Genomic DNA, 57,671 nt, shown 5'->3' with positions numbered 1-57,671 from the left:
AACGTGCACGCCATCCTGGAACAGGCACCGGCGCAGTCGTTGAAATCCGGTGAAACCGAAGATGTTTCATCGGGTTCCGCGAAACACGGGCCGCTGGTGTTCCCGCTGTCCGCCACCTCCGACACCGAACTGCGGCGGACCGCTGGACGGCTGGCCGACTGGGTGGGCGCACACGCCGGCGACGTGGCGTTGCCGGATTTGGCCTATACCCTGGCCCGACGGCGTGGACATCGCTCGGTGCGCACAGCGGTGCTGGCCAGCAGTCTGCCTGAGTTGACCACGGCGCTACGAGAAATCGCCGATGGTGAGGCTCCCTATCAGCCAGCGGCCGGGCATGACGACCGGGGACCGGTTTGGACGTTCTCCGGCCAGGGTTCGCAATGGGCGGCGATGGGCGCCGACCTGCTGGCCACCGAACCGGTGTTCGCCGCAACCGTCGCCGAGGCAGAGCCGCTGATCGCCGAGGAGTCCGGGTTTTCCGTCACCGAGGCGATGTCGGCGCCCGAGACGGTGACCGGTATCGACCGGGTCCAACCGACCCTGTTCACCATGCAGGTCGCTCTCGCCGCCACCTTGAAAGCCCACGGGGTATATCCGGGCGCAGTCATCGGGCATTCCCTCGGTGAGGCCGCCGCTGCGGTGGTCGCGGGCGCGTTGTCGCTGGCGGACGGTGTTCGGCTGATTTGCCGCCGCTCCCGGCTGATGTCCACCATCGCCGGTTCCGGCGCGATGGCCTCGGTGGAACTTCCCGCCCAGCAAGTGCTTTCGGAGCTGACGGCCCGCGGCATCAACGACGTCGTGGTCGCCGTGGTGGCATCTCCACAATCCACGGTGATCGGCGGTGCAACCGCCTCGGTTCGCGAACTGGTGGCGGCGTGGGAGCAGCGGGATGTCATGGCCCGCGAGGTGGCGGTCGATGTCGCATCGCACTCCCCGCAAGTCGACCCGATCCTCGACGAACTGGTCGATGTCCTGGCCGAACTCAGCCCAATGACGCCGCAGGTTCCGTTCTACTCCGCAACACTGTTTGACCCGCGCGAGCAACCGGTGTGCGATGCCGATTACTGGGCCGACAACCTGCGTCACACGGTGCGATTCGCCGCTGCGGTGCAAGCCGCTTTGGAGGACGGCTACCGAGTCTTCACCGAGCTGGCGCCGCACCCCCTGCTCACCCGCGCAGTCGAACAGACCGCTGAAAATCTGGATATGTCGGTGGCGGCCCTGGCCGGCATGCGGCGGGAGCAGCCGCTACCGCACGGGCTGCGCGGCGTCGTGGCGGATCTGTTCAGCGCCGGTGCGGCGGTCGATTTCGCGGTGCTGTACCCCGAGGGCCGCCTGGTCGATGCACCACTTCCGACCTGGACCCACCGGCCGTTGCTGCTCACCCGGGACGGTCAGGACTCCCCGACCCATGGCGGCTGCACCGTCTCGGTGCATCCGCTGTTGGGCCCGCACGTCCGGTTGCACGAGGAGCCGGAGCACCACGCGTGGCAGGCCGAGGTCGGCACCACTGCACAGCCCTGGCTCGGCGATCACCAGGTGCACAATGTGGCAGCGCTTCCCGGTGCGGCCTACTGCGAGATGGCACTGGCCGCCGCTCGCACAGTTCTCGGCGAGGCGTCCGAGGTCCGCGATATCCGGTTCGAGCAGATGCTGTTGCTCGATGACAAGACCCCCGTCGGCGCCTCCGCGCGGGTCGCGTCCCCGGGCGTTGTCGACTTCGTGGTCGAGACCGACCGGGACGGCGAACGGGCCCGGCGAGCCCGCGCGGTCCTGCACGCCGCGGAAGAAGATCAGCACGCGCCCGCCCACGACGTGGCCGCCCTGCTGGAGGCACATCCGCGCCGGGTGGAGGGTGCCGAGCTGCGGCCATGGTTCGACGAACGTGGCATTCAGTACGGTCCGGCCTTTACCGGCCTGGCCGCCGCCCGGACCGCCGAGGACGCCGTCCGCACCGTGCTGGCCGAAGTGAGCCTGCCTCGTTCGATCCGCTCGCAGCAGGATGCCTACGGCGTTCACCCGGCGCTGCTCGATGCGTGCTTCCAGTCCGTCGCGGTCCACCCCGAGGTCCAAGCCGCGTCCGCCGGCGGTCTGCTGTTGCCGCTCGGGGTACGACGGCTGCGCGCCTACGGCACCACCCGCAACGCCCACTACTGCTACACCCGGCTGACCAAGGCCGACGCCGCCGGTGTCGAGGCCGACCTTGACGTGTTGGACGAGGACGGGACGGTCCTAGTGGCCGTCACCGGGCTCAGGTTGGGCACCGGGATGTCCGAGGCCGCCCAGCAGGACCGGGTGCTCAGTGAGCGGTTGCTGACCATCGAGTGGCAAAACGCGGCACTGCCCGAGGTTGCCGGGGCCGATCCCGGAAAGTGGCTTCTTGTCAGTACCTGCACGACAGCTGATGTCATCGCCACCAAGCTGACCGACGCGCTGAAACCCCTCGGCGCGGAATGCACGACGCTGACGTGGCCGCAGCAGGCCGACCACTCGTCGAACGGACAAGGATTCCGCGGCCAACTGCACGCCGGCAGGTTCGACGGGGTGGTCGTTCTCACCGGGCCAAAGAACGGCAACTTGGATGAAGAGTCCGCGAGCCGGGGCGGGGACTATCTGCGTCATGTGGTGCGCATAGCCCGCGAACTGCCGGACATCCCCGGCGAACCGCCCCGGTTGTACCTGGTGACCAGAAACGCCCAGCCGGTGCTGGCTGGCGACCGACCCAATCTCGAGCAGGCCGGACTGCGCGGCTTGATGCGGGTGATCGGCACCGAGCATCCGCATCTGGCCGCCACCCAAATCGATATCGACGAGGCCACCGATGCCGAGCGGCTAGCCCAGCAGCTGCTCGCCCGGTCCCCGGAAGACGAGACCGCGTGGCGCAACGGCCAGTGGTACACGGCGCGGTTGTGCCCCACCCCGCTGCGCCCCGACGAGCGACGTAAAACCGTCATCGACCACGAGCACGAGGGTATGCGCCTGCAGATCCGCACCCCTGGTGACCTCGATTCGATCGAACTGACCGCGTTCGATCGAGTACCGCCGGGCCCCGGGCAGATCGAGGTTGCCGTTACCGCATCCAGCATCAACTTTGCCGACGTCCTCGTCGCGTTCGGTCGCTACCCCAGCTTTGAGGGCAGGCTGCCGCAGCTGGGGACCGACTTCGCCGGGGTGGTCACCGCGATCGGACCGGACGTGACCGACCACCAGATCGGTGACCATGTCGGCGGGGTATCGGCCAACGGGTGCTGGGGCACCTTTGTCACCTGCGACGCCAACGTCGCCGTCACGCTGCCACCGGGGTTGACCGATGCCCAGGCAGCAGCAGTAACCACGGCGCACGCCACCGCTTGGTACGGCCTACACGACCTGGCCCGGATCGCCAGCGGTGATCGGGTGTTGATCCACTCCGCAACAGGCGGGGTCGGCCAGGCGGCGATCGCGATAGCCCGCGCGGCGGGGGCAGAAATCTTCGCCACCGCGGGTAGTGAGCAGCGCCGAGAGTTGCTGCGGGACATGGGCATCACGCATGTCTACGATTCGCGAAGCATTGAGTTCGCCGAGTTGATCCGCCGCGACACCGACGGATATGGCGTCGACATCGTGCTCAACTCGGTGACCGGCGCGGCGCAGCGCGCGGGCATCGACCTGCTGGCGCTCGGTGGGCGGTTCATCGAGATCGGCAAACGCGATATCTACGGAGACAGCCGGCTTGGGCTGTTCCCGTTCCGTCGCAATCTGGCGTTCCACGGCGTCGACCTGGGACTGATCAGCGTCAGCCACCCAGCAAAGCTCCGCGAATTGCTGACAACGGTGTACCAACTGACCGCGGATGGATCGCTGCCGATGCCGGAGAGCACGCATTACCCGCTCAGCGACGCGGCGACCGCCATCCGCGTCATGAGCGCGGCGCAGCACACCGGCAAACTCGTCCTCGACGTTCCGCAAGCCGGCCGCAGCAACGTGGTGGTGCCGCCCGAACAGACACCGGTCTTCCGCCGCGACGGCGCGTACATCATCACCGGTGGCCTCGGCGGTCTCGGGCTGTTCCTGGCCGAGAAAATGGCCGCTGCCGGTTGTGGCCGTATTGTGCTGACGTCCCGTTCCCAGCCGAAGCTGCAGACATTGGAGACCATCGAGCTGATCCGGGCAATGGGCGCCGACGTGGTGGTGGCGTGCGGCGATATCGCCGACGCGGACACCGCGGAGCGGTTGGTGGCGGCGGCGACCGCCACCGGCCTTCCGTTACGCGGGGTGCTGCACGCGGCCGCGGTGGTCGAAGACGCCACGCTGGGCAACATCACCGACGAACTGATCGACCGAGACTGGGCACCCAAAGCCTACGGCGCATGGAATTTGCACCAGGCCACGGTCGGTCAGCCACTGGACTGGTTCTGCTCGTTCTCCTCGGCGGCCGCGCTGGTGGGGTCCCCCGGACAGGGCGCGTACGCGGCGGCCAATAGCTGGCTGGATGCCTTCAGCCACTGGCGTCGCTCGCAGGGCCTTCCGGCCACCTCGATTGCCTGGGGCGCATGGGCCGAGGTGGGCCGCGCGACGGCCTTGGCCGAAGACGCCGGCGCCGCGATCGCTCCCGACGAGGGCGCTCACGCGTTCCAGGCGCTGCTACGCCACGATCGTGGCTACACCGGATATGCCCCCATGATGGGGACAGCCTGGCTGACCGCCTTCGCGCAACGCAGCCCGTTCGCTGAAGCGTTCAAATCGAGCGGCCACAGCAAGCGGGGGGCTAGCGAATTCCTGACCGAGCTGCATGCGCTGTCCCCGGACGAGTGGCCCGGCCGGCTGCGCCGTCTGCTCTCCGAGCAGGTCAGCCGGATCCTACGTCGCAACGTCGACCCGGACCGCCCACTCTCCGAGTACGGCGTTGATTCATTGGGCAACCTGGAACTGCGTACTCGCATCGAGACAGAGACCGGTGTCCGCATCACCTCTACCGACATCACCACGATCCGGGGTTTGGCGGACCACCTGTGCGAAAAGTTGGCGGCTTCGCAGGAGGCGATAGCAGCGTCGTGACGATGAGGTCTTGATACCGAAATTCCGCCGTATCGCAGTCGTATCTGGAGGATGGAACGTGTTCATTGGGGCAGGATCAGTCGAAATCGGGACAGTCTACGACTGGGCGCCGGGTTCAGGATCAGTCGTGTCGTGGCACGCATCGCCCGCCTCACTTGCCAAAGCCCGGCAAGCACCGGTCAGTGCGGTGCCCGTCGGCTACATGCAGTCCCAACACCTGCGTGGCTTTCGTGAATTCGCCGATCGGGGACTCGATTATTCGCGATTGGTCATGGGACGCTGGGATAGGCCAGGTCGGTGCGATATCCGTGCCATGAGTTACGTCATCAACTCGCACCTGCGCCGGCACGACACATACCGCAGCTGGTTCGAGTGCCAGGATTCGGGAAATATCGTACGTCGCACCATCGCCGACCCCGCGGATATCAAATTTGTTCCGACCAAACATGGTGAGATGACCCCGACCGAATGGCATGACCTTATTCTGGGCACGCCCGACCCGCTGCAGTGGGATTGCTTTAGTTTCGGGATCATTCAGCACGCCGACTACTTCACCGTCTACGTGGTTGTCGACCATCTGCACACTGACCCGATGCTGTTGGCACTGCTGTACATGGAGATTTTTGTGAACTACGGTGCGTTGACGGCCGGCGCGGCGCCCGCCTCGCTACCGCCAGCGGGCAGCTACGATGAATATTGCATTCGCCAGCACCAGCGCACCTCCGCCCTGACCTCGGATTCCCCCCAGGTGCGCAAATGGATTGAGTTCGCCGAAAACAACGGCGGAACACTTCCGGATTTTCCGTTACCGCTGGGGGATTACTCGGTGCCCTGCGGTGGCGACATTGTGTCTGACAACCTGATGGACAAGGAACAGACCGCCCGGTTCGAAGCCATCTGCACCCAGGCGGGAGCGCGCTTCAGCGGTGGACTGTTCGCCTGCGCCGCGCTCGCTCAATACGAGTTGACCGGAGCCGACACGTATTACGGGCTTACCCCGTTTGATCAGCGCAAGAGCCCAACGGACTACATGACGACGGGCTGGTTCACCGGCATCGTGCCCTTCACCGTCCCCGTCGATCCGATGTCCTTTGCTGCGACCGCGCGTGCCGCACAGGAGTCCTTCGATGCGAACAGGGATCTTGCGCTCGTGCCGTTTGATCGCGTCTTGGAGTTGGCGCCATGGCTGCGCAGGCCTGGCCCGAACTTCGCCATGCTGAACTACATGGACGCGGGTCTTCCTCCCCTGTCGGCGGTGGTCGCCTCCCAGCTGGACGGCGCCAACGCCGCCACCTACTGCGACGGCAGGACGCCCGCACATGTCTACATGTCGGTGGGTCGTCTGTTCGACGAGGCCTCGATGGCGGTGTCCTTCCCGAACAATCCGGTCGCGCGGGAATCCGCCATCCGTTACCTCGAAACCATGAAATCCGTGTGCGGCCGCGTCGCGGAAGGCCAAGCCGCGACCACGCCTCAGCGCAATGTCGTGCTCACCTAACTTAATTCAGTTCTCAGCGTTCTTGGAGGTGCGCAGCTGTCGACGTCGTTCGTGTCCGGAGTCCGCCTAGCGGGTGTAACCTTGGCGAGTGTCTCGGCTGATGGACACCGCTGAGGTAGCCGAGGCGGGCGGCCTTTTCGAACGACTTGGCGACTTCGTCGTCCGGTGGCCTTGGGCCGTCATCGGTTTCTGGATTGCGCTCGCGGCTGTTCTGACGCTGGCGCTCCCACCACTGGCCGTGGTAGCGGCACGACATCAGACCGAACCGCTCCCAGCCAACGCCCCGGTCGTGGTCACGGGTAAAGCGATGGCCGAGGCGTTTCGTGAAACAGGCTCAGGCAGCACCCTACTGGTGGTGTTGACCGATGAGAACGGGCTAGGACCCGCCGACGAGCAGACGTACCGCAAGCTCGTCGACGCGCTGCGCAAGGACACCCAGGACGTCCAGACGGTGCAGGACTTCATCGGTATACCGCAACTGCGCGAGGTTCTGCAAAGCAAGGACAACAAGGTATGGGCCCTGCCGGTGGTGCTCAACGGTGATGCGGGCACACCCGAGGCCGCGGCGACGTACCGACATGCCGCGGACATCATCAGGCAAACGGTTGCCGGCTCCACACTGACCGCCAACCTCACCGGACCCGCGGCAACCGCGGCGGACCTCGTGGACATCAGTCAAAAAGATCTGCATCTGATCGAGTCCGGAACCACGATCATGGTGTTGCTCATCCTGCTGATCGTGTACCGAAACCCAGTCACCATGCTGATCCCGTTGATCACGATCGGGGTCGCTGTCGCTACCGCGCAGGGCATTCTGGCCGGGCTGGGCGAACTGGGGCTCGGTGTGACCGGCCAGACCATTGTGTTCATGACCGGCGTCATTTTTGGTGCAGGAACCGATTATGCCGTGTTTTTGATCAGTCGTTACCACGACTACGTACGACAGGGCGCGGACTCGGATGCGGCGGTGCGAAAGGCCCTGGGGTCTATCGGCAAAGTGATCGGTGCGTCGGCCGCCACCGTGGCCGTCACGTTCCTCGCCATGGTCTTCTCGAAGTTGCAGATTTTTTCATCAGTCGGTCCGGCGATTTCGATCTGCGTCATGGTGGCATTTTTTGCCGCCGTGAGCTTCCTTCCTGCCGTGCTGGTGCTGGCCGGACGGCGCCGCTGGATCAAGCCACGACGCGACCTCACCCACCGATTCTGGCGGCGCTCGGGCATCCGCATTGTGCGCCGGCCCAAAACCCACCTGGTTGCGAGCTTGATCGTGCTCGCCATCTTGGCCAGCTGCGCGAGCCTGGCCCGCTATAACTACGACGATCGCAAGACCCTGCCGGGTTCAGTCGAGAGCGCCGTCGGTTTTGCCGCCCTGGATCGCCACCTGCCAGTGAATTCGATCCTCCCCCAGTACCTGTTCATCCACTCCCCGCGTGACCTGCGGACACCGGAAGCCCTTGCCGATCTTGAGCAAATGGCACAGCGGGTGGCCCAAGTGCCCGGTATCGCCATGGTGCGCGGCATCACCAGACCGCTCGGGCAATCGCTGGACCAGACCAAGGCGACATTTCAGGCCGGAATCGTCGGCAGCAAGCTCGACGACGCATCCAAGCAGATTGCCGACCACGATAACGACCTCAACCGGCTTACCGACGGCGCCTACCAGCTAGCTGACGCTCTCGGCGATGTGCGAGACCAAGTCGGTCAATCCATTGGCAGTGTCCGTGCCTTGGTCAACGTCCTGACCTCGCTGCAAAGCCAGCTCGGTAGCGGAACGACGCTCAAAGAGATCGACGACGCGGCCAAACTCATCGCCAGCATGCGCGCACTCGGCGGGGGCCTGACCGACATCGTCGATGCGGCCCGCGGACTCGGCCCGGCCCTAGCTGTGCTTGATGCCAGCCCGATGTGCAACGCCGATGCTGCTTGCCTCAAGTCGCGCGACCACTTGAGTCGGCTCGTCGGCGCAAGCGACGCCGGGACGCTGGACAAGATGTCCGATCTGGCTCGACAGTTGCAGTCGACGCAAGACTCGCAAACACTGCAGTCGACGGCCGACGGACTGCGCCACGCCTTCAACACCGTCAACGCCGCGATGGGCTCGTTGGGCGGCGTAAACCCGGGCGGTGTGCCCGGCCGCCTTGCCGAGATGCAAGACGGAACAGGCAAGCTCGCCGACGGCAGCCGGCAATTGGCTGATGGCGTACGGCAGCTGGTCGAGGAGACCAAACGGATCGGTGTCGGACTCGGCGATGCGTCGGACTTCTTGCTGGGCATGAAGCACGGCGCCGGGACGCCCTCGATGTCTGGCTTCTATATCCCACCGCAGATGTTGAAGGCGAACGAGTTCAAGACGGTTTCCGATATCTTCATCTCGCCCGACGGGCATTCGACACGGTACCTTATCCAGACCAACTTGAACCCATTCACCACCGCGGCAATGGACCAGATCAATGCCATTACCAACGCGGCACGTAGCGCACAGCCGAACACTTCCCTGGCGGACGCCGACATCTCGATGACCGGAATGACGGTCGGACTTCGGGACACGCGCGACTACTACAACAGCGACACCGAGTTCATCGTTGTCGCAACCATTATCATCGTGCTGCTGATCTTGATAGCGCTGCTACGGGCGATTGTCGCCCCCCTCTACCTGATCGCGTCAGTGCTGATCTCGTATGCATCCGCACTAGGTATTGGCGTCATCGTGTTTCAATTCCTCCTTGGCCAAGAACTGCACTGGAGCTCGCCAGGGCTGACGTTCATCCTGTTGGTCGCTGTGGGCGCTGATTACAACCTGCTGCTCATCTCGCGCATCCGTGATGAATCACCCCATGGGGTCCGGTCCGGCGTCATTCGCACCGTGGGCTCGACCGGTGGTGTGATCACGTCCGCCGGTCTGATCTTCGCCGCGTCGATGTTTGGTCTGACGTTCGGCAGCATCAGCACCATGGTTCAGATCGGCTTCATCATCGCGGTAGGAATCCTGCTCGACACGTTCCTCGTTCGAACCATCACGGTACCGGCGGTCGCCGCGCTTGTCGGTCAAGCGAACTGGTGGCCGTCACGGACCACACCGCCGGCTAAACAGTCGGCACCAAGCCGGATGCGTCGCCGCCTTCGCAAGAGACGCCAGCGGCCAGCCCCGTCGGGAGCCGAGGAGGCCTCAGCTCCGGATCCAGATCCGGATGCGGTGACGAGCGATACACCAAGCTGTGGCACGGGGACCCGCTTGGCCCTGCCACCCACACTCGCCGAGCGTTACGGTCACCAACACGACGGTAGCGATGATGATGATGTGCCGCACCATGCGCTACCCCTGTTCGGCATACCGTTATTCGGCACGTTTGGTGGGCCCCGGGTGCCTCTGGAGAAGCCATCGGACAGCGCGTGTCCAGCCGACGATGAACGGTCAACGGAAACCAACGGTCATCGACGGGATGAATCCAGCGCGCAAGATCCAGCCGGGGAGCCACGAGAAATCAGCGCTTTCCTGAAGCTGTCCCACGTCTACCGAAAGTGAAAGGCTAGATCCTGCCAATGAAATTTGCCGTCGCAGTCCATGGCACTCGCGGCGACGTCGAGCCCTGTGCCGCAGTCGGTCTGGAGTTGCTGCGACGCGGCCACGACGTGCACATGGCGGTCCCGCCGAACTTGGTTGACTTCGCCCAGTCGGCTGGGTTGCAGGCGGTCCCCTACGGGCCTGACTCGCAAAAGCAGTTGGATGAGGACTTCTTCCGGCACTTTTGGCGCGTCCAGAATCCGGTCAACCTGCTGCGCGCCGGCAAGGAGTACATCACCCGCGGCTGGGCAGAGATGAGCACCACCTTGACGTCCTTAGCCGACGGCGCCGATCTTGTATTGACGGGCGCGATCTATCAGGAGGTCGGTGGCAACGTCGCGGAGTACTACGACATTCCGCTGGCTGCCGTACATCCCTTCCCGGCACGCGTCAACGGCCATCTGGTTCCGAACCTGCCGTCACCGTTGGTCCGCTCCGGCATCTCGTTGATCTGGTGGCTGCATTGGCGCATGACGAAGGAGGCCGACGACGCCCAACGTCGCGATCTGGGTCTGCCCACGGCGGTTGGGCCTGCCCCGCGGCGGATGATGCAGCGTGGATCGGTGGAGATTCAGGCTTACGACGAGCTCTGCTTCCCCGGCCTGGCTGCGGAGTGGCGTGGCCGACGTCCCTTTGTTGGGGCGTTGACGATAGAGCTGGCGACCGATGTCGACGACGACGTCACCTCGTGGATTGCCGCCGGAACGCCGCCCATCTACTTCGGGTTTGGCAGTATGCCTATCGAATCCCCAATCGACACCCTCACCATGATCAGTGCGGCCTGTGCACGGCTTGGTGAACGGGCATTGATCGGCTCGGCGGCGTGGGCGCACGAGCAACTCCCCCGGTTCGACAACATCAAAATCGTGGGCGCGGTGAACCATGCGGCAATCTTCCCGGCCTGCCGCGCGGTCGTCCACCACGGCGGAGCCGGCACCACGGCTGCGGGTATGCGCGCTGGGGTCCCCGCGTTGATCCTGTGGATCGGCGCCGAACAGCCGATCTGGGCAGCCCAAGTCAGGCGCTTGAAAGTCGGTGCTGCCCGACGGTTCTCGTCCACCAGCACGAAATCACTGATCGCGGATCTTCGCTCCATTCTGTCCCCGCAGTACGCCGCCCGTGCCCGCGAGATCGCAACCCAGATGACCAAGCCCACCGCGGCCGTCACCGCCACTGCCGATCTACTGGAAGCTACCGTCCAGGACAGGGGTTTTGACTGATCGTCGCATCGCAGCTAATCCGGAGTGCCACGGCTACGGCTCGAAGGAACCAATTCTCTTGCCGAGTCGTCGAGTGGTAACTGAATGTGCCACCTACGGCTGTGCGCAACCCCCAACTCGCGCACCATGGCAACAGTTGCCGCCCACCCGTGTAGCTTGCGCAACCCCCGCACCATGGCAAGGTTTCCGCCCAGCTCATACCGCCAGCCGCCGAAGCGTGCTTTCGCGGTGCGCCGTCCGAAGTGGTTGATATAGGCCATCTCCGTCGTGTACAGGCCGTATCCGGCTTTGCGCGCACGTAACGCCAGATCGAGGTCGACTCCCCAGCCGTAACGTCCGAAGGTGCGCAGGTCCAACCCGCCGATCGCCCGCCAGCACTCTCGGGAGAGCATGAGCGCCGTTCCCTCGACAGCGGGCACCCTCCGGTATCGTGGTCGGGGCGTGTAGTTTGCGGCGTCTGGCTTGTGATCGGTTTCCGCGTAAGGGAACCCGTGATCAAACATCGGTCCGACGATCCCCGCGTCAGCGGGCAGACGCGGGTCGAGCAGCGCAGCGATAAAGCCCGTCGAAATCCGGGTGTCGTTATTGAGCGTCATCGCGTGTGAGTAGCCCTCCGAGAACGCAACTCGGAACCCCAAGTCACTCCCCCCGGCCCACCCAAGGTTTTCACCGGGCGTAACCACCCGTTCACCGTTGACCTTGGGATAATCACCGCGATTGTCAACGATTACATAGTCAGCGCCCTCGCGCTCCAAATCGCCTACCAGGGCGTGGGTGTACTCGTGCTGCCCAAACACCGGGATCGCAATCAGTACAGACACGGGGTCACCGTACAACGCACTACGGCACCCCGCAGGTCGAGAAGAACCGTGCCAGCGTGGACGAAACACCTGCACTGGCGCATCAGCAGCCGCGCGCCAATTCGACGGTAGTTCAGCCGGATCGGCGTCGGCATAGTAGTCTGCTCGTCATGTGGGGCACGGTTCTCGTGCTGTCCCTGATGGCGGCCACCGATCCGATTCGACTTGGCATCGCCGTCGTCTTGGTTTCGCGGCCCCGGCCGCTACTGAACCTGCTCGCGTTCTGGCTGGGCGGCATCACGACGGGTGTCACGGCTGCGCTGGGCGCCCTGGTGCTGCTGCGTCACACCGCGCCGTCACTGATGGAAACGGTTTCCGCCGCGGCCGCAAGCTCGACCGTCCGGCACATCCAAATTGCCGCGGGTGTGCTCGCGCTCGCGGGCGCCGTGGTGATCGCCGTGGGATTCTCGGCGCGTCAGCAGGCCCGCGCGCCAGCGATCGGCGCCGCGCCGCCGGGCCTGGCGCTGCCGCAAGCCTCGCCCAGCGCATTTCCGGGGCTACCGGCTCGCGCTGTACAGATGCTGGAGGGCGGGGCTTTTTGGCTTGCGTACCTGGCCGGTATCGGATCAGCGACACCGCCCGTCGAGTATCTGGTGGCCATCGCGGCCATCCTGGCCTCGGGTGCCGCGCTGGGCACCCAGCTCAGCGCAGCCGTGATATTTACCGTGGTGACGTTGGCGGTGGTGGAGATTCCACTGGTCAGCTGGCTGGCCACCCCGGCAAAAACCCAGACCGTCATGCTGCGGCTGCACGACTGGGTACGATCTCGCCGTCGGCGGATCCTGTCCGTCGTTGTCGCGGTGGCGGGCGCGATGCTGGTAGCCACCGGCCTGGCCAGCGGCTGAGCTGGTTTGATGGAGCCCAGCATCGTCCAGTGCGGCGAGGAGTGACATGAACCAACCCGCCCGACCTGCTAGCCTGACTAAAGAACGCAACCGCTGGGCTTGATGTCGTCGTCGTGTTTCGATGGGTCCACTAGCCGGAAGGTGTCCACAAATGGTGACAATCTCATTGACCAGGCTGGCCGTCGCGGTTGGCGGCCTGGCAGTGTCCTTGACCGCCGGCGCTGGGATCGCATCGGCCGACCCGGATCTGGGTCCGATCATCAACACCACCTGCAACTACTCGCAGGTGGTGTCCGCCATCAACGCGCAAGACCCGAACGCGGCCGCGCAATTAAACGCCTCACCGATGGCCCAGGGCTATCTGCGCAGCTTCCTCGCCGCGCCGCCCGACCAGCGTCAACGGATGGCCCAGCAGGTGCAGGCCATGCCCGAGGCGCAGCAGTACTTCGGGCTGGTCCAGCAGGTCGCCGGCTCCTGTAACAACTACTGAGCCGACCAGTAGCGCGCCTTATCCGGCGGCTTCGCCCGGTTCGGGGTAGGCCGCTCCGAGGTCGGCCACCGGCATGAACCCGTGTTTGCGGGCTTCGGCGGCGCCGCGGCGCAGCAGCGCGCCGGTCGCGACGAACCCGGCATGATCGGCCAACACCAACGGCGTGAGCAGCCGGTTGTGCACGAAGCCGAACGCCAACCCGGTGGCCGGGTCCGCCCAGCCCAGGGAGCCGCCCAGCCCGACATGGCCGAAACCGGGCAGCACCCCCGGCACCGGCACCGCGTGGTAGCCCAGGTGGAATGCCAGCGGGATGACGATGTTGCGGTCCCGGCGCAGGCTGCGCCGACCGGTCAGCCCGGCCACCAGTTCTGGTGACAGGAACTGGATGCCGTCGATCATGCCGCCGTTGGCGATCGCGCCGTACATTCGGGCCAGTCCCCGGGCCGTCGCTACCCCGTTGGCGGCCGGGATCTCGGCGTCCAACAGCGGAATGTCGCCTTGCACCACGGCTCGCATCCCGGGGAAATAGGTGGCGCCGAAGATGCCGGACAGCGGCAGCGCGGCGATCCGCGGTGCCAGCGTGTTGAACACCGGGTTGGCCAAGCTGCCCTGCGGCGTGATGATCTGCGCGACCCGGGTGGGCGCGTCGGTCGGGGGTCGCCCCAAATGCAGACCGTCGGTGCCCAACGGGCCCGCGACCTCGTCCCGGATCAGCTCGCGCATGCCCCGCCCGGTGACGGCGCGCGCCAGCCCCGACAACAGCCAGCCGAAGGTCAACGCGTGATAGGCGGGTTTGCCCAGCAGGTGCCCGGGTGGTGCCGCCGCGAGCCGCTGCTCCATCGCCACGTGGTCGAGCAAGTCCGCCTTGCTGACGCCGTGCAGTTCGGACAGGCCGGCCCGATGCCGCATCACCTCACGCACGGTGAGGGTCTCTTTGCCGTGGACGCCGAACTCGGGCCAGTAGTCGGCGACCGGCGCGTCGTAGGCGATCAGCCCGCGGTCGACCAGTCGGTGGATGACCGTGGCGGCCACGCCCTTGGTCGCCGAAAACACCATGGCGCCGGTGTCGGCCGACCACGCGACCTCGCCGCGCCGGTCCGACCAGCCCGTCCACACATCGACGACGGGCTCGCCGTCGAGGTACACGGCGAGGGCGCCACCGCCGAATCGGCGCCCGGGGAACATGGCGGCGAAGCTGCGCACCGCGCAGGCGAAGTGGGGATCCGCCGCACCGCGTACGCCGCGGGGCAGGTCCAACTGGCGGTCTGCAAGGCGTCGTTGCCTCATGATTTCGAATCTACCTGCCTGGTCCGCAAACGAAACTGACGTTATCTAACTGTTAGCCTGATGCGACGTTGAGTATTTGCTGAGCGGCCAGCGCCGGCGTCAGTTCCCCGTCCCGCACCTGCCGCTCCACGTCGGCGCGGATCTTGCGCACCGCCGGATGGGACAGCACCCGGTCCAGCACGGTGTCGCGGACCATCTGCCAGGTCCAATCGACCTGCTGGGTGCGGCGGCGCGCCTCGAATTCCCCGGCCTCGGTGAGCACCCGGCGATGGCGTTCCACGGTGTCCCACATCTCGGGCAGCCCGGTGCCCTCCAGCGCGCTCATGGTCAGCACCGGTGGCCGCCACAGCGTTTCGCGGGGGTAGATCAACCGGATCGCGCCGGCGAGGTCCCGCGCCGCCATCCGGGCATCGGCGAGGTGGTCGCCGTCGGCCTTGTTCACCACCACCACGTCGGCCAACTCCAGCACACCCTTTTTGATGCCCTGCAGCTGATCGCCGGTGCGCGCCAACGTCAAGAACACGAAGGTGTCCACCATTTGGGCCACCGTCACCTCGGATTGCCCCACCCCAACCGTCTCGACCAAGATCACGTCGAAGCCGGCGGCCTCCAGCAGCACGATGGTTTCCCGGGTGGCCTTGGCCACCCCGCCCAGGGTGCCCGAGGTTGGCGACGGACGGATGTAGGCGTCCGGATGCACGGCCAGCCGCGGCATCCGGGTTTTGTCGCCCAGGATGGATCCGCCGGTGCGGGTCGAGGACGGATCGACGGCCAGCACCGCCACCCGATGCCCCTGCTCGATCAGGAACATGCCGAGGGCCTCGATGGTGGTCGACTTCCCGACCCCCGGCACGCCGGTGATCCCCACGTGGTGGGCGTTGCCGGCCTGCGGCATCACCTCCAGCAGCAGCTGTTGGGCCTGCTCGCGATGGTCGGCGCGGGTGGACTCGACCAGCGTGATGGCGCGCGGCAGCGCCGAACGGTCCCCGCTGCGCACCGCCGCCGCCAGCTCTTCGACGGTGTTGTCCTTCGCGGTCATCTACTGCAGGTGGTAGCCCAGGCGATCGGCGAGCTTCTCCAGCAATCCGATCGCGGCGTCGGCGATGACCGTGCCGGGTGGGAAGATCGCGGTCGCGCCGGCGGCGTAGAGCTCGTCGAAGTCGCCCGGCGGAATCACGCCGCCCACCACCACCATGATGTCGGCCCGGCCCACCTCGGCCAGCGCGTCGCGCAGCGCCGGCACCAGGGTCAAGTGCCCGGCCGCCAGCGAGGACACCCCGACCACGTGCACGTCGTTGTCGGCGGCCTGGCGGGCGACCTCCTCGGGGGTGGAAAACAGCGAGCCCACGTCGACGTCGAAGCCGATGTCGGCGAACGCGGTCGCGATCACCTTTTGGCCGCGGTCGTGGCCGTCCTGGCCCATCTTGGCCACCAGGATGCGCGGCCGCCGGCCGTCGGCCTCGGCGAACTTCTCGACCAATTCGGTGGCGCTGGCGATATTGCTGCCCTTCCCGGCCTCGTCGCGGTAGACCCCGGCGATGGTGCGGATCTCCGCCTGATGACGACCGTAAACCTTCTCCAACGCGTCGGAGATCTCCCCCAGGGTTGCCTTGGCGCGGGCCGCGTTGATGGCCAGCGCCATCAGGTTATTGCCCAAGCCGTCGTCTCCGGCGGGGCCGCTGGCCCCAGCCGCCCGGGTCAGTTCGGCCAGCGCGGCATCGCAGGCCGCCTGATCCCGCTCGGCCCGCAGCCGCTCGAGTTTGGCCAGCTGCTCGGCGCGCACCCGACTGTTCTCGACCTTGAGCACCTCGACCTCGTGGTCCTCGTCGACCTGGTACTTGTTGACCCCGATCAGCGGTTGACGCCCGGAGTCGATGCGGGCCTGGGTGCGCGCGGCGGCCTCCTCGATGCGCAGCTTGGGGATCCCGTCGTTGATCGCCTGCGCCATGCCGCCGTGCTCGGTGACCTCGGCGATGTGGGCCCGCGCCCGCTGCGCCAACTGGTGGGTCAGCCACTCCACGTAGTAGGAGCCGCCCCACGGGTCGATCGGCCGGGTCGTGCCGGATTCCTGCTGCAGCAGCAGCTGGGTGTTGCGGGCGATGCGCGCCGAGAAGTCGGTGGGCAGCGCCAGCGCCTCATCCAGCGCGTTGGTGTGCAGTGATTGGGTGTGGCCCTGGGTGGCGGCCATCGCCTCGATGCAGGTGCGGGCGACGTTGTTGTAGACGTCCTGGGCGGTCAGCGACCAGCCGGAGGTCTGCGAATGGGTGCGCAGCGACAGCGATTTCGCGCTCTTGGGGTTGAATTGGGCGACCAACTCGCTCCACAGCAGGCGCCCGGCACGCAGCTTCGCGACCTCCATGAAGAAGTTCATCCCGATGCCCCAAAAGAACGACAGCCGGGGCGCGAACTTGTCGATGTCCAGACCGGCGTCTAGGCCCGCCTTGATGTAGTCCACCCCGTCGGCCAGCGTGTAGGCCAGCTCCAAATCCGCTGTGGCGCCGGCTTCCTGGATGTGGTAGCCGGAAATCGAGATGGAGTTGAACTTGGGCATCTTGGCGCTGGTGTAGCCGAAGATGTCGGAGATGATCCGCATCGACGGCTTGGGCGGATAGATGTAGGTGTTGCGCACCATGAACTCTTTGAGGATGTCGTTCTGGATGGTGCCGGCCAGCTTCTCCGGCGGCACCCCCTGCTCCTCGGCGGCCACCACATACAGCGCCAGGATCGGCAGCACCGCGCCGTTCATCGTCATCGACACGCTGACCGCGCTCAGGTCGATCCCGTCGAAGAGCTGTCGCATGTCCAGGATGGAATCGATGGCGACCCCGGCCATCCCGACGTCACCGGCCACCCGGGGGTGATCGGAGTCGTAGCCGCGGTGGGTGGCCAAATCGAACGCCACCGACAGGCCCTTCTGCCCGGCGGCCAGGTTGCGCCGGTAGAACGCGTTGGATTCGGCGGCGGTGGAGAACCCCGCGTACTGGCGGATGGTCCAGGGCTGGTTGACGTACATCGTCGGGTACGGGCCCCGGATGAACGGCGACTCCCCCGGGAAACTGTCCAACGGATAGCCGTCGGCGACCACCGCGTCGCGGTCGGCGGCGATGTACACCGGTTTGACGACAATGCCTTCGGGGGTGTGCCAGTCCAGCTGGTCGGGGGTGTAGCCGTGCGCGGACGCGGCGGCGGCGACGTGATCGGCGACGGCCGCTGCGGTGGCCGGTTCGGGTGCGCGGTCACTGTGCAGCGGAACATCGGCGAAATTGGGCACCGCGGTGGCGGTTTGCGCGGCCGGCTGGCCGGCGACATCGTTGACGGTCATCGTCCTCAGGCCCCCAATCGGGTGAGCAGATTCGACAACGCCTCGACCGCATTGATTTTGGCGGTCAGGTAGGCGTCGGGCTTGGGCTCGGTGTCGGCGACCGCTTTTTCCGGTCCGGCCAGGTAGATCTGGTCGACGCCGGCGGCGCGGGCGGCGGCCACCACGTCACCGGCCTCGGCGCCGTAGCGGGCATCGGTGCCGCACACCACGGCGACCGCCGCAGAGCCGGCCGCCGACACCGCCGCGGCCACCCCGGCCGCGTCCAGCGGGCCGGGGTTGATCGCCTCGATTCCCCCGGAGGCCAGCAGGTTGGCCGCGAAGGTGCTGCGGATGTTGTGCTCGGCCAGCGGGCCCAACGGCAGCAGCAGCGCCTGAGGCCGGGAGCCGGTCCGCTGCAGGTAGGCGTCCGAGCGGTCCCGCAGCGCTTCGAATTCCGCGGCGTAGCGCCGCACCGTAGTGGTCGACTCGGCCGACGGCAGCGGGGGTTCGGCCAGGTTCGGGTATTCGTTGACCCCGGTGATCGCGGTGCGCCGGTGCGCGATGTCGTCGGCGCGCCGGGCGGCGACCTTTCCGATCTGCTCGGCGAGGTAGTCGCGGGCGGCGTCGAATCCGCCGCGCGCCGCGTGCTGTTCGGCGGCCTGAAAGTACTCCCAGGCTTGCTGCGCGAGCTGCTGGGTGAGGTCTTCGACGAACCACGACCCGCCGGCGGGGTCCAACACCTGGCCCAGGTGCGATTCCTCGAGCAGCAGCAGTTGGGTGTTGCGGGCGATCCGGCGCGAGAAGCTGGACGCGGTGTCCGGGAAGCCGCCGGGAATGGCGGTGTCGAACGGCCACACCAGGATGGTGTCGGCGCCGCCCACCCCGGCGCCGAACGCGGCCAGCGTGGTGCGCAGCATGTTCACCCACGGATCGCGCTGGGTCATCATCGGCATCGAGGTCTGCGCGTGCACGGTGACCGCGCCACACTCCGGCGCGCCGACCACCTCGGCCACCCGCGCCCACAGCTGCCGGGCGGCCCGCATTTTCGCGATCGTCGTGAACTGGTCGTCGTCGGCGGCGAGCCGGACACTGATCTGCCGCAAGCTCTCCGCCACCGACAGACCGGATTCGCCCAGCACCCGCAAATACGCGACGGCCGCGGTGAGACAGCCGGCGAGCTCCCAGGCCGCGTCGGCGCCCAGGTTGTGGAAGGCCGGGCCGTCGACGGTGATGGTCCGCAGCCCGCCCGGGTGCCCGGCCAACCGGGACGCCACCGCGACCACGTCGCCGATCGCGGGTGCCGGGCGCGCGCCGAGCGCAGCGGTCAGCGGGTCCGCACCCAAATCGACCGACAGGGTTTGGGCTTGTGCTCGGTTCTCAATGTTCTCGACCAGGCCCAGCACCGCGTCGGCCGCGGCGGTGAAGGCGGCACCGTCGGCGCCGTCAAAGACCACCGGCACCAGCTCCAGGTAGATGCCTTCGAACAGCCGGTCCAGGTCGGTCGGTGCCACCCCGCCGTCCCCGAGGCGCAGCGCCAACGCGCTGACGCCCTCGGTCAGGGCCAGCAGCAGCGCGCCGTTGGTGGCCGCGACCGACGCCTGGCCGTTGATCGGGAACGCTTCGGCGACCTTCCAGCCGGTGTTGACGTCGCGGTGGGCGTCGGCGCCCCGGATGAACGGCCAGCTGCCCGGCAGCGGCGGCTCCGGGAGCGCGTCGAGCGCGGTGTACAGCGGCCGGATCACCAGCCCGTCGCTGGCCGTGTCCAGCAGCCGCTCCGGCTCCTCGCCGAGGTCGGCGGGGTCACGCCGTGAACTCTTGGCCAATACTCCGGCCACCGCCGTACGCCATCGGGCGCGGGCCTGCTCCAAGTCGGCGGACACGTCGATTGACACCCGCGGCTCCTGTTGTTACTCGTGAGTAGCGGCTCAAGTGCTACCCGACACGTGTTAACCAGGCTAAATGATGGCGTTCGGGGGGCGCGGGGCGAGGGGCGTCGGGGCACGAAACTCCACGCAGGTGACGCGAGTTGTTTACCCGCGGCCCGTAACCTGGGGTCCGTGACGTCCCGCCTCCCCCAGCCGCTGCGCGGCGTGTGGCCTGCGGCCGTCGCGACGGTACGTCAACTGCCCCGCCGCCGGATCCTGGCCACGGTGGGCGGGATCGCGGTCCTGGTGGCGGTGGCGCTGCTCGTCCCGGTGCCCACGGCGGTGCAGGTGCGGGACTGGGCGACCTCGGTGGGGCCGTGGTTCCCGTTGGCGTTTTTGGCCGCGCACATCGTGGTCACGGTGTTTCCGTTTCCGCGCACCGTGTTCACCCTGGCCGCCGGGCTGCTGTTTGGGCCGGAGCTGGGCGTGACGCTGGCGGTGATCGCCAGTGCGGCCAGCGCGCTGATCGCGCTGCTGCTGGTGCGGGCGGTGGGCTGGCAGTTCAGCCGGGTGCTGCGCCACCCCCGCGTCGATTCCCTCGACGACCGGCTGCGCCAGCGCGGCTGGCCGGCGATCTTGTCGCTGCGGATGATCCCGGCGGTGCCGTTCGCGGTGCTCAACTACGCGGCCGGCGCGTCGGCGGTGCGCACCCTGCCGTACACGCTGGCCACATTGGTCGGGCTGCTGCCCGGCACCGCCGCGGTGGTGGTGCTCGGCAATGCGCTGACCGGCGACGTGAGCCCGCTGCTGTTTTTGGTGACGCTGTGCACGGCCGCGGTCGGGGTCGCGCTGCTGGTCTACGAGGTGCGCAGTCATCGTCGGCACCGGGCGCGCGCCGATGCCGTCGAGGAGCCCGCCGAGCCCGCGGTCACCCGCTGAGCGCCGGTCGGGCGGTGCCCCGCTCACCGAGATCGACGTTTCGGAGGGCCGTACTCGAACTTTCCCGCGAAAACGTCGATCTCGCGGTGACCGGGATGCCGCCCAGGACCGGGTGACGACCCCCGAAGTTAGGTGTACCTTACATCGGTAAGGCGATCTAACGTTAGGGCAGGTCATGCGCAGGGGGACGCGGCGCGCGCCGCAGCAACCGGGTTCGGCGATGGTGCTCGCCCAGTTGGCCCCCGGCCAGCGGGGCACCATCGTCGGCGCGACGCCGCAGGCCGCGGCCGCGGTGGTCACCCGGCTGCGGCAGTTGGGGTTTCGCCCGGCCAGCCGGGTCGACGTGATCCGTCGGGCGCCGCTGGGTGATCCGACCATCTACCGCGTGCAAGACACCGAGCTGTGTCTGCGCCGCAGCGAGGCGCAGCTGATCGAAGTCGTCCCGGACGGCGACCGATGACCACCTGTCATGACCGGCCGGCCGGCGCTGCCGCGGTGGCGGGGGCGCGGCGCGTGGCGCTGGTCGGCAGCCCGAATGCGGGCAAGACCAGTGTCTTTAATCACCTGACCGGGTTGCGCGCCAAGACCGGCAACTATCCGGGTGTCACCGTGGGGCGCAGTGTCGGCACGCTCACCGTTGACGACGTCGCGCTGGCGATCGAGGACTTGCCCGGCACCTACAGCCTGGACCCGATCAGCCCGGACGAGCAGGTGGTGAGCGACCTGCTGGCCGGCGACCTGGCCGGCGTCGAGCCCCCGGACGCGATCGTGTTGGTCGCCGACGCCACCACCTTGCGCCGCTCGGTGTCGCTGGTGGCGCAGGTGTTGCGGCTGGACCGGCCCTGCCAACTGGTGCTCACCATGACCGACGAGTTGACCGCCCGCGGCGGCCGGCTCGATCTGGAGGCCCTCGCGACCGCGCTGGGCATCCCGGTGACCGCCGTGGTCGCCCATCGCGGATCCGGGATCGCGAACCTGCGCGCCCAACTGCGTGCCATCGACTCCTGGCAGCGACCGCCGGTGCTGCCGCCGGAGGACGCCGACGCCGTCGACGCCTGGGGCGCATCGGTGCTGGCCGCCGCCGACTATGTGGCCCCGCACCAGGACCGACGCACCGGTCGGATCGACGCCGTGGTGTTGCACCCGCTGTGGGGCACCGTCATCTTCTTCGCGGTGATGTTCGGGTTCTTCCAGGTGGTGTTCACCGTCGCTGCGCCGCTGCAGGATCAGGTAGCGCGGGCACTCGGGTGGCTGGGCACGCTGGTCGCCGCCCACGTCGGCAACCCGGTGCTGCGCGGCCTGATCGGGGACGGCGCGATCGGCGGGGTCGGCACGGTGCTGCAGTTCATTCCGCAGATTGTGCTGTTGTTCTTGCTGATCGGTCTGCTGGAGAACGTGGGCTATATGTCGCGGGCCGCGTTCTTGATGGATGCGGTGATGGCCCGCACCGGCTTAGAAGGCCGCGCCTTCGTGGCGATGCTGTCGGCGTTCGCGTGCGCGGTGCCCGGGATCATGGCGACCCGGACGCTGCCGTCGTCGCGGGACCGGATCGCCACCGTGATCAGCGCCCCGCTGATGACGTGTTCGGCACGGCTGCCGGTGTACACCCTGCTGGTCGGGTTGCTGGTGGCGCCGCACACCCGGTGGTGGGGTTTCAGCGCGCAGGGCGTCACCATGTTTTTGCTGTATCTCGGCGGGGGCACCTCGGCGTTGATCGCCGCCTGGGTGTTCAAATCGACGATTCTGCGCAGCGATCTGCTGCCGTTCACCATGGAGCTGCCGCCGTATCGTTTCCCCTCCCCCACAGCGGTTCTCGTCACGATGTGGAACGCCGCGAAGATCTTCTTGCGTAAGGCCGGCACCGTCATCCTGGCCACCTCGCTGGTGCTGTGGGTGCTGCTGAACCTGCCCACCCGCGCCGCGGAAACCGCGCACCTGGACCGCGCCGCGGCAAGCGCCTACGTGATGGACCACAGCTTTGGTGCCGACGTCGGTAAGGCGATCGAGCCGGTGTTCGCCCCGCTGGGCTTCGACTGGCGCACCGACGTCGCCTTGGTCGGGTCGTTGTCGGCGCGGGAGGTGTTCGTGTCCACCCTCGGGCAGGTGTCGGCGGCCACCCACCCCGAAAATCCGGGGGCGGCGTTGGCCGCGCTGACCGACGCGCAGGGCCACCGGGTGTTCACCGCCCCGACGGTGATCGCGTTGCTGGTGTATTTCATGTACGCGCTGCAGTGCATGTCGACGGTCGCGGTGATGCGACGCGAAACCAACTCCTGGCGGTGGCCCGCGTTCGCGTTTGGCTACATGTTTGCGCTGGCCTGGGTGATGGCGTTCGCCGCCCGGTCGATCGCGGTGGGGCTGGGCGCATGATCCCGATGCACGCGGTGGCGACCGGCGATCCGCAGCGACTGCGCTGGGTGATCCCCGCCGAACACCTGCCGGCCGCCGGCACGGTGCGGCGCGCGCCGGGCCGGCTGGGCGCCTTGCTCGACGGTGCGGTGATCGAGGAACTGGTGGTGGGCCGCGCGGAGGTGGCGATCACCCTGGGCGCCGGGCACAGCTGGCGTGTCCGCGGCGACGAGGTCCGCGCGGCGCTCGGCGACGCCCTGGGAACCCCGGCGGGCTGGCGGGTCGAGGCGTCCGAACGCGCCGGCGACCTGGCGCGGGTCGCCGCGCAGCTGCTGGCCGGACCGATCGGGGCGCTGGCCGCATCCCACGGCGGGTCGATTGAGCTGGTGGCGGTGGACGGCGACGAGGTGCGGGTGCGAATGACCGGCGCCTGCCACGGCTGCCCGGCGGCCGGCTCGACGTTGTACGACAGGCTGCAGCGCGACCTGCGCCGCGAATTCGGCGATGCGGTGACGGTGTGCGCCGAAACCCCTTCGACGGCAGGGTCGCTCGGCAAGAAGCTGCTGACCCTGATCACCCGCTGAGCACGCGACGGTTACGTCCGCGCGCGCCGGGGAACTTCGCGGCAACCTGTCCAGCGATGACGCCGCCTGTGTCGCCCTCGCCGAGGCATTAACCGTCCCGCCGGTGACGTTGGATCGGCGGATCCAGCGGGCACCGGGGCTCGGCTGTTCGATCCTCGTCCCCGACGTCGGCTGACTGAGGTTCGGCCCGGTGCCGTCATCTCGCTACCCTCGACGTGTGCCGGACCCAGTGAAACCCATTGCTTCAAATGGCGGCGGTTCTACCAGCCCAACCGTGCTCGATGTGGAGGGTTCCGGTGTCCAACCGCCGGTCGCCGCTCGGGTGCGTCGGCTGTTCTGGCTACTGGAGCGAGTCACGCCCGCAATCGGATCGCGGTGGGCGACCGAGCTGTGGTGCACCCCACCGGTCATCGAGTCCAGCTTGCGTATGCCGCCCGGTGTCCCGCCCGGTCAGCCGTTGGAAGCGCACTGGAACGGGCACCGGATCGTGGGCGAGGCCTGGGGCGACGGGCCGCCGGTCTATCTTGTGCACGGCTGGGGCGGGCGACGCCCGCACCTCGGCATGTTCATCAAACCTCTCGTCGAATCCGGGCATCGTGTTATCGCGTTCGACCTGCCCAGCCATAACGAGTCCGATCCCGGCGCGCTCGCACCCGGTCGCACCACCGCCATTGAGTGCGCCGAAGCGGTTGCCGCCATGATCCGCACCCACGGGCCGGCCCGCGCGGTGGTCGCGCACTCCCTGGGGTCCAATGCGACCGTATTCGCGGCGGCGTGGGGCACGACGGTCGGGCGGTTGGTGTTCCTCGCGCCGATGGGCGAGTTCCCGATCTACCTGGATCTGTTCGCGGCGCGGCACGGCTTCGGCCGACGGATACGCAGCGGCCTGCATCGACGTCTGGAACGCCGTATCGGCATGTCGCTGGAGGACACCAACATGGTCCGGGTTGCCGAGCGGACCGACTATCCGCCGCTGCTGCTCATCCACGACCCCGATGACCCCGAGACACCCTATGCGACGAGCGAGAAGGTCGTCGCGTCCTGGCCAGGCGCGCGCTTGATGACGACGTCGGGACTTGGCCGGCTGGCGCATTTCCGAATCTTGCGGCATCGCCCCGCGATTCGCGCGGGCGTCGAATTCATCGGCCCGGCAGCGGGGACAACCTCGAAAGGTTGACCGCACGTGTAAACAAGCGTTTATAATAGTAAACATGCATTCACCCGCGGCCGATGACCGGACGGCCCGCGCGCGGATCCGGGACGAGGCACTGCGGCTCTTCGCCGCACGCGGCCCCGACGCCGTCACCATGCGCGACATCGCCACCGCGGCCGGCGTCTCCCCCGCGCTGCTGGTGCGGCACTACGGCTCCAAGGACGGGCTGGTGGCCGCGGTCGACAATCACGTGATCGCCGCCCTCGACGCGCTGCTGACCAACATCACCGACGCCGCGGCGGCCAGCGGCCTGAGCGGGTCCGCGCTGCCGGGTCTGCTGGACGGTTTGGCCACCCAGTTGCCGCCGGATTCCCCCATCCCCGCGTACCTGACCCGGGCGCTGATCACCGACGCCGCGGTGGGCGGCACCCTGTTTCGGCGGCTGTACGAGATCAGCACGACCGCGCTCGACGCGATGGTGGCGGCCGGAATCGCCCACAGCGGCGGGGATTCCGCGGTGCGGGCGGCGTTCCTGCTGGTCAACGATTTGGCGGCGCTGGCCTTGCGGGCCCGGCTCACCGAGGCGCTCGGCGTGGACCCGCTGTCGACCGAGGGCGCGCAACGGTGGGGCGCCCAGGTATTCGCGATCTACCGCGACGGCCTGACCGGTGAACCCTGACGCAGCGCAGAAAGGGAGGTACCGATGTCCAACACCCGGCCGTCGTCGCGACTCGTCAGCGGGGCGACCCGGCTGTTGCGGTCGCGCCGGTTGATGCGCGCGCCGATCTGGCTGTATCGACGGCGGCTGGGCGGCCTGCTCGGTCGGCGGCTGTTGATGCTCGAGCACATTGGGCGCACCTCCGGGGCCGCGCGCTACGTGGTGCTCGAGGTCCTCGACCACGCCGCGCCGGACAGCTACGTGGTGGCCTCCGGTTTCGGCGGAAAAGCCCAATGGTTCCGCAACATTCAGGCCAATCCGCGGGTGCGCGTCTACGTCGGCAGCCGCGCCCCGGCGCCGGCCACCGCGGGCGTGCTCGGCCAGCCGGACGCCGACCGTGCCCTGGCGGCCTACATCGATCGGCATCCGCGGGCGTGGGCCCGCTTCAAGGCGGTGCTGGAACAGACCCTCGGCACCGAGATCACCGAAACCAACACGGCGCTACCGTTGGTCGAGTTGCGCCTGGACGCCCCGGGCCGGCCATGACCACCCGCGAAACCCCGATCGGTGTGGGCCGCGCGTTTTTTGGGCCGCCGCGCACCCGCGCGGAAGCGGTGCTCGGTGTCGGCGGCGGCGCGGTGGCGATGGCCCTGCTCGCCGCCTACATCCGGCACGCGGGGGGCTGGCAGGACTGGTCAACGGTGCAGATGGCGGTAGCCGCGGTCTTCGGTGCCGACCTGATCGGCGGGATCTTCACCATCTCGGCGCCGACGTCCAGCCGGTGGTATCACCGTCCCGGCGCGGCCGCCAAGCGATTCCGCGTCGGGTTCGTCCTCGCCCATGCGGGGATCTACCTGGCGCCCGTGGCCGCGGTGTTCGGCCTGGGTTGGGGATGGATGCTGGCCAACAGCGTCGTGCTGGTGGGTTCGGCGGCCGTGATCGAAAGTGTGCCGGCGGCGCTCAAGCGCATGGTCGCCATCGGCCTGGCCCTGGCCGCGGCGCTGGCCGGTCTGATCTGGCTGCCGACACCGGCCGCGGTGGCCTGGTTGCCGGTGCTGCTGTTCGTCAAGGTCCTGGTGTGTTTCTCGGTGCCCGGCGTGGCCGCACCGTCGTCGCACCCCATTGATTAACATGCATACATTGCGATGTGTGCATTATTTGAGTAGTCTCGCAGGCATGAACGCAACAGAGCACCAGACCCACGTCCACCCCGAGCACACCCACGGTCCCGACTGCGGACACGAGGCGATTCCGCACGACGACCACGTGGACTACCTGCACGACGGTCACCGGCACGCCCCGCACGGCGACCACTACGACGAGCACTGACCATTCACCGCTAAACCCGATGCGCCGCAGCCGGATTGACGACGGTAACGCCCGTCAGTCCGGCTTCGGCGTCTCGCGGCCGAGCAGCGCCGCGGCCTGGCCGACGATGGACGCGACGATGTCGCCCGCCGAGGCGGTGCTGTGGATGAGGCCCACGGCTTGGCCGGCGGTGACGTTGGCGGTGCGGTAATCGTCGTCCGCCACGGCCCGCTGGTACTGGGCGGTGACGTCGTCGCGCTGCTCGTGCAGCGTGGATTCGGCGCCGTCCCAGCGGTCGGTGAAGGCGTTGCGCAGCACATTCATGGTGTGGCCCTCCGGCCACCGGTAGCCGCGCACGATGTCGTACACGGTGGTGCGGCAGGTGCTGTCACCATCGGCCGAGACGAGGGTGTCGCGGGCATGCGGCGGCGACAACGCCTCGGCGGCCGCGTAGAAGCGGGTACCCATCAGCACGCCGGCGGCGCCCAGCATCAGCGCCGCCGCCAGTCCCCGCCCATCGGCGATCCCACCGGCGGCCAGCACCGGGGTGCCGGCGGCGACGTCGACGAGCTCGGGGACCAGCGTCATCGTGGAGCGGTGACCGTAGCCGTGCCCGCCGGCCTCATTGCCCTGGGCTACCAGCACATCGGCGCCGGCCTGCAGCGCCGCGGTCGCCTGTTCGAGGTTTTGCACCTGGCAGATCAGCCGCGCACCCGATGACCGGATCTGCGCGGCGAACGGGGCCGGGTCGCCGAACGAAAGCATCACGGCCACCGGCCGATACGTCAGCGCCACGTCGAGCAGCTGCGGTTGGCTTGCCAAGGCCCAGGTGATGAACCCGCAGCCGACTCGGGCGCCGTCGGCCAGATCGAATTGGTGCCGCAGCCACGCCTCGTCGCCGTAGCCGCCGCCGATCAAACCCAGCCCGCCGGCGGTGCTGACCGCGGCCGCCAACCGGCCCCCGCCGACCCCGGCCATCGGCGCGGACACGATCGGATGGTCGATGCCCAGCAGTTCCGTGGCCGCGGTGGGCAGCGTCATCGCGGCGTGTCCGGGCCCTTGACCGTCATGACCGCATACGTCGCCAGAAACGACGCCGCCGGAATCGCGTTCACCACCTTGTCCTTGGCCCGGATGTGCGCGCCCACGGCGAGCACGAAATACAACGTCAGCATCGCCGTGGTGACCCGCGCCAGCACCGGAAACCGGCTCGCCGCCAGCAGCCCCACCACCGAGGCGGCCTTGGAGGCCGGCAGCACCCACCGGATGTTTTCCGGGACACCCAGGGTGTCAAGGGTTTTCGTGATGTAGGAGACCGGGATCGCGCACGCCACCGCGTCGCCGGCCTGGAACGCGGCCAGTGCGGCGTAGGTTTTCGGAGAAGTCAAAGCGCCCATGAGGCAACTCTACGACTGGCCCGGCGGCGGTGGCGGGTACGCCCCGGGCACCGGCCCCTGCTGCGGGGGCAGGGCGCCGGGCACCGGCTGCTGGTGCCGCGGCGGCTGGGCCAGCGGCAGTGTGCCGTCCACCGGCTTGCGGGCGTCGGCCTCGGCCTTGGCGACGGCCTCGACGATCGCGGGATCCGTTTCGGTGGAGAACCAGTCGGCGACCTCCTCGGAGTCGTCCTCCGGCCGGGGCAGGTCGGTCTCCACCGGGGAGGGCTGATACCGGAACACGCCGTCCTCACCGGGGGCGCCGAGCAGTTTGGTGAAACCCTGCAGGGCCGAGCCGAAGTCGCTGGGCACCACCCACACCTTGTTGGCCTCGCCCTTGGCCATTTCCGGCAGCACCTGCAGGTACTGGTAGGCCAGCAGCTCCGGGGTGGGCCGGCCGGCCTTGATCGCGGCGAACGTCTTCTCGATGGCCTTGGCCTGGCCCTGTGCCTGCAGGTAGGCGGCGGCCCGCTCCCCCTGGGCGCGCAACATCCGGGACTGCCGGTCGGCCTCGGCGGCCAAGATCGCGGCCTGCTTGGCGCCCTCGGCGGCCAGGATTTCGGCCTGCTTCTGACCCTCGGCCTGCTTGATCGCCGACTCCCGGGCGCCTTCGGCGGTCAGGATCATCGCCCGCTTTTCCCGGTCGGCCTTCATCTGCTTTTCCATCGACGCCTGAATCGACGGCGGCGGATCGATGCTGCGCAGTTCCACCCGCGCCACCCGCAGCCCCCAGCGGCCGGTCGCCTCGTCCAGCACGCCGCGCAGCTGGCTGTTGATCACCTCGCGCGAGGTCAACGTCTGCTCCAGCGTCATCCCGCCGACCACGTTGCGCAGCGTGGTGGTGGCCAGCTGCTCGACACCGACGATGTAGTTGCTGATCGCGTACACCGCCGCCTGCGGGTTGGTGACCTGGAAATACACCACGGTGTCGATCGAGAGCGTCAGGTTGTCCTCGGTGATCACCGGCTGCGGCGGGAAGGACACCACCCGCTCGCGCAGATCGACCCGGGCACGCACCCGGTCGATGAACGGCACCAGCAGCGTCAGCTGCCCGCTGACGGTGCGGCTGTAGCGGCCCAGCCGTTCGATCACCGCGGCCTCGGCCTGCGGAATCAGGGCGATCGACTTGGCCACCACGATGGCCGCGAACACCACCAAGACAACTAGCAACACCAGGCCGGCAGCGGCGCCATCCATCAGAACTCCTTCTCCTTGACGTTCGCTAGACGTTCTTCCAGACCACCGCGGTGGCGCCGTCGATGTGCATGACGGTCACCTTGTCCCCGGGCTCGTAGACGTCGCCGTCGTTCAGGGGCCGCGCCGTCCACACATCGCCGTCGACCTTGACCTGGCCCTGGTGGCTGGCGACCCGGTCGAGCACCAGCGCGCTCTTACCTTCCAGCGCCTGGATACCCGTCGCGGTGTCCAGCGCCGGGGTGAGCCGCCGCCGCAGTCCGGGCCGCACCAGCACCAGCAGCAGCACCGACACCACCAGGAATACCGCGCCGTCGGCCCAGACCGGCCAGTCCAGCAGCGCACTGGTGCCGGCCGCGGCCAGCGCACCCCCGCCGAGCATCAGCAAAAACATGTCGCCGGTCAGCACTTCGGCACCCGCGAGGCCCAACGCGACGATCAGCCAGATCAGGGCGGCAGGCATAACGCCAGCCTATCGCGTCAACAGGCCCGGCACGGGCGGCAATATTAGACTCGTCGCCATGTGGTGCCCAAGCGCAACCCTGTCGGTGTGGGCCAATGCCTGGCTCGCCGGTCAGGCCGCGCCCGACGATGTTCTGGACGCGCTAACGCTGTGGGCGCCAAGACAATCGGTGACCGCCTATGACGCCGTCGCGGCCGGCAACACCGGGCTGCCGTGGCCGGATGTGCACGAGGCCGGGGTGATGTCGCTGCTGCAGACGGTGCGCGCGGCCGCCGGCCGGTCCGCGGTGCCGGCGATCGGGATGGTGTTGCCGGTGCCGGGCGACGTGCGCGGGCTGCCCGCCGGAACACAGTTCGCCCGCGACGCGCTGACCGCCGGCGAGGCGCTGCTCGTCGCCGACCCCGACGGTTCCAACGCGGCGATCGGGCTGGTGCCCGACTTCGAGCACGACGACGCCGACGACAACACGTCGGCCATCCAGACCCTGTCCTGGACGGTGTATGCGCTGCCCGGCGCGCCGGCCCCGGATTATCACGATCTGGGCGAGGCCGAACACGCGCTGCGCTCAGCGGTACGGTCGGCGGCCGATGCGCTGAACGCTATCGAGCTGAGCGCCACCGACGCCGCCGGGGACGATCCGCGGACCTTGGTCGCACAGGTGCTGGAAACGTCACGGCATCACCAGGTTCCCGATCACGCCCCGCCCCGCGCAGTGCGGGTGTTGGACAACGCTGCGCACGTCGATGCGATCCTCACCGTCGAAGGATTGATGCCGATCGGAGCACAATCGTCGGCGGATGCGCAGCTGGCCAGCACCGCCCTGCGTCCGTTAGCCGCCGTGGTCCGCTCGGCGCGCATCGCCGCGGTCAACGCGATTCTGCAGTCCGCGTGGCGGGTTTAAGACGCGACGCAATGCGGGGGTCGACACGGCGCACCGTTGACACCAAACCCGCAGCCGGGCACCGGATCTGAGCCACTGACCCGCACCGGCTGGTGGCCGTCGCGCAGCTCGTCGATCAGTTCTCGCGCCAGCCGGGCGAACCGCCGGTCGGCGTTGGGAGTGGCCGCCCGGGCGAACGCGATGCCCGCCTCCTCGGCCTGCAGCCGCAACTCGTGGTCGAGATCCCAGACCACCTCGATGTGGTCGGCGACAAAACCGATCGGGCACACGATGACCGCCGCGGTCCCGGCCTCGGCCAACGTGGTGAGGTGGTCGGCGACATCGGGTGCCAGCCACGGGATCTGCGGCGGCCCGGAACGCGACTGCCACACCTGGTCGTAGTCCGGGTAGCCCGCCGCGCCGGCGACTAGCCGGGTGGCGTAGCCGACCTGACGGCTGTACAGGCGGGGGCCGTGGCGTTGGTCGGCGGCCACCGGGATCGAATGAGCGGTGAACACCAGGCGGGCGTCGCCGCGCAGCTCGGCGGGCAACGTCTCGGCCGCCGCCGCGATGGCGCCGGCGAACATCGCCACGAACAGCGGATGGTCGAAGTACTGCCGCAGCTTGACCAGTTCCGGGGCGCCCGCACCGGCCGCCCCGCGAGCCCGGGCGATGTCCTCGACATATTGGGTGCAGCTGGACAACCCGCCCCACGCCGAGGTGGTGAACACTGCCGCACGCCGAACCCCGTTGTCGGCCATGGCCGCAACCGCGTCTTCGACGTAGGGTTCCCAGTTGCGGTTGCCGAAGTAGACCGGCAGATCCAGTTCGGCACGCAGCTGGTCGATCAGGGCCCGGTTGATGCCGTTGATCGGCGACACGCCGCCGAAGTGCAGGTAGTGCTCGGCGACGGCGTCGAGTCGCTCCGGGGGCACCCCGCGTCCGCGGGTGACGTTTTCCAGGAACGGCCGCACCTGCTCGGGCCCTTCGGGCCCGCCGAACGACAGCAGCAGGACGGCGTCGAACTCCATCTACAGCAGCTGCGTGTGGGCGCCGCCGTCGGCGTAGATGACCGTGCCGGTGGTGGACGGCAACCAGTCGGAGAGCACCGCGCACACCGTCTTGGCAACCGGGGTGGGGTCTTTCATGTCCCAGCCGACCGGGGCCCGCTGATCCCAGCCCTCCTCCAGCAGCCGCATCTGCTCGCCGGCCTCTTCACCCAACGCGCCGCCGACGATGGCGCTCATCGCCAGCGTCCGGATCGGCCCGGCCGCAACAAGGTTGGACCGCACGCCGTGCGGGCCCACCTCGCGGGCCACGAACCGGTTCACCGATTCCAGCGCGCTCTTGGCGACGGTCATCCAGTTGTAGGCCGGCATCGCGCGGGTGGGGTCGAAGTCCATCCCCACGATGGACCCGCCGTGGTTCATGATCGGCAGCACCGCCTTGGCCAGCGAAGCGTAGGAGTACGCCGAGATGTGGATGCCCTTGGCGACGTCCTCGTAGGGCGCGTCGAAGAACGGGTTGATGCCCATCCCGGTTTGCGGCATGAAGCCGATCGAGTGCACCACCCCGTCGAGCTTGTTGCCCTCCCCGATCACCTCGGTGACCCGGGCGGCCAGGGTGTTCAGGTGCTCGTTGTTTTGCACATCGAGTTCCAGCAACGGCGGCTTGGCCGGCAGCCGGTCGAGAATGCGCTCGATCAGGCGCAGCCGGTCAAACCCGGTACACACCGGCTGGGCGCCCTGTTCTTGGGCGACCCGGGCGATGTGGAACGCGATCGAGGAGTCGGTGATGATCCCGGTGACCAGGATCCGCTTACCTTCCAAAAAGCCTGCCATGAAAAGTCCTTTGCTCCTAGTGGCCCATGCCCATGCCGCCGTCGACGGGGATCACCGCGCCGGCGATGTAGGTGGCGTCCTCGGACGCCAGGAAGCTGACCGCCCCGGCCACCTCCTCGGCGGTGCCGACCCGCTTGGCCGGGATGAACTCCAGCGCGCCGGCCTGGATCCGCTCATCCAGCGCCCGGGTCATCTCGGTGTCGATGTAGCCGGGCGCGACAACGTTCGCGGTGACACCGGCCTTGGACAGCTCCCGAGAGATCGAGCGGGCCATGCCGATCAGGCCGGCCTTGGCGGCCGCGTAGTTGGCCTGGTTGCCGATCCCCCAGGTTCCAGAGACCGACCCGATGAAGATGATCCGACCGAACCGTTTGCGCTGCATGCTGCGCGAGGCGCGCTGCGCCACCCGGAATGCGCCGGTCAGGTTCGCGTTGATGACCTCCTCGAAGCGTTCCTCGGTCATCCGCATCAGAAACGCATCCTTGGAGATGCCGGCGTTGGACACCAACACCTCCACCGGCCCCTGGTGCTCCTCGACCTCCTTGAAGGCGCGATCGACGGCGGCGTTGTCGGTGACGTCGCACTCGACCCCGAACAGGCCATCCGGCGCCCCGGACCCGCGGTGGGTCACCGCCACCTTGTGCCCGTCGGCGGCCAACCGGCGCGCGATCGCCAGGCCGATCCCCCGGTTTCCGCCGGTGACCAGTACGGATCGGGACACGAATGGCGGTTTGCCGCCCTCGGAGTTCTCGCTAGCAGCGTCAGTCACGTTGCTAAACTTATCGCCTCGGCGTGGCAACGCTGAAATCGAGTCACCGCGGGCTCGGCCGCCGACGAGGTAGCTATTCCGGCAGCCGTCGGTTGATCAGCAGCGCCGCCAGCCCGGCCAGCGCCAGCACCAGCGAGCCCAGCCGCAGCCAACCGGTGGACGCGTCGCCGCGGATCGTCTCGTAACCGATCTGATCCTGCAGCGTCGAGTAGACGTCCTTGAGCTGCTCCAGGCTGGACGCGGTGTAGAAGCTGCCGCCGGACAGGTCGGCGATCTTCTTCAGCGAATCGTCGTCGACGGGCACCGGCTGCCGTTGGCCGTTGATCTCCACGTACCCGTACCGGGTGCCGAACGAAATCGTCGACACCGGAACACCTTGATCCTTGGCGGTGCGCGCCGCGGTGAACGCCCCCTTGGGGTTGTCCGGGTTGGACGGCACGGTCTCCTTGCCGTCGGACTCCAACACGATGCGCGCCGGCGGCGGGGTGTCGCCGCCGCCGATCACCGCGCCGACGGTGGCGATGGCTTGCAGCGCGGTGAAAATGCCCTCCCCGGTGGCGGTGCGGTCGGCCAGCTGCAGCTTGTCGATCGCCGCCTTGGTGGCCTCGCGGTTGGTGGTCGGTGACACCAGCACCGTCGCGGTGCCGGCGAAGGCGATCAAACCCAGGTTGATGCCGGGGGTCAGTTCGTCGGCGAACTGCTTACCGGCCTCCTGGGCGGCGGCCAACCGGCTGGGTTCGACGTCGGTGGCCCGCATGGACTGCGACACGTCGATCACCAGCATCACCACCGCGCGGTTACGCGGAATCCGGACGTCGTGCGTCGGGCCGGCCATCGCCACCGTGAGCAGCACCAACGACAACACCAGCAAAATCGCGGGCAGGTGGCGCCACTGGCTGGGCCGTTTCGGCGCCACGCTTTCCAGCAGTTCCATGTTGGCGAACCGCAGCATCCGCTTGTGCCGAGCGGCCTGCACCACGACGTACAGCGCGATCAAGCCGATCACGACGAACAGGAACAGGAAAAACCAGGCGTGGGCGAAACCGGACAGTGTCATTGGCCCGAGCAGCGGCAGTGTCATTAATGGCCTGTCTCTTCGTGCGGGTCAGTGCGACGAGCAGACGCAAAAGCCCCAATTTCGCCGAAGAAATGGGGGCTTTTGCGTCTGCTCGCCCGTGCTGGAGATCATTGGAGCCCCGCCAGGGCACCGCGCCGACGGGATTCGACGAACCGGACGATGTCGGCGATCCAGTCGCGGCCGGTGCTCAGCGACAACAGCGGCGCCCCGCAGCTGCGCAGGGTGCGGGCCACGTCGGCGCGGTGGGCGGCGGCGGCCTTGGCGAAGTCGTCGCGCAGTTGCTCATCGATGGTGAACTCACGGGTGACCCCGGATTCGGTGTCCTGCAGGATCACGTCGCCCACATTGGGCAGCGCGGTGTCGCGCGGATCGAGCACCTCGATGCCGAGCACCTCGTGCCGGGCCGCGATCGCGCGCAGCGGGCGCATCCAGTTGATCGGGCCTAGGAAGTCGCTGATGATGACCGCCATGCCGCGGCGACGCTCCGGGCGACGCAGCGCGTCGATGGCGACCGCCAGATCGCCGCGCACCCCGACCGGCGCCTTGGGCATGGTGGCGACGGTGCGCAACAGCGTTTGCTCATGCTGGCGACCCGACCGCGCCGGTACCCGCACGATGCGTTCCCCGTTGGCGATCAGCGCCCCCAACCGGTTACCGCCGCCGCTGTTGAGGTAGGTGATGGCCGCTGCGGCCGCCACCGCCAGGTCCCGCTTCTCGCAGCCGGTGGTGCCGAAATCCAGGCTGGCCGACATGTCGACCACCAGCCAGGTTTCCAGCTCCCGGTCGGCGATCTCCTGCCGCACGTGCGGGTGGGTGGTGCGGGCGGTGACCGCCCAGTCCATCCGGCGCACGTCGTCGCCGGGCTGGTAGAGCCGCGACTCGCCGGGCTCGGAGCCCGGCCCCGGAATCAGGCCGAGGTGATCACCGTGCAGCACCCCGTCCAGCTTGCGTCGGACGGTCAGTTCCAGGGTGCGCAGCGCCGCCGCCAGCTTCGGGTCGTTGATGTCGCCACGCAGCATCGACGGCGGATGCGCGGCCCCCGACTGGGCCCGGGTGCCCGGATCGCTCACCGAGCGCTGGCCGCCGCCGTCGGAGCCACCGGCGGCGCCGAACTCGGTTGCTGCGGCACGGCGTTCACCTGCGGCAGGGCCACCGTTTGCAGCACCCGGTTGATGACGATCTCCGGGGTGATCTCGTCGGCCAGCGCGTCGTAGGTCAGCACCAGCCGGTGGCGTAGCACGTCGGGAATGACCTCGATGACGTCCTGCGGGATCACGTAGTCGCGGCCGCGGACCAGCGCCAGCGCGCGCGCGGAGGCGATGATGCCCAGCGACGCACGCGGGGAGGCGCCGTAGCCGACCCAGTTCTTCACGTCGGGCATGCCGAACTGCTCCGGGCGGCGGGTGGCCTCCACCACGCGGACCACGTAGTCGACCAGCGCGTGGTGCACGAAGCCGTTCGCCGCCCGTTCCTGCAGCCGCAGCAGGTCGCCGGTCTGCAGGATCTGCTTGGGCTCCGGTGGCTTGACGCCCATCCGGTAGATGATCTCGCGCTCCTCTTCCGAGGACGGATAATCCACGTTGATCTTGAACAGGAAACGGTCGCGCTGCGCCTCGGGCAGCGGGTAGACACCCTCATGCTCGATCGGGTTCTGGGTCGCCATCACCAGGAACGGGTTGGGCAGCGGGAAGGTCTTGCCGCCGATGGACACCTTGCGCTCCTGCATGACCTCCAGCAGCGCGGACTGCACCTTGGCCGGGGCGCGGTTGATCTCGTCGGCGAGCAGGAAGTTGACCACCACCGGGCCGAGCTCGGTGTCGAACTCCTCTTTGCCCTGCCGGTAGATGCGGGTACCGATGATGTCGGTGGGCACCAGGTCGGGGGTGAACTGGATGCGGGCGAACGTCCCGCCGACCACCCGGGCGAAGGTCTCCACCGCCAGCGTCTTGGCCACCCCGGGCACACCCTCGAGCAGCACATGGCCCCGGGCCAGCAGCCCGACCAGGATCCGTTCCACGAGCTGGTCCTGGCCGACGATGATCCGTTTGACCTCGAAGATGGCCCGCTCCAGCGCGTGCACGTCGGCGGACAGCCCGTTACCGGGCGCCTCCGCTCCGGAAAATCCGCTGGCGCCCGCCGGCGCTCCATCTGCTGACGTCATCGACAACCCTCCACAAGCTCCGTGGGACACGACTGCTTACACGGCCGGCGGCCGCGGGGCAGCTGCGTGCCCTCGTTTCACTATTCCAGGCCTCTGGGATTCCGTCGACGCACGGGCCCACCCCAATCGCCCGGACCTGCTCCGCACGCCCCGATCAGTACTCGATGATCCGGGTCAAATACGGCGTCATCCCGGGCGTGCGCACCGGGCTGACGGTGACCTTGCCGGCGATGCTGGAGGCCTCCAGCATCTTGCCGCCGCCCAGGTACATCGTGACGTGCTGGCTGCCGCCGGGCCCGTAGAAGATCAGGTCGCCGCGCCGGGCCTGCTCGCGCGGGATGTGCCGGCCGGCGTTGTACTGGTCACCGGAGAACCGCGGGATGAGCACCCCGACCCCGGCGAACGCGTACCGCATCAGTCCCGAACAGTCGAAGCCCACGATGCCGGCCCCGTCGTCGATGCCCTTGCTGGGACCGGTCAGCGAGCCGCCACCCCACGAATAGGGCACCCCCATCTGGGAGCCGGCGCGCCGGATGACGTACTCGATCGCCTCACGGCCCCGCACCCGCTGCCCGGGTTTGACGCCGGCGGCCGGATCGTTGGGGCCGACGTTGATCCCGAGCCCGCCCAGGAACTTGCGCCCCAGGTCCATCGTGGTCTGGGTGGCCTGCGCGGTGGCCTGCAAGGACGCGTTGGCGACGGCGAGCGGGTCCCCGGGCGCGCCGGCGCTGATGATCTGCGGCAGCGTCGGGTCCCACTCGCCCTCGGCCGCGGCCGGACCGGCCAGGCCGATCATCAGCGGAATCACCGCGACGATCAGCCAGGCCAATCTGCTGAGGCGGAAACGGTTCTGGCGCATGGGTCCCTTCGTCAGTACTCGATGTAGCGGACCACGTAGGGCGTCATCCCGCTGGTGCGGACCGGGGCCACCCGCACGGTCAAACCGACGTCCGGGGCCTCCAGCATCTGGCCGTTGCCCAGGTAGATCGTGACGTGCTGGCTGCCGCCGGGGCCGTAGAAGATGACGTCGCCGCGCCGCATCTGGGCGGACGGAATCTTGCGGCCCATGTCGTACTGCGAACCCGAGTAGTGCGGCAGCTTGATGCCGACCCCGGCGAACGAGTACAGCACCAGCCCCGAGCAGTCGAAGCCGACCGTGCCGGACCCGGAGCCGATGCCGCGGCTGGGCCCGGCGGCGTTCCCGCCGCCCCAGGAATACGGCACGCCCAGCTGCGACATGCCGCGCCGGATCACGTACTCGGAGGCCTGCCGCCCATACACCCGGGGAATCGCGCCGTTGGTGTAGCCGCTGCTGGTCGGCGCCAGACCGATGCTCTGCATGAACTTGTGGCCCATCTGCTGGGTCACCTGCGCCGACGTCGCCGAGTACCCCAGCAGGGTGTTCACGATGGCGATCGGGTCACCGCTGACGAAGGCGCTGGGCACCATCGGCAGCGTCGGGTCCCACTCGCCGTCCCAGTTGCCGGGGCGCTTGGGCGCCGCCGCGCCCTGGCCGCCGCCCTCCCAGCGGTCACCCGACGGGGCGGGAGCCGGACCGCCGGTTGGGGCGGCGGCCCGCCGGGCGGCGTCGAGTTTGGCCTGGGCTTGGTTGCGTTGGGCGGCCAACTGATCGATCTGCTGTTGCTGTTCGCCGAAGGTGCGCTGGGTTTCAGTGAGCTTGGCCACCGCCGCGTCCTGGCTGGCCTGGGCGTCGGTGACGGCCTGGTCGGCCTTTTGTTTGGCCAGTCGCGCCGCGGACTCCTTATTCACCTGTTCGGTGCGGGCCCGCTGCAGCTTGGTCATCGCCTGCTCGGAACTGGCGGACAGCGTCTGGCCGGCGCTCGCGGTGGCGATCATGTCGTCGGGGGTGGTGGCGGTCAGGTAGCCGTCCGACGGGCCGTTGACGTAGGTGGCCACCGCGAATTTGTCGAACCGCCGCTGGGCGGTGGCGATCGCGGCGTTGGCGTCGGTGACCGCCTGCTGGCTGGCGTCCACGTTGCGCTGGGCGGCCTCGGCGTCGTCGCGCGCGGTCTGCACGTCGACCAGCGCCTTATTGACGCTTTCCTTTTCGGTCTGAATCTGGGCGCCCAGGTCTTGCAGGCGCTGGTTGGCCTTGGCCACGTCGGCGATCAGCGCGGCCAGGCTGTCCGGGGCGGGCTCCGCGCTGGCTAATCCGGGTGTGCACAGCGACAGGGCCGCGGTCACCGCCAGCGGAACGGCGGGCCGGGCGATCCTGGCGGCCAGCTGGAGCGGTGAGCCGCGGCGGGTGCGTCTCATTCGACTCGGGTCTCCTATGGCTCAACGCGGACGGACGGCGCCAGCCCTCAGCAGTCACTGAAAGCACATATGTAACACAAGCACCTCTTGAACCGTACGTCACAACTGACGCTGCGGGAACTTTGGTCACAAACCACATTGGTGTAAGTAAAACGGTTGTGACCGAATGGTGACCTACCGAATTTGCCGTCACGCGGGGACGGCAGCGTTAGGTGAACGAAAGTCGGGTGCTAGTCGCCCTGCGACGGGCCCTCGGCGGCCGCCGTAGATCGTTTGCTGAGCTGTTGCAGCATCCGAGTGCCGATCACCGCCGCCACCACCGCGATCAGCACCACGATGGTGAACGCGGTCCACGGGAACTCGGGCGTATTCAACTCGGCCACGAAGTTCTGCGCCGAAACCACCGGGTTCCCCGTCTTGGCGTGGTCTTCGGCGGCCTCCAGCTTGGAGCGATCGAACTGCCCGCTGTAGCTGCCGACGTAGGACGGGCTGAGCACCAGCACCGTGGCGTCCGGGTACTCGCCGCTCACCACGGTCGCCACATCGCGCAGCATCGTGTCGATGATCGGGTTGGCGTTGGTCACCACGATCTTGAGGTCGATCCCGTCGTTGTTGGCCTCTTGGACCACGTTGCGCAGGGCCGGGACCCGGTCCGGCGCGCTGACCGCGTCGTCGGCGATGTCCTTTTGCAGCAGGTCCATGCAGACGTCAGTCGAGGTCGACGGATCGAGTCCAACGGTGCGGCATACGACGTCGGGGATCTCCGTCGGCGCGTGCGGGATGGTCACGGTCGGAAACGGTATCAGCGGCGGGTGACAACCCGCGTTCAACAGGGCAAGACTAGGCAGTATCGGCGCACTATCGGGAACCGCCGAATTGCAGGACAGCCGTACTGTTAGAGTGTTCCCGGCCGTCGGCTCAGCCCTGTCGACGGTGAGAACTCAATCTCGGGGAGTTGATGTGACCAGCAAAGATTCGGTGAATTCGTTCGGAGCCCGCGACACCCTCAACGTCGGCGATGACTCGTATCAGATCTACCGCCTCGACGCCGTCCCCGGGACCGAGAAACTGCCCTACAGCCTGAAGGTCCTGGCGGAGAACCTGCTGCGCAACGAGGACGGCAGCAACATCACCAAGGACCACATCCAGGCCATCGCGAACTGGGATCCGTCCGCCGACCCGAGCATCGAGATCCAGTACACCCCGGCCCGGGTGGTCATGCAGGACTTCACCGGCGTGCCCTGCATCGTGGACCTGGCCACCATGCGGGAGGCCATCGGCGACCTCGGCGGGGACCCGAGCAAGGTGAACCCGCTGGCGCCGGCCGACCTGGTGATCGACCACTCGGTGATCGCCGACCTGTTCGGCCGCGCCGACGCCTTCGAGCGCAACGTCGAAATCGAATACCAGCGCAACGGTGAGCGCTACCAGTTCCTGCGCTGGGGGCAGGGCGCGTTCCGCGACTTCAAGGTGGTGCCGCCGGGCACCGGCATCGTGCACCAGGTCAACATCGAGTACCTGGCGCACGTGGTGATGAACCGCGACGGGGTGGTCTACCCGGACACCTGCGTGGGCACCGACTCGCACACCACGATGGTCAACGGCCTGGGCGTGCTGGGCTGGGGTGTCGGCGGCATCGAAGCCGAGGCCGCCATGCTGGGCCAGCCGGTGTCGATGCTGATCCCGCGGGTGGTCGGCTTCAAGCTGACCGGTGAGATCCAGCCCGGGGTGACCGCCACCGACGTGGTGCTCACCGTCACCGAGATGCTGCGCCGCCACGGCGTGGTGGGCAAGTTCGTCGAGTTCTACGGCAAGGGTGTGGCCCAGGTGCCGCTGGCCAACCGCGCCACGCTGGGCAACATGAGCCCCGAATTCGGTTCCACCGCAGCGATTTTTCCGGTTGACGAGGAGACCATCGACTACCTGCGGTTCACCGGGCGCGACGAGCAGCAGCTGGCGCTGGTGGAGGCCTACGCCAAGCGCCAAGGCATGTGGCACGACCCCAGCCATGAGCCGGCATACTCGGAGTACTTGGAGCTCGACCTGTCCGACGTGGTGCCCTCGATCGCCGGACCGAAGCGCCCCCAGGACCGGATCGCGCTCTCGGACGCGAAGACCGCGTTCCGCAAGGACATTCACAACTACGTCAACGAAGAGGGTGCCACCCCACACACCCAGCTCGACGAGGCCGTCGAGGAGTCGTTCCCGGCCAGCGATCCGGCCACCCTGTCCTTCGCCGATGACGGCGCGGTGCTCCCGTCGGCCGCCAACGGTTCCGAGGGCCGCCCGTCCAAGCCGGCGCCGGTCAAATCCGAGCGTGGCGAGTTCGTGCTCGACCACGGTGCGGTGGCGATCGCCGCGGTGACGTCGTGCACCAACACCTCCAACCCGGAGGTGATGCTGGGCGCGGCGCTGCTGGCCCGCAACGCCGTCGAGAAGGGCCTGACCACCAAGCCGTGGGTGAAGACCACGATGGCCCCGGGTTCGCAGGTGGTCAACGACTACTACGACAAGGCTGGCCTGTGGCCGTACCTGGAGAAGCTCGGCTTCTACCTGGTGGGCTACGGCTGCACCACCTGCATCGGCAACTCCGGCCCGCTGCCCGAGGAGATCTCCAAGGCCGTCAACGACAACGACCTGTCGGTGACCGCGGTGCTGTCGGGTAACCGCAACTTCGAGGGCCGCATCAACCCGGACGTGAAGATGAACTACCTGGCGTCGCCGCCGCTGGTGATCGCCTACGCGCTGGCCGGGACGATGGACTTCGACTTCGAGTCCGAGCCGCTGGGCCAAGACGAAAACGGCAATGACGTGTTCCTGCGCGACATCTGGCCGTCGCAGAAGGATGTCTCGGACACCATCGCCTCGGCGATCAACTCCGAGATGTTCACCAAGAACTACGCCGACGTGTTCAAGGGCGACGAGCGGTGGCGCAACCTGCCCACCCCCAGCGGCGACACCTTCGAGTGGGATGCGGACTCGACGTATGTGCGCAAACCCCCCTACTTCGACGGGATGCCCGCCAAGCCCGACCCGGTGGGCGACATCACCGGGGCGCGGGTATTGGCGCTGCTGGGTGATTCGGTGACCACCGACCACATTTCGCCGGCCGGCAGCATCAAGCCGGGCACCCCGGCCGCGCAGTACCTCGAGGAGCACGGGGTGCAGCGCGCGGATTACAACTCGTTCGGGTCGCGCCGCGGCAACCACGAGGTGATGATCCGGGGCACCTTCGCCAACATCCGGTTGCGTAACCTGCTGCTCGACGACGTCTCCGGCGGCTACACCCGGGACTTCACCCAGGACAACGGCCCGCAGGCGTTCATCTACGACGCGGCGCAAAACTATGCGGCACAGGACATCCCGCTGGTGGTGTTGGGCGGCAAGGAGTACGGCTCGGGTTCGTCACGGGACTGGGCGGCCAAGGGCACCCGGCTGCTCGGGGTGCGCGCGGTGATCGCCGAATCCTTCGAGCGCATCCACCGGTCGAACCTGATCGGCATGGGTGTGATCCCGTTGCAGTTCCCCGAGGGCGAGTCGGCGGCGTCGCTGAAGCTCGACGGCACCGAGGTGTTCGACCTCACCGGCATCGAAGCCCTCAACAACGGCAAGACGCCGAAGACGGTGCACGTCAAGGCCACCAAGGAGGGCGCGGACCCGGTCGAGTTCGACGCGGTGGTGCGCATCGACACCCCCGGGGAGGCCGACTACTACCGCAACGGCGGCATCCTGCAGTACGTGCTGCGCAACATGCTGAAGTCCAGCTAGCGCGGAACCACCCGTGCCCAGGGTCAGCGAGGACCATTTGGCGGCCCGCCGCCGACAAATCCTCGACGGTGCTCGTCGCTGCTTTGCCGTGCACGGCTACGACAAGGCGACGGTGCGCCGGCTGGAGCAGACGATCGGGTTGTCGCGGGGCGCGATCTTCCACCACTTCCGGGACAAGGACACGCTGTTCTTCGAGCTGGCCCGCGAAGACGCGCAGCGGATGGCCGATGTGGCGTCCCGTGAGGGGCTGATCCAGGTGATGCGGGACCTGCTGGCCGCGCCCGAGCAGTTCGACTGGCTGGCCACCCGGCTGGAGATCGCCCGAAAGCTGCGCAACGACCCGGCGTTCAGCCGCGGCTGGGCGGAGCGGTCCGCGGAATTGGCGGCCGCAACGACCGAGCGGCTGCGCCGGCAAAAGCAGGCCGGGCGGTTACGCGACGACGTGCCCAGCGACGTGCTGCAGTGCTATCTGGACCTGGTGCTCGACGGCCTGGTGGCCCGGCTGGCGTCCGGCGAAGACCCGCACCGGCTGTCCGCGGTGCTGGATTTGGTGGAGGATTCGGTGCGGCACCGCTAGCTTGGCCGGCCCGTCCGCTAGTTTGGCCGGCCCGTCCGTCCGCGAGGGTGCGCAAAATGCCAGCCGCACTCGGCGTGTCGTGTACAACTGCGCACGCTCGCGGCCGAGGCGGCGGTGCTAACGCGACCGGGTGCGGTGGTTGGGCCCGCCGCGGCTGCGCATGGTGGTGCCCGACTCCCGCAGCATGCTGTGAATGGATCCGTACGACCGGCCGGTGGACGCCACCAGGGTGCGGATGCTGGCCCCACCCTCGTAGGCGCTGCGCAACTCGTGGATCAGCTGGTCGCGCGGCTTCTTGGTCTTCGTCATCGACGCCTCCCCGGGTGGAACTTCGGTTCTCGACGCACTCAGGGTAGAAAGGCCGTGCTGGCGATGCGGCGCTTTGACCGAATTCGCCTTTGGCGCCGCACCGGTGACGCTGGCGCGGCTCAGGCCAGTTCGATGAGGTCGCGGTACTCCTCGGACCAGTAGTCCTCGGTGCCGTCGGGCAGCAGCACCACGCGCTGCGGGTCCAGCGCCTCGGCCGCACCCGGGTCGTGGGTGACCAGCACCACCGCCCCGGTGTAGCTGCGCAACGCATCCAGCACCTGCTCGCGCGACGCGGGATCCAGGTTGTTGGTGGGCTCGTCCAGCAGCAGCACATTCGCGGTGGAGGCCACCAGCCCGGCCAACGCCAGCCGGGTCTTCTCACCGCCGGAGAGGGTGCCGGCGGGCTGGTCCAGCTGCGCGCCGGTGAACATGAACGCCCCCAGCAGGCCGCGCAGATCCTGTTCCCCGGTGTCGGGTGCGGCGTGGCGGATGTTCTGCCACACCGTCGCCGCATTGTCGAGGGTGTCGTGTTCCTGAGCGAAATAGCCCATTTTCAACCCGTGTCCGGGTTCGATGCGCCCGGCGTCGGCGGTTTCCGCGCCCGCCAGCAGCCGCAGCAGGGTGGTCTTGCCCGCACCGTTGAGGCCGAGCACCACCACCCGCGACCCGCGGTCGATCGCCAGATCGACGCCGGTGAACACCTCCAGCGAGCCGTAGGTCTTGGTCAATCCGTTGGCGACCAGCGGGGTGCGCCCGCACGGCGCCGGGGTGGGGAATTTGATCCGTGCCACCTTGTCGGCGACCCGCTCATCGTCCAGGGCCGCCATCATCCGATCGGCGCGGCGCAACATGTTTTGCGCGGCAACGGCTTTGGTGGCTTTGGCGCCCATTTTGGCGGCCTGGTTGCGCAGCGCGGTGGCCTTGCGTTCGGCGTTGGCCCGCTCGCGGCGGCGACGCTGTTCGTCGGTGGCGCGGGCGTCCAGGTATTTCTGCCAACCCATGTTGTAGACGTCGGCTTCGCCGCGCACCGCATCCAGGAACCACACTCGGTTGACGACGTCGTCCAGCAGCTCGACGTTGTGGCTGATCAGCACCAGCCCACCGGTGTGCGCTTTGAGGAAATCGCGCAGCCACCCCAGCGAGTCGGCGTCGAGGTGGTTGGTGGGCTCGTCGAGCAGCAGCGTGGTGGCCGAGCCAGCGCCGGTGTCGGAGGCGGCGAACAGGATGCGGGCCAGCTCCACCCGGCGGCGCTGGCCGCCGGACAGGGTGCGCAGCTGTTGGGTCAACACCCGTTCGGGCAGGCCCAGGCTCGCACAGATCCGGCTGGCTTCGCTTTCGGCGCCGTAGCCGCCCAGCGCGGCGAACCGTTCCTCAAGCTGCCCGTAGCGGCGCACCGCGCGGTCCCGGGCGGCGTCGTCGGCGACCTCGGCCATCAGTGCCTGCTGTTTTTCCAGCTCGGCCAGCAGGGTGTCCAGTCCCCGCGCCGACAGCACCCGGTCACGCGCGGTCACGTCGAGGTTGCCCTCTTTGGGATCCTGTGGCAGGTAGCCGATCTCGCCGCTGCGGGTGACGGTGCCGGCGTACGGTTCGCCCTCCCCCGCCAGGATCCGCATGGTGGTGGTCTTGCCGGCGCCGTTACGCCCGACCAACCCGATGCGGTCGCCGGGCTGCACGCGCAGCGCGGGTCCGGCAGCGGCCAGCAGCGTGCGCGCTCCGGCGCGGACCTCGAGGTCCGTTGCGGTGATCATCCGCGCCGCTCCTCCTCATCGCTGCGCTCTGCATCGTCGCTGGCGCGGATCACGCGCAGCCACTCCTGTGTGTATTACTTGTCGTCGGTGAACACCGGCGGCCGCTTCTCGGCGCGCGCGGCGACGGCTTCTTCAAAGTTGCTGGTCAGCAGGCGCACATACAGTTGTCCCAGCCCCTCGGCCTGCATATGCCCCTCTAGACTACCGGCGTCCAGTCCACTCCAGAGTGTGCGCTTGGTCAACTCGATACCGGGTCGGGAGAAGGCGGCGATCCGTTCGGCCAGGTCGTAGCAGGTGGCCAGCAGTTCGGCGTCGGGCACCGTGCGGGACACCAGCCCGATCCGTTCGGCTTCGGCGGCGTCGACGTCGCGGCCGGTCAGCATGATCTCGAACGCCCGCGACGAGCCCACCGCCCGCGGCAGCAGGTAGCTCAGCCCCAGCTCGCTGGCGGTCAGCCCGTTGTTGATGCCGGCGGCCCGGAAATAGGCGCCCGATCCGGCGACGCGGATGTCGGCGGCCAGGGCCAAACACAGCCCGCCGCCGATGGCGGCGCCGTTGACGGCGGCGATCACCGGCTGGTGCAGGCGCCGCAACCCGAGGATGACGTCGTCGAGCAGCTCCATCGACCGCAGCCCGTACGCCGGCCGGGTCAGCCCGTCGACGTGCGGGACGCTGCCCGCGGACTTGTGGTCGGCGCCCGAGGAGAAGCCGTTGCCGGCCCCGGTCAACACCACCGCCCGGACCGCGTTGTCGTAAGTGATCTCCGCCAAGGCCTCCTTGAGCGGCACCATGACGTCGAACGCCATCGAGTTCATCCGCTCCGGCCGGTTGAGGGTGATCAGCGCGACCCCGGGCCGCGGGCGGTCGACAAGAACGAAGTTGTTCGGGGGATTCACGCAATGCACGCTATCGCGTGCCGGCCCCTACACCTGGTCGGGCTTGGGCTGCTCGGCGATCGCGGCGTCGATGTCGAAATCCTTGACCTTCTGCACCAGGTCTTCCAGCGCGGCCGGCGGCAGCGCCCCGGCCTGGTTGAACACCAGGTGGCCCTTCTTGAACGCCATCAACGTCGGAATGGAGCGGATCTCGGCGGCCGCCGCCAACTGCTGCTCGGCCTCGGTGTCGACCTTCGCGTGCACGACGTCGGGGTGCTTTTCCGCCGACGCCTCGAACGTGGGGGCGAACTGCTTACACGGCCCGCACCACGACGCCCAGAAGTCGACCAGCACGATGTCGTTGCCGTTGATGGTGTCGTTGAACTGTGCGGCAGTAAGTTCTTGGGTAGCCATGCCCGGGTCAACGCGGCAAGCCGGTGCCGTGTTCCCCATGAGTGGCTACCAGCGGCGATAAGCGCGTTCGCGACTGTGCGATTTCATACGCTACGCAGGCGTTTCGCGTATGACACCGCACAGTCGGCGCGATTTTCCTCAGGTCAGATGGTCGTAGTCGCCGCGCACCCAGGCGGCATGCCGGGCGGCCGACCGCTGCACCGCGGCCTGCCCGTCGGTGTCGATGGCGTTGGTGAACAGGCCGTAGATGCGGTCGAAGCTCAACCCGGCCAGCGTGTCGGCCATCCGCTCCACGACCGCCGCCGACAGCGGCAGCAGGTTGGGGTAGCTGCGCAGGAACCCGACCGTACGCCGGTCCGGGTTGGGGAAGACGGTGTCGCCGACCAGCAGCACGCCGCGCCCGTCGGCGCCGTCGCGCCAGCAGGCCACCGCGCTGCCCGGGAAATGCCCGCCGACCCGCACCACCGACAGCGACGGGGTCAGCGCCACCGTGTCGCTCCACTGCTGAATCACCGGGTCGGGCCGCATCACCCAGCCGGCGTCGGCGGCGTTGACGTACACCGGCACCCCGCCCAGCCGGTGGCTCCACTCCACCTGCGCGCCGAACATGTGCGGATGGCTGGCCACAATCGCCACCACCGGGCCGCGCTCGGCCACCGCGGCCACCGCGGCGTCGTCGACGAAGCCGGACGGATCCCACAGCACATTGCCGGCCGCACCGCACACCAGCTTGCCGACCTGACCGATCCCGAACGCCGGCGTGGCGCCGACCCCGACCAAGCCGTCTTCGATGACGCTGACCTGCGAGCCGGTTCCCTCGGCGGTCAGCTGCTCCAGCGTCGTCCACTGCTGGCCGCCGCGCGGCACCCACTGGCGTTCGTCGGCGCAGATCGCGCAGACCTCCGAGCGGCTCGCGTGCTCGACACCACAGGTCCGGCACAACCAGAACATGGCACAACCCTATGGGGTGGGCGGCCGGTCGCGTGGGTCAGACGGTGAACCCGAGCGCGCGCAACTGCTCGCGCCCGTCGTCGGTAATCTTGTCCGGGCCCCACGGCGGGGACCACACCCAGTTGATCTTGAGTTCGCTGACCAGCCCGCCGGCGACCAGCGCGGTGCGGGACTGGTCCTCGATCATGTCCTGCAGCGGACACGCCGGTGAGGTCAGCGTCATGTCGAGCAGCGCCACCGGTCCGGTGTCGCCGTGCTCGACCTCCAGGCTGTACACCAGCCCCAGATCGACCACGTTGATGCCGAGTTCGGGGTCGATGACGTCGTGCATCGCTTCGTCGACGTCGGCGAGCAACGCGTCGTGCGGCGTGGCTGTTTCGCTCATCGGTTACCTCCAGTTGAGGGCACAGCGCTGGTGGCTTCGACCAGCGCAGTCTTGAATGCCGTCCACCCCAGCAGCGCGCATTTCACCCGCGCCGGATACTTCGCGACCCCGGCGAACGCGACGCCGTCGCCGATCACGGCCTCATCGCCTTCGACGGTGCCGCGGGAGGAAACCATCTCGGTGAACGCGGCGACGGTCTGCAGCGCCTGCGGGACGGTTTGCCCGATCACCTGATCGGTGAGCACCGAGGTGGCGGCCTGGCTGATCGAGCAGCCCTGCCCGTCGTAGGAGATGTCGGCGACGGTGTCGCCGTCGTCGGACAAGGCGACCCGCAGCGTCACCTCGTCCCCGCAGATCGGGTTGGTGTGGTGGACTTCGGCGTTGAACGGCTCCCGCAGACCACGGTGGTGCGGATGCTTGTAGTGATCGAGGATCACCTCTTGATAGATCTGTTCCAGCCGCACGCTCACGCTCCGCCGAAGAAGGTCACGGCCCGGCGCACCCCGGCCACCAGCCGGTCGACTTCGTCGAGCGTGTTGTACACCGCGAACGACGCCCGGGCGGTGGCGGCGATCCCGAACCGCGCATGCAACGGCATCGCGCAGTGGTGCCCGACCCGCACCGCCACCCCGTCGTCGTCGAGGACCTGCCCGACATCGTGGGCGTGGACCCCCTTGACCACGAACGACACCGGCGATCCGCGGTCGACTAGCGAGCGCGGCCCGATGATCCGGATGCCGTCGATCCCGGACAGCCCGTCCAGCGCGGCGGCCACCAACCGTGCTTCGTGGGCCTCGACCGCGTCCATGCCGATCGCGTTGAGGTACCGGGCGGCCGCGGCCAGCGCCACCACCTGCGAGGTCATCGGGGTGCCGGCCTCGAACCGCTGTGGCGGCGGCGCGTAGCTGCTGATCGCCATCGCCACCGTCTCGATCATCGACCCGCCGGTCAGAAACGGCGGTGCCGCCGACAGCAACTCACCGCGACCGTACAGCACGCCAATCCCGTTGGGGCCCAGCATTTTATGGCCGGAGAAGGCGGCGAAGTCGACGTCCAGGGCGTGCAGGTCGACCGGCTGGTGCGGCACCGACTGGCAGGCGTCCAGCACGGTCAGCGCACCGACGGCCTTGGCTCGGGTGACCAGTTCGGCGACCGGGGCGACCGCCCCGGTGACGTTGGAGTGATGGCTGAACGCCACAACTTTGACGCGTTCGTCGAGCTGCAAGGAGTCCAGGTCGATGCGGCCGTCGTCGGTGACCGAGTACCAGCGCAACTCGGCCCCGGTGCGTCGCGCCAACTCCTGCCACGGGATCAGGTTGGCGTGGTGCTCGAGTTCGGTGGTGACGATGACGTCGCCGGGCCCCACCGCGTGCGGAAACCGGTTGTCGCCCAGCACATAGGACACCAGGTTGAGCGCTTCGGTGGCGTTCTTGGTGAACACCAGCTCGTCGGGGCCGGCGCCGACGAAGGCGGCGATGGCGGCGCGGCCGTCCTCGTAGGCGTCGGTGGCCTCCTCCATCAGCTGGTGCGCGCCGCGGTGTACCGCCCCGTTGGACGTGGTCAAGAAGTCACGTTCGGCGTCGAGGACCTGCACCGGACGCTGGGAGGTGGCGCCGGAATCCAGGTAGGCCAGTTGGGCTCCGCCCCGCATCACCCGTTTGAGGATCGGGAAATCGGCGCGGATGGCGTCCAGGTCGAGCGTCATCGCTAGGCTCCGGCGGACGCTGCCTGCTGGGTGAACCGCTCATAGCCGTGCTCTTCGAGTTCGTCGGCCAGTTCGGGGCCGCCGGACTCGACGATGCGCCCGCCGACGAACACGTGCACGAACTGCGGCTGGATGTAGCGCAGGATGCGGGTGTAGTGGGTGATCAACAGGATGCCGCCGTGCTCGGCCGCCGCGTAGCGGTTCACCCCCTCGCTGACCACCCGCAGCGCGTCGACGTCCAACCCGGAGTCGGTCTCATCGAGGATGGCGATCTTGGGCTTGAGCAACGACAGCTGCAAGATCTCGTGCCGCTTCTTTTCCCCACCGGAGAAGCCTTCGTTGACGCTGCGTTCGGCGAAAGCCGCGTCGATCTCCAGCTCCCCCATCGCCGCCTTGACCTCTTTGACCCAGTGCCGCAGTTTCGGTGCCTCACCACGCACCGCGGTCGCCGCGCTGCGCAAAAAGTTCGACATGGACACCCCCGGCACCTCCACCGGGTATTGCATGGCCAAAAACAGCCCGGCGCGGGCGCGTTCGTCCACGCTCATGTCCAGCACGTTCTCCCCGTCCAGGGTGATCGATCCGGACGTCACCTGGTATTTGGGGTGCCCGGCGATGGCGTAGGACAGGGTGGACTTCCCCGAGCCGTTGGGGCCCATCACCGCGTGGGTTTCGCCGGAACGCACCGTGAGGTTCACTCCGGTCAGGATCGGGATGTCGCGTTCCCCGGCGGCGGCGTCGGGGTTGTCGACGCTGACGTGCAGGTCTTTGATTTCCAAAGTGGTCATGAGGCTGTGGTCTTTTCCGTGAGTTCCAGTTCGTGTTCGATGGCGTCGGTCAGGCGGTCCCGCACGTGCGGCACCGCGATTTTGGCGATGATTTCGCCGAAGAAGCCGCGCACCACCAGGCGGCGGGCCTGCTCTTCGGGGATGCCGCGGGCCCGCAGGTAGAACAGTTGCTCGTCGTCGAATCGTCCGGTGGCGCTGGCGTGTCCGGCGCCGACGATCTCGCCGGTCTCGATCTCCAGGTTGGGCACCGAGTCGGCACGCGCGCCGTCGGTGAGCACCAGGTTGCGGTTCACCTCGAAGGTGTTGGTGCCGGTGGCCGCCGCCCGGATCAGCACGTCACCCACCCACACGGTGTGCGCGTCGGGCAGCGACGAGTCCGGATCGCCTTGCAGCGCCCCCTTGTACAGCACGTTGGACTTGCAGTCGGGGTGGGCGTGGTCGATCAGCAGCCGCGACTCGAGGTGCTGGCCGTCGTCGGCGAAGTACAGGCCGAGCAGTTCGGCGTCGCCGCCCGGGGCGGTGAACCGCACCGTTGACGACATCCGCACCAGCTCGCCGCCCAGCGTGACCGCAACGTGGCGCAGCACCGCATCCTTGCCCAGGCGGGCGTGCTGGGCGCTGAGGTGCACGGTGTCGTCGGCCCAGTCGGCGATCCACACCACCGTGAGCCGGGCGGCGTCGCCGACCACGAATTCGACGTTGTCGGCGTAGGTTCCGCTGCCCCGCTGGTCGATGACGACGACGGCCTCGGCGAGCTCCTCGACGCGGATCTGCAGATGCCCGTAGGCGACGGCGCCCGCTCCGGGCCCGGTCACCACGACGTCGATCGGATCGGCGACCCGGGTGTCGCGGCCGACGGTGACCAGCGTCGCGGAGTTGAACGACGAAAACGCCTGGGCGGCAACACGGTCGGTCGGGACTCCGCCCTGACCGAGCCGCTCGTCGCCGCGCCGCACGGTTTCCACCCGCACCCCGGGCTGTTCGGTGACGGCGATCTGCGCGCTGCCGGTGGCCGGGGCCGACCCGTCGTGCAGGCCGCGCAGCCGGCGCAGCGGGGTGAACCGCCAGATCTCGTCGCGGTGGCCGGGGACCTCGAAGGCGTCGACGTCGAACGAGGCGAATTGCTCGCCCTTGTTGATCGCTGTCGAAGACCCCGCTGGTGTTCCCTCCACGGCCAGGTTCTGAGCCGTCATCCGACCGCGCCCTCCATCTGCAGTTCGATCAGCCGGTTGAGCTCCAGCGCGTACTCCATCGGCAGTTCCTTGGCGATCGGCTCCACGAAGCCGCGCACCACCATGGCCATCGCCTCGTCCTCGGTCAGCCCGCGGCTCATCAGGTAGAACAGCTGGTTCTCACTGACCTTGGACACGGTGGCCTCGTGGCCCATCGTGACGTCGTCCTCGCGGATGTCGACGTACGGGTAGGTGTCGCTGCGGCTGACCGTGTCGACCAGCAGCGCATCGCATTTCACGCTGGAGCGCGACCCGTTCGCGCCCTTGTTCACCTGGACCAGGCCCCGGTAGGAGGCGCGGCCACCGCCACGGGCCACCGACTTCGACACGATGTTGCTCGACGTGTTGGGTGCCAGGTGCAGCATCTTGGCGCCGGTGTCCTGGTGCTGGCCCTCACCGGCGAACGCCACCGAGAGGACCTCGCCCTTGGCGTGCTCGCCGGTCATCCACACCGCCGGGTACTTCATGGTGACCTTGGAGCCGATGTTGCCGTCGATCCATTCCATGGTGGCGCCGGCCTCGGCGCGGGCTCGCTTGGTGACCAGGTTGTAGACGTTGTTCGACCAGTTCTGGATGGTGGTGTAGCGGCACCGGCCGCCGGGTTTGACGATGATCTCCACCACCGCCGAGTGCAGCGAGTCCGACTTGTAGATGGGTGCCGTGCAGCCCTCCACGTAGTGCACGTAGGCGCCCTCGTCGACGATGATCAGGGTGCGCTCGAACTGGCCCATGTTCTCGGTGTTGATCCGGAAGTAGGCCTGCAGCGGGATCTCGACGTGCACCCCGGGCGGCACATAGATGAACGACCCGCCGGACCACACCGCGGTGTTCAGCGCGGAGAACTTGTTGTCCCCGGCCGGGATGACGGTGGAAAAGTACTGCTTGAAGATGTCCTCGTGCTCACGCAGCCCCGAGTCGGTGTCTAAGAAGATAACCCCTTGGGCCTCAAGGTCTTCCCGGATCTGGTGGTAGACCACCTCGGATTCGTACTGCGCGGCCACACCGGCGACCAGGCGCTGCTTTTCGGCTTCGGGGATGCCGAGCCGGTCATAGGTATTGCGGATGTCCTCAGGCAGGTCCTCCCAGCTGGCCGCCTGCTTTTCGGTGGACCGCACGAAGTACTTGATGTTGTCGAAGTCGATGTCACCCAGGTTGGAGCCCCAGGTCGGCATCGGCTTCTTGTTGAACGTGCGCAGCGCGCGCAGCCGGCTCTGAAGCATCCACTCCGGCTCGTTCTTCTTCGCCGAGATGTCGCGCACCACCGCCTCGGACAGGCCGCGCTGCGCGCTGGCCCCGGCGGCGTCGGAGTCCGCCCAGCCGTAACCGTAACGGCCCAGCGAGGCGATGGCCTCTTCCTGGGACAGCGGTTCTGCGGGCTTGTGAAGCTCGGGGGTGGTCGTCATTACGACGCTCCTTGCTTGCTCGTGGTGGCTTCGGCGCGGGCTGTGCGCCGAAGTGCTATCGGGTGGCTAATGGTGGGTACCGGTCAGGGGGACGTGGGTGGTGCAGGCGCAGTCGCCGTTGACGATGGTCGCCAGCCGCTGCACGTGCGTGCCGAGCACCTCGGCCATGGCCTGTTGTTCGGTCTCGCACAGCTCGGGGAATTCCTCGGCGACGTGTGAGACCGGGCAGTGGTGCTGGCAGATCTGCACGCCCGGCAGCGGCCCGCGCACCCGCGTGGTGGTGGCGGCGTATCCGGCCCGGGTGAAGGCTTCGGCGATCTGCTCGGCGGCGGTCTCGACGTCGTCGGCCGGCTCGACCTCCGACAAAATCGTGTCGATGCGTCGGCGGGCGAAGGTGCGCACCGCGTCCTCGCCGCCGATTTCGCGCAGCTGCCGGATGGCCGCCGAGGCCAAGTCGTCGTAGCGGTGTTCGAGCTTGGCCCGCCCGGCCGCGGTGAGCCGGTAGCGTTTCGCCGGCCGGCCGCGCCCCACCTGCTGCCACGCCTCCGCGGCGTGCGCTTCGGCGTCACCGAGTTCGATCAGCGCTTCCAGGTGGCGCCGCACCCCGGCGGCCGACAGTCCCAGCCGCTCGCCGATCTCCCCGGCGGTGATCGACCCAGACTCCATCAACAGCCGCACCACCGCACGGCGGGTGTGGCCGTCGTGCGTGGCGGCGGCACTGGTGGGGTCCGCCCCGGGCACGGCCATGCCGTCGCCCTCACGCTCCGTCCGGATTTTCACAACACCAGTGTGACGCAATTCCGGTGACGGGTCTAGCAAGGCTACCCTCAATGAGGGTTGCGCTGCTCACACCGGTCGGCCCGGACGCGGCGGTTACGCTGCTGTGATGGCCGCCCGCCAATACTCGTTGAGCACCTCGCTGGCCCGCTGGCACGGCGACGAGCGGGCGGTGGGCTCCCCGCTCAACGAGTCCGAGGTCGTCGCGCTGCGCCGCACCCGGCTGTTCGGGGCGACCGGCACCGTGCTGATGGGCATCGGCGCGCTGGGCGCCGGGGCGCGGCCGGTGGTGCAGGACCCGACGTTCGGGGTGCGGCTGCTCAACCTGCCGTCCCGGATTCAGACGGTGTCGTTGACGATGACCACCACCGGCGCGGTGATGATGGCGCTGGCCTGGCTGATGCTGGGCCGGTTCGCGCTGGGTAGCCGGCAAATGTCGCGCAGCCAGCTGGATCGCACCCTGCTGCTGTGGATGCTGCCGCTGTTGGTGGCGCCGCCGATGTACAGCAAGGACGTCTACTCGTATCTGGCGCAAAGCCAGATCTCCCGGCTGGGGCTCGACCCGTATCGGGTGGGCCCGGCGCCCGGGTTGGGGCTGGGCCACGTGTTCACCCTGTCGGTGCCCAGCCTGTGGCGGGAAACCCCGGCACCATACGGTCCGCTGTTCTTATGGGTCGGGCGCGGGATTTCGGCCCTGACCGGGGAGAACATCGTCGCCGCCGTGCTGTGTCACCGACTGGTGGTGCTGATCGGGGTGGGCCTGATCGTGTGGGCCACCCCGCGGCTGGCGCGACGCTGCGGGGTGGCCGAGGTCAGTGCGCTGTGGCTGGGCGCGGCCAACCCGCTGCTGCTCATGCACCTGGTCGCCGGGATTCACAACGAGGCCCTGATGCTCGGCTTGATGCTGACCGGCGTCGAGTTCGCGTTGCGCGGGGTGGATGCGACCACGCCGCTGATGCCCGCGCGGCCCTGGCAGTGGCCGCGCGACCGCGCGCACTGGCTGCAGTGGGCGCCGCTGGGCATGCTGCTGGCCGGCGCGGTGCTGATCACGCTGTCCTCGCAGGTGAAGCTGCCCTCGCTGCTGGCGTTGGGGTTTGTCGCGATGGCCCTGGCGTGGCGCTGGGGCGGGAACCTGCGGGCGTTTCTGCTGGCCGGTGGGGCGATGACGGTGCTGGCGGTGGTGGTGATCGGGCTCATCGGCTGGGCCAGCCGGCTCGGTTTCGGCTGGGTCTACACGCTGGGCACCGCCAACGTGGTGCGCAGTTGGATGTCGCCGCCGACGCTGATCGCGCTGGGCACCGGCCAGGTGGGCATCCTGCTGGGGCTCGGTGATCACACCACCGCGGTGCTGTCGCTGACCCGTGGCATCGGCGTGTTGATCATCGCGGTGATGGTGGCCTGGTTGTTGCTGCTGGTGCTGCGCGGTCGGCTGCACCCGGTCGGCGGGCTCGGCGTCGCGCTGGGGGTGACGGTGCTGCTGTTTCCGGTGGTGCAGCCGTGGTACCTGCTGTGGGCGATCATCCCGCTGGCAGCCTGGGCCACCCGCCCGGGGTTCCGGATCGCGGCGATCGCGGTGACATTCATCGTCGGGGTGTTCGGTCCGACCGCCAACGGTGATCGCTTCGCGCTGTTTCAGATCCTGGACGCCACCTTGGCCAGCACCATCATCGTGGCGCTGCTCATCGCGGTGACCTACGCCTGGCTGCCCTGGCGGCAGCTGCCGGGCGATCAAACCGGGCCGGTGCCGACCGAGCTGGCCGCCGATAACACGCCCACCGCGGCGGCCCCGGCCCCGACCCAGCCGCCCACGGTGCTGCCGGGCGCTTACGCTGATTCCCCGTGAACTCGTCGGCCGAAGTCCCCGTGCGGTTGCGCGGGGTGTGCAAACGGTACGGGACCAGCCCGTCTGCCATCCAGGCGGTCGCCGACCTGGATCTGCAGGTGCAGCGCGCCGAGGTGCTGGCGCTGCTGGGACCCAACGGGGCCGGCAAGACCACCACCGTCGAGATGTGCGAGGGCTTTGTGCGCCCCGACGCGGGCAGCATCGAGGTGCTGGGGCTGGATCCGATCGCCGACAACGCCCGGCTGCGGCCGCGGATCGGGGTGATGCTGCAGGGCGGCGGCGGGTACCCGGCCGCGCGCGCCGGCGAGATGCTCAACCTGGTCGCCGCCTACTCGGCCAACCCGCTGGACCCGCAGTGGCTGCTGGACACGTTGGGTCTCACCGAGGCCGCCCGCACCACCTACCGGCGGCTGTCCGGCGGGCAACAGCAGCGGCTGGCATTGGCCTGCGCGCTGGTCGGCCGACCCGAACTGGTGTTTCTCGACGAGCCCACCGCCGGGATGGACGCGCACGCCCGGGTGCTGGTCTGGGAGCTCATCGACGCGTTGCGCCGCGACGGCGTCACCGTGGTGCTGACCACCCACCACCTCAAGGAGGCCGAGGAACTCGCCGACCGGCTGGTGATCATCGACCACGGCGTGACGGTGGCGGCGGGCACCCCGGCGGAATTGACCCGCACCGGCGCCAAGGACCAGTTGCGCTTTACCGCACCCCGCCGGCTGGACCTGTCTTTGCTGGTCTCGGCGCTGCCGGAGAATTACCGGGCCAGCGAGGTGGCCCCGGGCGAATACCTGGTCGAGGGCGCCGTCGACCCGCAGGTGCTGGCCACGGTCACCGCGTGGTGCGCGCAGCTCGACGTGCTGGCCACCGATCTGCGGGTCGAGCAACGCAGCCTCGAGGATGTGTTCTTGGACCTGACCGGCAGGGAGTTACGACCGTGACCAGCGCCCATTTCCCGGCGGACACCTTCGCCCCGGACCCGCGGCCCAACACGGTGGCGCGGATGCTGACCGCGCAGTTCGGGCTGGAGTTGAAGCTGCTGCTGCGCAACGGCGAGCAGCTGCTGCTGACCATGTTCATCCCGATCACCCTGCTGGTGGGGTTAACGCTGCTGCCACTGGGCTCGTTCGGCGACCGGCCACGGGTGGCCACCTTCGTCCCGGCCATCATGGCGCTGGCGGTGATCTCCACGGCGTTCACCGGGCAGGCCATCGCGGTCGCGTTCGACCGCCGCTACGGCGCCCTGAAACGGCTGGGCGCCACCGCGCTGCCGGTGTGGGGGGTCATCGTCGGCAAGTCACTGGCGGTGGTGGCGGTGGTGGCCTTGCAGTCAATCCTTTTGGGCTCCATCGGGTTTGCGCTCGGCTGGCGGCCCGCGCCGGCGGGGCTGGCGCTGGGCGCAGTGGTGATCGCGCTGGGCACCGCCGGTTTCGCCGCGCTGGGGTTGCTGCTCGGCGGCACGCTGCGCGCCGAGATCGTGCTGGCCGTCGCCAACCTGTTGTGGTTCGTGTTCGCCGGATTCGGCGCGCTGACCCTGGAAAACGACACCATTCCCGCGGCGATGAAGTGGGTCGCGCGGCTCACCCCGTCGGGCGCGCTGACCGAGGCGTTATCCCAGGCGATGACGGTATCGGTCGACTGGTTCGGTTTCGCCGTGTTGGTGGTGTGGGGCGCACTGGCCGCGGTGGGCGCGCTGCGCTGGTTCCGGTTCACCTGAGCCCGGCTGCCGTTGCCGTGGCCGCGAAAGTGCGTCCACGCAGGTGTGCACTCGGGCGGATTCATACGGTCAGTGCAACGTCTAGTGGTTTTGGAGGTTGCTGTGCCGCGTGGTTATCCGGTTGTGG

The 57,671-nt window shown here is 68.3% G+C and carries 50 protein-coding genes and 1 pseudogene (1 of these 51 running past the window's edge); 21 read left to right on the top strand and 30 right to left on the bottom strand.

Annotated features, from left to right (window positions below):
* From pks2 to ACAG26_RS22610, 4 genes are all read left to right on the top strand, one after another.
* Positions 1 to 5,037: the 3' portion of a sulfolipid-1 biosynthesis phthioceranic/hydroxyphthioceranic acid synthase gene (gene pks2, locus ACAG26_RS22625; protein ID WP_370485316.1), read on the top strand. It extends 1,260 nt beyond the left edge of the window; 5,037 of the gene's 6,297 nt are visible here — the last part of the coding sequence; the start codon falls outside the window, past its left edge; the stop codon is at positions 5,035 to 5,037.
* 85 nt (positions 5,038 to 5,122) lie between these two features.
* Positions 5,123 to 6,535 (top strand): condensation domain-containing protein, encoded by a 1,413-nt coding sequence (locus ACAG26_RS22620; RefSeq protein WP_370485348.1) that lies wholly within the window; start codon positions 5,123 to 5,125, stop codon positions 6,533 to 6,535.
* Between the two features lie 100 nt (positions 6,536 to 6,635).
* Positions 6,636 to 10,058, top strand: coding sequence for an RND family transporter (locus ACAG26_RS22615; protein ID WP_370485347.1), 3,423 nt, complete (start codon positions 6,636 to 6,638; stop codon positions 10,056 to 10,058).
* Between the two features lie 17 nt (positions 10,059 to 10,075).
* Positions 10,076 to 11,317, top strand: coding sequence for a glycosyltransferase (locus ACAG26_RS22610; protein WP_370485315.1), 1,242 nt, complete (start codon positions 10,076 to 10,078; stop codon positions 11,315 to 11,317).
* 14 nt (positions 11,318 to 11,331) lie between these two features.
* Here the strand turns inward: ACAG26_RS22610 and ACAG26_RS22605 are convergent, their stop codons facing one another.
* Positions 11,332 to 12,153 (bottom strand): glycosyltransferase family 2 protein, encoded by an 822-nt coding sequence (locus ACAG26_RS22605; protein ID WP_370485314.1) that lies wholly within the window; start codon positions 12,151 to 12,153, stop codon positions 11,332 to 11,334.
* Between the two features lie 134 nt (positions 12,154 to 12,287).
* On the opposite strand from ACAG26_RS22605, the gene ACAG26_RS22600 reads away from it, so the two are divergent.
* Both ACAG26_RS22600 and ACAG26_RS22595 read left to right on the top strand, forming a co-directional pair.
* The gene (locus ACAG26_RS22600) at positions 12,288 to 13,022 is read left to right on the top strand and encodes a GAP family protein (RefSeq protein WP_370485313.1); all 735 of its coding nucleotides are present in this window, start codon (positions 12,288 to 12,290) and stop codon (positions 13,020 to 13,022) included.
* A 151-nt stretch (positions 13,023 to 13,173) separates the two neighbouring features.
* Positions 13,174 to 13,512, top strand: coding sequence for a hemophore-related protein (locus ACAG26_RS22595; protein WP_370485312.1), 339 nt, complete (start codon positions 13,174 to 13,176; stop codon positions 13,510 to 13,512).
* An 18-nt stretch (positions 13,513 to 13,530) separates the two neighbouring features.
* On the opposite strand, the gene ACAG26_RS22590 is transcribed toward ACAG26_RS22595, so the two are convergent.
* The 4 genes from ACAG26_RS22590 to mutA are packed head-to-tail and all read right to left on the bottom strand — an operon-like array spanning position 13,531 to position 19,992.
* Positions 13,531 to 14,799, bottom strand: a complete 1,269-nt coding sequence (locus ACAG26_RS22590) for a serine hydrolase domain-containing protein (RefSeq protein ID WP_370485311.1) — start codon at positions 14,797 to 14,799, stop codon at positions 13,531 to 13,533.
* A gap of 52 nt (positions 14,800 to 14,851) precedes the next feature.
* Entirely contained in the window at positions 14,852 to 15,838 is a 987-nt protein-coding gene (meaB, locus tag ACAG26_RS22585) for a methylmalonyl Co-A mutase-associated GTPase MeaB (RefSeq protein WP_370485310.1), read from the bottom strand.
* Positions 15,839 to 18,121 (bottom strand): methylmalonyl-CoA mutase, encoded by a 2,283-nt coding sequence (scpA, locus tag ACAG26_RS22580; protein ID WP_370485309.1) that lies wholly within the window; start codon positions 18,119 to 18,121, stop codon positions 15,839 to 15,841.
* A gap of 5 nt (positions 18,122 to 18,126) precedes the next feature.
* Complete coding sequence (gene mutA / locus ACAG26_RS22575; protein WP_370485308.1) at positions 18,127 to 19,992, bottom strand: methylmalonyl-CoA mutase small subunit; 1,866 nt, start codon at positions 19,990 to 19,992, stop codon at positions 18,127 to 18,129.
* Positions 19,993 to 20,157: 165 nt separating this feature from the next.
* Here mutA and ACAG26_RS22570 point away from each other — a divergent pair, with 165 nt between their 5' ends.
* The 9 genes from ACAG26_RS22570 (at position 20,158) to ACAG26_RS22530 (ending at position 26,977) form a co-directional block, all read left to right on the top strand.
* Positions 20,158 to 20,904, top strand: coding sequence for a TVP38/TMEM64 family protein (locus ACAG26_RS22570; protein WP_370485307.1), 747 nt, complete (start codon positions 20,158 to 20,160; stop codon positions 20,902 to 20,904).
* Between the two features lie 175 nt (positions 20,905 to 21,079).
* Complete coding sequence (locus ACAG26_RS22565) at positions 21,080 to 21,364, top strand: ferrous iron transport protein A (protein WP_370485306.1); 285 nt, start codon at positions 21,080 to 21,082, stop codon at positions 21,362 to 21,364.
* A complete protein-coding gene (locus ACAG26_RS22560) occupies positions 21,361 to 23,274 on the top strand; it encodes a ferrous iron transporter B (protein ID WP_370485305.1) in 1,914 nt (637 codons plus the stop codon). The genes ACAG26_RS22565 and ACAG26_RS22560 overlap by 4 nt, the downstream gene beginning before the upstream one ends.
* Positions 23,271 to 23,837: a NifU family protein gene (locus tag ACAG26_RS22555; RefSeq protein ID WP_370485304.1), complete on the top strand. Its 567-nt coding sequence runs from the start codon at positions 23,271 to 23,273 to the stop codon at positions 23,835 to 23,837. Before ACAG26_RS22560 ends, ACAG26_RS22555 begins: the two co-directional genes overlap by 4 nt.
* 217 nt (positions 23,838 to 24,054) lie before the next feature.
* The gene (locus ACAG26_RS22550) at positions 24,055 to 25,014 is read left to right on the top strand and encodes an alpha/beta fold hydrolase (protein WP_370485303.1); all 960 of its coding nucleotides are present in this window, start codon (positions 24,055 to 24,057) and stop codon (positions 25,012 to 25,014) included.
* A gap of 34 nt (positions 25,015 to 25,048) precedes the next feature.
* Complete coding sequence (locus tag ACAG26_RS22545; RefSeq protein WP_370485302.1) at positions 25,049 to 25,669, top strand: TetR/AcrR family transcriptional regulator; 621 nt, start codon at positions 25,049 to 25,051, stop codon at positions 25,667 to 25,669.
* Between the two features lie 24 nt (positions 25,670 to 25,693).
* Positions 25,694 to 26,194: a nitroreductase family deazaflavin-dependent oxidoreductase gene (locus tag ACAG26_RS22540; RefSeq protein ID WP_370485301.1), complete on the top strand. Its 501-nt coding sequence runs from the start codon at positions 25,694 to 25,696 to the stop codon at positions 26,192 to 26,194.
* Complete coding sequence (locus ACAG26_RS22535) at positions 26,191 to 26,778, top strand: hypothetical protein (protein WP_370485300.1); 588 nt, start codon at positions 26,191 to 26,193, stop codon at positions 26,776 to 26,778. The genes ACAG26_RS22540 and ACAG26_RS22535 overlap by 4 nt, the downstream gene beginning before the upstream one ends.
* Before the next feature lie 46 nt (positions 26,779 to 26,824).
* On the top strand, positions 26,825 to 26,977 hold the full coding sequence (locus tag ACAG26_RS22530; protein WP_370485299.1) for a zinc transporter permease: 153 nt from the start codon (positions 26,825 to 26,827) through the stop codon (positions 26,975 to 26,977).
* Between the two features lie 54 nt (positions 26,978 to 27,031).
* On the opposite strand, the gene ACAG26_RS22525 is transcribed toward ACAG26_RS22530, so the two are convergent.
* Genes ACAG26_RS22525 through ACAG26_RS22510 form a run of 4 tightly spaced genes read right to left on the bottom strand, consistent with a single transcriptional unit; the run spans position 27,032 to position 30,046 of the window.
* The gene (locus tag ACAG26_RS22525) at positions 27,032 to 27,997 is read right to left on the bottom strand and encodes an NAD(P)H-dependent flavin oxidoreductase (protein ID WP_370485298.1); all 966 of its coding nucleotides are present in this window, start codon (positions 27,995 to 27,997) and stop codon (positions 27,032 to 27,034) included.
* A complete protein-coding gene (locus tag ACAG26_RS22520; protein WP_370485297.1) occupies positions 27,994 to 28,353 on the bottom strand; it encodes a DoxX family protein in 360 nt (119 codons plus the stop codon). Before ACAG26_RS22520 ends, ACAG26_RS22525 begins: the two co-directional genes overlap by 4 nt.
* 9 nt (positions 28,354 to 28,362) lie before the next feature.
* The gene (locus ACAG26_RS22515) at positions 28,363 to 29,586 is read right to left on the bottom strand and encodes an SPFH domain-containing protein (protein WP_370485296.1); all 1,224 of its coding nucleotides are present in this window, start codon (positions 29,584 to 29,586) and stop codon (positions 28,363 to 28,365) included.
* 25 nt (positions 29,587 to 29,611) lie between these two features.
* On the bottom strand, positions 29,612 to 30,046 hold the full coding sequence (locus ACAG26_RS22510; protein ID WP_370485295.1) for an NfeD family protein: 435 nt from the start codon (positions 30,044 to 30,046) through the stop codon (positions 29,612 to 29,614).
* Between the two features lie 58 nt (positions 30,047 to 30,104).
* Between ACAG26_RS22510 and ACAG26_RS22505 the strand changes: the two genes are divergently transcribed.
* Positions 30,105 to 30,947, top strand: coding sequence for a hypothetical protein (locus tag ACAG26_RS22505; RefSeq protein WP_370485294.1), 843 nt, complete (start codon positions 30,105 to 30,107; stop codon positions 30,945 to 30,947).
* On the opposite strand, the gene ACAG26_RS22500 is transcribed toward ACAG26_RS22505, so the two are convergent.
* The 9 genes from ACAG26_RS22500 to ACAG26_RS22460 all read right to left on the bottom strand — a co-directional run bounded on the left by ACAG26_RS22500 (position 30,944) and on the right by ACAG26_RS22460 (position 39,840).
* Entirely contained in the window at positions 30,944 to 31,957 is a 1,014-nt protein-coding gene (locus ACAG26_RS22500) for a ferrochelatase (RefSeq protein ID WP_370485293.1), read from the bottom strand. The genes ACAG26_RS22505 and ACAG26_RS22500 overlap by 4 nt on opposite strands.
* Complete coding sequence (inhA, locus tag ACAG26_RS22495) at positions 31,958 to 32,767, bottom strand: NADH-dependent enoyl-ACP reductase InhA (RefSeq protein WP_370485292.1); 810 nt, start codon at positions 32,765 to 32,767, stop codon at positions 31,958 to 31,960.
* Between the two features lie 16 nt (positions 32,768 to 32,783).
* Positions 32,784 to 33,536, bottom strand: a complete 753-nt coding sequence (gene fabG1 / locus ACAG26_RS22490) for a 3-oxoacyl-ACP reductase FabG1 (RefSeq protein WP_370485291.1) — start codon at positions 33,534 to 33,536, stop codon at positions 32,784 to 32,786.
* Positions 33,537 to 33,609: 73 nt separating this feature from the next.
* A complete protein-coding gene (locus tag ACAG26_RS22485; protein WP_370485290.1) occupies positions 33,610 to 34,617 on the bottom strand; it encodes a VWA domain-containing protein in 1,008 nt (335 codons plus the stop codon).
* 104 nt (positions 34,618 to 34,721) lie between these two features.
* Positions 34,722 to 35,633 carry a DUF58 domain-containing protein gene (locus ACAG26_RS22480; RefSeq protein WP_370485346.1) on the bottom strand — a complete coding sequence of 304 codons (912 nt, stop codon included), beginning with the start codon at positions 35,631 to 35,633 and terminating at the stop codon, positions 34,722 to 34,724.
* Positions 35,634 to 35,680: 47 nt separating this feature from the next.
* A complete protein-coding gene (locus ACAG26_RS22475) occupies positions 35,681 to 36,775 on the bottom strand; it encodes an AAA family ATPase (RefSeq protein ID WP_370485289.1) in 1,095 nt (364 codons plus the stop codon).
* Between the two features lie 154 nt (positions 36,776 to 36,929).
* Entirely contained in the window at positions 36,930 to 37,634 is a 705-nt protein-coding gene (ripB, locus tag ACAG26_RS22470; protein ID WP_370485288.1) for an NlpC/P60 family peptidoglycan endopeptidase RipB, read from the bottom strand.
* 11 nt (positions 37,635 to 37,645) lie between these two features.
* A complete protein-coding gene (ripA, locus tag ACAG26_RS22465) occupies positions 37,646 to 39,052 on the bottom strand; it encodes an NlpC/P60 family peptidoglycan endopeptidase RipA (protein WP_370485287.1) in 1,407 nt (468 codons plus the stop codon).
* Positions 39,053 to 39,282: 230 nt separating this feature from the next.
* Complete coding sequence (locus tag ACAG26_RS22460) at positions 39,283 to 39,840, bottom strand: DUF6676 family protein (protein WP_370485286.1); 558 nt, start codon at positions 39,838 to 39,840, stop codon at positions 39,283 to 39,285.
* Between the two features lie 172 nt (positions 39,841 to 40,012).
* On the opposite strand from ACAG26_RS22460, the gene acnA reads away from it, so the two are divergent.
* Both acnA and ACAG26_RS22450 read left to right on the top strand, forming a co-directional pair.
* Complete coding sequence (gene acnA, locus ACAG26_RS22455; protein WP_370485285.1) at positions 40,013 to 42,820, top strand: aconitate hydratase AcnA; 2,808 nt, start codon at positions 40,013 to 40,015, stop codon at positions 42,818 to 42,820.
* A 13-nt stretch (positions 42,821 to 42,833) separates the two neighbouring features.
* A complete protein-coding gene (locus ACAG26_RS22450) occupies positions 42,834 to 43,397 on the top strand; it encodes a TetR/AcrR family transcriptional regulator (protein WP_370485284.1) in 564 nt (187 codons plus the stop codon).
* 117 nt (positions 43,398 to 43,514) lie between these two features.
* Here ACAG26_RS22450 and ACAG26_RS22445 read toward each other — a convergent pair whose 3' ends face one another.
* The 12 genes and pseudogenes from ACAG26_RS22445 to ACAG26_RS22390 all read right to left on the bottom strand — a co-directional run bounded on the left by ACAG26_RS22445 (position 43,515) and on the right by ACAG26_RS22390 (position 54,026).
* Complete coding sequence (locus tag ACAG26_RS22445; protein ID WP_071022167.1) at positions 43,515 to 43,706, bottom strand: helix-turn-helix domain-containing protein; 192 nt, start codon at positions 43,704 to 43,706, stop codon at positions 43,515 to 43,517.
* 119 nt (positions 43,707 to 43,825) lie between these two features.
* A complete protein-coding gene (locus tag ACAG26_RS22440; protein ID WP_370485283.1) occupies positions 43,826 to 45,454 on the bottom strand; it encodes an ABC-F family ATP-binding cassette domain-containing protein in 1,629 nt (542 codons plus the stop codon).
* Positions 45,455 to 45,528: 74 nt separating this feature from the next.
* A complete protein-coding gene (locus ACAG26_RS22435; RefSeq protein WP_370485282.1) occupies positions 45,529 to 46,350 on the bottom strand; it encodes an enoyl-CoA hydratase in 822 nt (273 codons plus the stop codon).
* A gap of 27 nt (positions 46,351 to 46,377) precedes the next feature.
* Positions 46,378 to 46,782, bottom strand: a complete 405-nt coding sequence (trxA, locus tag ACAG26_RS22430; protein WP_370485281.1) for a thioredoxin — start codon at positions 46,780 to 46,782, stop codon at positions 46,378 to 46,380.
* Between the two features lie 99 nt (positions 46,783 to 46,881).
* Positions 46,882 to 47,694, bottom strand: a complete 813-nt coding sequence (locus ACAG26_RS22425) for an MBL fold metallo-hydrolase (protein WP_370485280.1) — start codon at positions 47,692 to 47,694, stop codon at positions 46,882 to 46,884.
* 37 nt (positions 47,695 to 47,731) lie between these two features.
* Positions 47,732 to 48,079 (bottom strand): metal-sulfur cluster assembly factor, encoded by a 348-nt coding sequence (locus ACAG26_RS22420; protein WP_370485279.1) that lies wholly within the window; start codon positions 48,077 to 48,079, stop codon positions 47,732 to 47,734.
* Positions 48,057 to 48,549 (bottom strand): annotated as a pseudogene (sufU, locus tag ACAG26_RS22415) (Fe-S cluster assembly sulfur transfer protein SufU); the annotation flags it as partial. The gene ACAG26_RS22420 and the pseudogene sufU, both read right to left, overlap by 23 nt.
* Positions 48,546 to 49,784: a cysteine desulfurase gene (locus tag ACAG26_RS22410; protein WP_370485278.1), complete on the bottom strand. Its 1,239-nt coding sequence runs from the start codon at positions 49,782 to 49,784 to the stop codon at positions 48,546 to 48,548. The gene ACAG26_RS22410 and the pseudogene sufU, both read right to left, overlap by 4 nt.
* A 2-nt stretch (positions 49,785 to 49,786) precedes the next feature.
* A complete protein-coding gene (gene sufC / locus ACAG26_RS22405) occupies positions 49,787 to 50,572 on the bottom strand; it encodes a Fe-S cluster assembly ATPase SufC (RefSeq protein WP_370485277.1) in 786 nt (261 codons plus the stop codon).
* Entirely contained in the window at positions 50,569 to 51,765 is a 1,197-nt protein-coding gene (sufD, locus tag ACAG26_RS22400; protein WP_370485276.1) for a Fe-S cluster assembly protein SufD, read from the bottom strand. Before sufD ends, sufC begins: the two co-directional genes overlap by 4 nt.
* Positions 51,762 to 53,207, bottom strand: coding sequence for a Fe-S cluster assembly protein SufB (gene sufB, locus ACAG26_RS22395; protein WP_370485275.1), 1,446 nt, complete (start codon positions 53,205 to 53,207; stop codon positions 51,762 to 51,764). The genes sufD and sufB overlap by 4 nt, the downstream gene beginning before the upstream one ends.
* 66 nt (positions 53,208 to 53,273) lie before the next feature.
* Positions 53,274 to 54,026, bottom strand: a complete 753-nt coding sequence (locus ACAG26_RS22390; protein WP_370485274.1) for a helix-turn-helix transcriptional regulator — start codon at positions 54,024 to 54,026, stop codon at positions 53,274 to 53,276.
* Between the two features lie 67 nt (positions 54,027 to 54,093).
* Between ACAG26_RS22390 and mptB the strand changes: the two genes are divergently transcribed.
* From mptB to ACAG26_RS22375, 3 genes are read left to right on the top strand one after another with little or no spacing between them, the layout of a single operon-like run.
* Positions 54,094 to 55,827 carry a polyprenol phosphomannose-dependent alpha 1,6 mannosyltransferase MptB gene (mptB, locus tag ACAG26_RS22385; RefSeq protein ID WP_370485273.1) on the top strand — a complete coding sequence of 578 codons (1,734 nt, stop codon included), beginning with the start codon at positions 54,094 to 54,096 and terminating at the stop codon, positions 55,825 to 55,827.
* Positions 55,824 to 56,768 carry an ABC transporter ATP-binding protein gene (locus tag ACAG26_RS22380; protein WP_370485272.1) on the top strand — a complete coding sequence of 315 codons (945 nt, stop codon included), beginning with the start codon at positions 55,824 to 55,826 and terminating at the stop codon, positions 56,766 to 56,768. The genes mptB and ACAG26_RS22380 overlap by 4 nt, the downstream gene beginning before the upstream one ends.
* Positions 56,765 to 57,544, top strand: a complete 780-nt coding sequence (locus ACAG26_RS22375) for an ABC transporter permease (protein WP_370485271.1) — start codon at positions 56,765 to 56,767, stop codon at positions 57,542 to 57,544. Before ACAG26_RS22380 ends, ACAG26_RS22375 begins: the two co-directional genes overlap by 4 nt.
* The last annotated feature ends 127 nt before the right edge of the window (positions 57,545 to 57,671 follow it).

This window comes from Mycobacterium sp. pUA109 (assembly GCF_041287095.1).
Taxonomy (GTDB): Bacteria; Actinomycetota; Actinomycetes; order Mycobacteriales; family Mycobacteriaceae; genus Mycobacterium.
Note: the sequence above shows the minus strand (reverse complement) of the source record. Positions and strands in the feature narration are given on the sequence as shown.

Bases quoted from the DNA above. Each gene is read 5' to 3' on its own strand.
- ACAG26_RS22445 (WP_071022167.1), bottom strand. From the start codon at position 43,706: ATGACGAAGACCAAGAAGCCGCGCGACCAGCTGATCCACGAGTTGCGC.
- ACAG26_RS22515 (WP_370485296.1), bottom strand. From the start codon at position 29,586: ATGGATGGCGCCGCTGCCGGCCTGGTGTTGCTAGTTGTCTTGGTGGTG.
- ACAG26_RS22520 (WP_370485297.1), bottom strand. From the start codon at position 28,353: ATGGGCGCTTTGACTTCTCCGAAAACCTACGCCGCACTGGCCGCGTTC.
- ripB (WP_370485288.1), bottom strand. From the start codon at position 37,634: ATGCGCCAGAACCGTTTCCGCCTCAGCAGATTGGCCTGGCTGATCGTC.
- ripA (WP_370485287.1), bottom strand. From the start codon at position 39,052: ATGAGACGCACCCGCCGCGGCTCACCGCTCCAGCTGGCCGCCAGGATC.
- ACAG26_RS22530 (WP_370485299.1), top strand. From the start codon at position 26,825: ATGAACGCAACAGAGCACCAGACCCACGTCCACCCCGAGCACACCCAC.
- ACAG26_RS22475 (WP_370485289.1), bottom strand. From the start codon at position 36,775: ATGACGTCAGCAGATGGAGCGCCGGCGGGCGCCAGCGGATTTTCCGGA.
- meaB (WP_370485310.1), bottom strand. From the start codon at position 15,838: ATGACCGCGAAGGACAACACCGTCGAAGAGCTGGCGGCGGCGGTGCGC.
- ACAG26_RS22420 (WP_370485279.1), bottom strand. From the start codon at position 48,079: ATGAGCGAAACAGCCACGCCGCACGACGCGTTGCTCGCCGACGTCGAC.
- scpA (WP_370485309.1), bottom strand. From the start codon at position 18,121: ATGACCGTCAACGATGTCGCCGGCCAGCCGGCCGCGCAAACCGCCACC.
- inhA (WP_370485292.1), bottom strand. From the start codon at position 32,767: ATGGCAGGCTTTTTGGAAGGTAAGCGGATCCTGGTCACCGGGATCATC.
- ACAG26_RS22615 (WP_370485347.1), top strand. From the start codon at position 6,636: ATGGACACCGCTGAGGTAGCCGAGGCGGGCGGCCTTTTCGAACGACTT.
- ACAG26_RS22610 (WP_370485315.1), top strand. From the start codon at position 10,076: ATGAAATTTGCCGTCGCAGTCCATGGCACTCGCGGCGACGTCGAGCCC.
- ACAG26_RS22485 (WP_370485290.1), bottom strand. From the start codon at position 34,617: ATGACACTGCCGCTGCTCGGGCCAATGACACTGTCCGGTTTCGCCCAC.
- ACAG26_RS22500 (WP_370485293.1), bottom strand. From the start codon at position 31,957: ATGGAGTTCGACGCCGTCCTGCTGCTGTCGTTCGGCGGGCCCGAAGGG.
- sufB (WP_370485275.1), bottom strand. From the start codon at position 53,207: ATGACGACCACCCCCGAGCTTCACAAGCCCGCAGAACCGCTGTCCCAG.
- ACAG26_RS22560 (WP_370485305.1), top strand. From the start codon at position 21,361: ATGACCACCTGTCATGACCGGCCGGCCGGCGCTGCCGCGGTGGCGGGG.
- ACAG26_RS22535 (WP_370485300.1), top strand. From the start codon at position 26,191: ATGACCACCCGCGAAACCCCGATCGGTGTGGGCCGCGCGTTTTTTGGG.
- ACAG26_RS22590 (WP_370485311.1), bottom strand. From the start codon at position 14,799: ATGAGGCAACGACGCCTTGCAGACCGCCAGTTGGACCTGCCCCGCGGC.
- ACAG26_RS22410 (WP_370485278.1), bottom strand. From the start codon at position 49,784: ATGACGCTCGACCTGGACGCCATCCGCGCCGATTTCCCGATCCTCAAA.
- sufD (WP_370485276.1), bottom strand. From the start codon at position 51,765: ATGACGGCTCAGAACCTGGCCGTGGAGGGAACACCAGCGGGGTCTTCG.
- ACAG26_RS22480 (WP_370485346.1), bottom strand. From the start codon at position 35,633: ATGCTGCGTGGCGACATCAACGACCCGAAGCTGGCGGCGGCGCTGCGC.
- ACAG26_RS22555 (WP_370485304.1), top strand. From the start codon at position 23,271: ATGATCCCGATGCACGCGGTGGCGACCGGCGATCCGCAGCGACTGCGC.
- sufC (WP_370485277.1), bottom strand. From the start codon at position 50,572: ATGACCACTTTGGAAATCAAAGACCTGCACGTCAGCGTCGACAACCCC.
- ACAG26_RS22505 (WP_370485294.1), top strand. From the start codon at position 30,105: ATGTGGTGCCCAAGCGCAACCCTGTCGGTGTGGGCCAATGCCTGGCTC.
- ACAG26_RS22540 (WP_370485301.1), top strand. From the start codon at position 25,694: ATGTCCAACACCCGGCCGTCGTCGCGACTCGTCAGCGGGGCGACCCGG.
- ACAG26_RS22565 (WP_370485306.1), top strand. From the start codon at position 21,080: ATGCGCAGGGGGACGCGGCGCGCGCCGCAGCAACCGGGTTCGGCGATG.
- trxA (WP_370485281.1), bottom strand. From the start codon at position 46,782: ATGGGGAACACGGCACCGGCTTGCCGCGTTGACCCGGGCATGGCTACC.
- ACAG26_RS22425 (WP_370485280.1), bottom strand. From the start codon at position 47,694: ATGTTCTGGTTGTGCCGGACCTGTGGTGTCGAGCACGCGAGCCGCTCG.
- ACAG26_RS22595 (WP_370485312.1), top strand. From the start codon at position 13,174: ATGGTGACAATCTCATTGACCAGGCTGGCCGTCGCGGTTGGCGGCCTG.
- ACAG26_RS22440 (WP_370485283.1), bottom strand. From the start codon at position 45,454: ATGATCACCGCAACGGACCTCGAGGTCCGCGCCGGAGCGCGCACGCTG.
- mptB (WP_370485273.1), top strand. From the start codon at position 54,094: ATGGCCGCCCGCCAATACTCGTTGAGCACCTCGCTGGCCCGCTGGCAC.
- ACAG26_RS22510 (WP_370485295.1), bottom strand. From the start codon at position 30,046: ATGCCTGCCGCCCTGATCTGGCTGATCGTCGCGTTGGGCCTCGCGGGT.
- ACAG26_RS22600 (WP_370485313.1), top strand. From the start codon at position 12,288: ATGTGGGGCACGGTTCTCGTGCTGTCCCTGATGGCGGCCACCGATCCG.
- ACAG26_RS22545 (WP_370485302.1), top strand. From the start codon at position 25,049: ATGCATTCACCCGCGGCCGATGACCGGACGGCCCGCGCGCGGATCCGG.
- ACAG26_RS22525 (WP_370485298.1), bottom strand. From the start codon at position 27,997: ATGACGCTGCCCACCGCGGCCACGGAACTGCTGGGCATCGACCATCCG.